The organism is Quadrisphaera sp. DSM 44207 (genome assembly GCF_900101335.1).
In the GTDB taxonomy this organism is placed as follows: domain Bacteria; phylum Actinomycetota; class Actinomycetes; order Actinomycetales; family Quadrisphaeraceae; genus DSM-44207.
This window is the reverse complement of the sequence record NZ_FNKA01000001.1, coordinates 1-57671: the sequence shown is the minus strand read 5'-3', so window position 1 is coordinate 57671 and position 57671 is coordinate 1. Positions and strand designations below refer to the sequence as shown.

The following is a 57671-nucleotide window of genomic DNA, read 5'->3' as shown; positions in this document are numbered from 1 at the left end:
CTGGAGCGCGGGGCGATCTCCCCGGTGGACCTGGAGCTGCTGACCCTCACGGACGACGTCGACGAGGCCGTGGAGGTCATCTCCAGCGCCGAGCGCCACCGGGAGGTGGAGACCCGCGCCGCCGAGGCCCTCGCCGCCGGGCGGCCCAGCGGCGCCGACGGGGAGTGAGCGACCCGCGCCGGCCGGGTCTCGTCGCGCTCCGCGGTCGCCGTCTGCGGGTTCTGCACGAGACTGCAGCGGTGCGCCTGGCGACCTTCAACATCCTCCACGGCCGGTCGCCCGAGGACGGGCGCGTCGACGTCGACCGCTGCGCCGAGGCGGTGGCCTCCCTCGACGCCGACGTCCTGGGCCTGCAGGAGGTCGACCGCGACCAGCCGCGCTCGGGCGGGGCCGACCTGACCGCGACCGCCGCGGAGGCCATGGGCGCGCCGCACCACCGCTTCGTTGCGGCGCTGCACGGCACGCCCGGGCTGACGTGGATGGCGGCCACGGGCGAGGAGCAGCCCGGCACGGCGGGCTACGGCATCGCGCTGCTCTCGCGCTACCCGGTGCACTCGTGGCAGGTGGTGCGCCTGCCGGCGCTGCACGGGCGGGTGCCCGTGTGGTCCCGCGGCCGGCGCGCCCCCACGATCGTCGCGGACGAGCCGCGCGTGGCGGTGTGCGCCGACGTCGAGTCCCCCGTCGGGCGCGTCACGGTCGCGGTCACGCACCTGTCGTTCGTGCCGGGCTGGAACACCGTGCAGCTGCGGTGCCTGGTGCGCGCGGTGGCGGGCGCGCCCGAGCCGGTGGTGCTCATGGGCGACCTCAACGTCGAGGCTCCCTCGGCCGCGCGGACGACGCGCATGCGCTCGCTCGCCGCCGCCACCACGTTCCCGGCGCACGCGCCCGACCGGCAGCTGGACCACATCCTCGTGCGCGGCGGCCTGCGCTCGACCGGCCGCGCGCTCGCCCCGCGGCTGCCGGTCTCGGACCACCGCCCGCTCGTGGTCGACGTCGAGTCCGCCGCGGCCTGAGCCCGGCCCGCCCACCCGGGTCACCACCCGGCTCGGCGCCGGTCCTCCGCCCCGAGCCGCTCGCGCACGACCGCCAGCTGCGCGGCGGTGAGGTAGGAGGGGTTGCTGCCGGCGGGCATCCGCACGACCTCGGCCGCGGCGAAGACCGGGTGCTCGACCAGCTCCTCGCGCGGCACCGGGTCCGCGAGGCGGCGCAGGGCCACCCGCACCGAGGGCTGCTGCCCGGGGCCGCCCGCCGGCTCGGGGGCGGCCGCGACGGTGCCGACGGCGTGGACGCCGGGCTCGCTGCGCCCGCTCAGCCAGAGCAGGACCGCCTGGCCCGGGGCCACCAGGCCGAGGCGGTAGCTGGGCCGCACGCAGCGCGCCAGCACCTGCTCGGCGCCGGGCGCCCAGCCGGGCGCCACCTGCTCCGGCGGCAGGCTGGTCTTCAGGACCCAGCACGCGGCGTCCCCGGGGGCGAGGCGGCGGGCGGGGCGCGCGGTCGGGACCACCCGCCGATCGTGCCAGGGCCCGCTGCGGCGGGCCCGTCGTGCCAGGTGCGCCGCGGGCGCCGGCGCGGGCGCTGGTGTTGACTGCCGCCATGCCCGCTCGTTCCGGCACCAGCACGTCCTGGCGCCGCCTGCCGGCCGTGCCGCGCGCCCTCGCCCGGGGGGTCGTCGACGCGGTCGCCGCCGCGCGCGCCGAGGACCCGGCGCTGCTCGGCGAGGCGGCGCAGCGGCTGGCGGCCCAGGACCCCGAGCGGGTGCGCGTCGTCCTCGGCGGCCTCGTCGCCGTCCTGCTCGAGGAGGCCGTCGGCGACGAGGTGGGCGCCGAGGCCGCCTCGCGGGTGCTGGAGTCCTGCGTGCGCCGGGCCGCTGCCTGGCACCCCGACGTCGACCCGCAGGCGTTCGTCGTCGTCCTCACCGGCGCCCTCGGCGTGCACGACCCCGAGGAGCAGGCGCCCGTGAGCGCGCTGCGGGTCGCCGAGCACGCGGCGCTGCTCCTCGCGGACCTCCTGCCCGCCTCGGCGCGCTCGCTCGACGACCTCCTCGACGCCGCCCTGGCCGAGGTCGCGCGGGCCGAGGTCGTGGAGGAGCCGTGAGGGGAGGGAGGCCCTTCGACGTCGTCGTCCTCGGCGCCAGCGGCACCACGGGGCGCCGGGCCGCCGCCCACCTCGCCGAGCGCGCCCCGGTGCTGGGGCAGCGGTGGGCCGCCGCCGGCCGCGACGCGCGGCGCGTGCGCGACGTCCTGGCCGCGGACGGCACGAGCGCTCCCGTCGTGCTGGCCGCGGACGTGCAGGACCCGGCCTCCCTGGCCGAGCTCGCGGCCGCCACCCGGGTCCTCGTCAACCTCGCCGGGCCCTACACCGGCCGCGCCCCCGCCGTGGTGGCGGCCTGCGTGGACGCCGGCACCTCCTACCTCGACCTCAGCGGCGAGGTGCCCCTGCTGCGGCGCGTCGTGCAGGAGCACTCCGCCGCCGCGCGGGCCGCCGGCGTCGCGGTGGTGCAGGCCGCCGGCTTCGAGGCGCTGCCCGCCGACGTCGCGGTGCTGCTCGCCGCGGAGGAGGCGCAGCGGCGCGGCGACCGCCTCGACGACGTCGAGGCGGTGGTGGCCGTCCAGCCGCCGCCGGGCCGCGGCGGGCCCGCGCACTGGGTCTCCGGCGGCACCCTGCGCAGCGTCGCCGCCGTCCTCGCCGAGCCGGGGCGGCTGCACCTGGGCGACCCGGCGGCGCTCGTGACCGACCCGGCGGCGGCGGCCGCCGTGCGCGCCCGGGCGGTGGGCACCCGGGCGGAGCACCCGCTGCTGCCGCGGGTGCTCGAGGGCCGCCTCGTCGGCCCCGGCTCGCCGCTGGCCCTCGTCGACCCGCCGGTGGTGCACCGCACCGCCGCGCTGCGCGCCGAGGAGGCGGGCGACCCGCTCGTGCCGTTCCGCTTCCGCGAGGGCACCGACCTCGGTCCGGCCCGCGGCGGCTCGCTGCCCCTGCGCGGAGCGCTGGCGGGAGCGCTGGCGCTCGGTCAGGCGGCCGGCGCGGGCCTGGCCGCGCTGCCGGCGGGCGTGCGCGCTCCGGCCGCCCGCTGGGCCGAGCGGGTGCTGCCGGGCCCCGGCACCGGGCCCTCGGGGCCCTCCCTGGAGGAGTGGCGGTGGACGCTGCGGGTGCGGGCGCGCACGGCGTCCGGGAGGGTCCTCGGCGTCACCGGCCGCGGCCGCGGCCACCCCGGCTACGGGACGACGGCGCGCCTGGTGGCCGAGGCGGGCCTCGTCCTCGCCCGGGACGGCGCCGCCGCCGGCCGCGCGGGCTGCCTGACCCCCGCGCTGGCGCTGGGCGCGGGCGCCCTGGACCGGCTCGCCGCCGCGGGCTTCGTCCTCGCGCTCGACGACGACCCGGCGCCCGCCTGAGCGGGCCCGGCGCGGCCCAGGCGCGAGCCAGGCGCGGCTCAGGCGCGGCTCAGGCGCCGACCTCGAACCAGACGACCTTGCCGCGCCCGGCCGGCTCCGCGCCCCACGCGGTGGACAGGGCGTCGACGAGGGCGAGCCCCCGCCCGCCCTCGTCCTCCTCGCGCGCGGTGCGCGGCACGGGCGCGCCCGCGGCGTCGTCGGCCACCTCGATCCGCACGGACGCCGCCGCGGCCAGCACCGTGATCCGCACGTCGCCCTCCCCGTGCCGCACGGCGTTCGTCGCGACCTCGCTGACCAGCAGGGCGACGGTGTCGGTGAGGTCCTCCAGGCCCGCGTCGCGGCAGGCCTGCACGGCGAAGCGGCGGGCCGGGGAGACGCTGGCGGGGGAGGAGGGCAGGCTCGTGCGGGCCACCGCCCGCGCCCGCGGGTGCGCCCGCACCGCGAGCAGGGCGACGTCGTCCGCGGCGCCGCCGCGCCCGGCCGGGCCGTGCTCGCGCAGCTGGTCGAGCAGCCGGTCGCACAGCTCCTCCAGCGGCAGGCCGCCGAGGTCGCGCAGGGCGGCGCGCAGCCGCTCCACCCCGGCGTCGAGGGCCTCCCCGCGCTGCTCGACGAGGCCGTCGGTGTACAGCAGCAGCGTCGCCCCCTCCTCGAGCACCGCGCGGCCGTCCGTGCGGGCCGTCGCCGGGTCGAGGCCGAGGAGGAGGTCCGGGTCGCCGGAGTCCAGCACGGTCACGGTGCCGTCGGGGCGGCGCAGCAGGGGCGGCAGGTGCCCGGCGTTGGACCAGCGCAGCACCCGCTGCTCCTCCCCGCGCGCGGTCCGCGTCCGCTCGAGCTGGGCGAGGACGGCGGTGGCGAGGGTGTCGACGGCCAGGCCGCTCATCGCCTGCTCCAGGGCGGCGAGCACGCCCGCCGGGCTCGCGGGCGCGGCGTAGGCGGTGGCGCGCAGCAGGTTGCGCACCTGGCCCATGGCCGCCGCCGCGTCGCGGTCGTGCCCGGTCACGTCCCCGATCACCAGCGACGTGCACCCGTCGGGGGTGGTGAAGGCGTCGTACCAGTCCCCGCCGACCTGGGCCTGCTCGGAGGCGGGGGAGTAGCGGACGGCGATCTGCAGGTCGTCGGCCTGCGGCGGCTCGGTCAGCAGGCTGCGCTGCAGGGTCTCGGACATGCGCTGGACGGCGGCGACGGACTCGCGCTCGGCGGCGCGGGCCCGCACCCGGTCCAGCGCCTGCGCGCACAGCGCCGCCAGCGCCGCCAGCAGGTCCCGGTCCGCGGCGGTGAAGTCGCGCGGGTGGTCCCAGGCCACCGACAGCGAGCCCATCAGCACGCTGCCCGAGCGCAGCGGCACCGTCGCGGACGCCTGCGCGCTCGTGCGGGCGTACAGGTCCGCGGCGTCCGGGAACAGCTCCAGCGTGCCGGCGCGGTCGGTGAGGAACAGCGGCTCCCCCGTGCGGGCGGTGTGCACCACCGGCAGCGGGAACGCGACGGGCAGCACCGCGATCTCCGCGCGCAGGTCGTCGCTGAGGAAGTCGCTGCTGAGCAGCCGCACCGTGCCGTCGACCGCGCCGTCGACCCCGGCGCCGACCGTGCCGTCGACCCCGGCGCCGACCGTGCCGTCGACCCCGCCGGCGGCGTCCGTGCCGTCGAGCCCGCCGGCGGCGTCCGTGCCGTCGAGCCCGCCGGCGGCGTCCGCGCCGTCCCCCGCGCGCAGGCCCAGCACGCCCCCGACGGCGCCGAGCACCGTGGCGCCGCGCCCGGTGACCACGTGCAGGACGGCGCTCTCCGTCTGCGCGCCGCCGAGCAGCTGCGCGACGGAGACCAGGCCCTCCAGGCGCTCCGCCAGCTGCGACTGCGTGTCGGCCCGCCCGCGCTCGATCTGGTACTGGTGCGAGGCGCTGAGCGCGCCGCCGACGCCGCTCGCGACGGAGCCGAGGAAGGACAGGTACTCCTCGTCGGCGGCGAGGCGGTCGCTCAGGCGGACGACGAGCACGGCCGGGCGGCCGTCGCCGCCGCGGATCGGCACGTCCAGGCGCACCACGCGGTCCTCGGCGGGGACGGCGCCGCGGACGCTCCCGGGCGCCTCGATCGCCCCCTGCCGCGGGATCAGCCCCGCGGCCAGCTCGCCGGCGGGCTCGACGGCGACGAGCCCGCCGTCGGCGGCGGGCAGCAGCAGGTCGACGGCCGGCAGGTCGGCGCTCTCGTCGCGCAGCGCCGCCAGCGCGCGCGAGGAGACCTCCTGCAGGTCCAGGGCCTCGCTGAGCGCGCCGAGGCGGCGCAGCAGGTCCAGGCGGCGGCGCTCGATCACCTGCGCGGTGGTCTCCAGCGCGGCCGTGAAGATGCCGCCCTCGCTGCCGTCGTCGTCGACGACGCCCGAGACGGAGAAGGTGAAGTAGCACTCCTCGGCGAAGCCGCGCCGCTCGAGCAGCATCAGCTGGTTCTCGGAGTAGGTGGTCTCCCGGCCGCTGCGCACGGCGCGCAGCATCGGCTCGAGCATCGCCCAGATCTCCGGGAACACGTCCCGGCCGGGGCGGCCGAGGGCGTGCGGGTGCTTGTCGAGCACCATCGGCCGGTAGGCCTCGTTGTAGATCATCACGAGGTCCGGGCCCCACCACAGGAGGATGGGGAACTCCGAGGCCAGGCAGATGGACACCGTCGTGCGCAGGGACTGCGACCACTGCTCCACGGGCCCGAGCGGGCCGGCGGCCCAGTCGACCCCCTCGTAGTCCGCGCGCAGCGATCCGGCGCCGGCGAAGAGCGCCTGGACGGGTGTCAGCACCTGGCGAACCTACCCGCCGGGGCGCCGCGCGGGGGCCGCTTCGGACAGCCCCGTCCTCGCGCGGGCGCCCACCGGCGGGCGCCCACCGGCAGGCGCTCACCCGGGGATGGCGGAGCATGGGGGCGTGCACGACGGGGCGAGCGCGGCGGACCTGCTGCGCGGGCGCACGCGCCTGGTCCCGGCGCCGTTCGTGCCCGAGGTCCTCCTCCACGTCGGCTCCGGCGTGGTGGAGCTGTGGGAGGGCGTCGAGGCGCACGTCGGGCGCAGCGGGCTGGAGCCGCCGTTCTGGGCCTTCCCGTGGGCGGGCGGGCAGGCGCTGGCCCGCTACGTCCTCGACCACCCGCACGTCGTCGCCGGCCGGCGCGTGCTCGACGTCGCGTCCGGGTCCGGGCTCGTCGCGCTCGCCGCCGCCCGCGCCGGCGCCGCGAGCGTCCTGGCCGACGACGTCGACCCCCTGGCCCTGCAGGCCGTGCGCGCCAACGCCGCCGCCAACGGGCTCGCGGTGGCGGTGACCGGCGAGGACCTCCTCGACGGGGACGGCGGGGGCGCGGACGTCGTCCTGGTCGGCGACGCCTGCTACGCGCGCGCCCTCGCGCTGCGCGTGACCGCCTTCTGCGAGCGGGCCGCCGCCCGCGGCGCCGCCGTGCTGCTCGGCGACCCCGGCCGCGCGCACCTGCCGCGCGAGCGGCTGCGCCGGGTGGCCACCTACGACGTGCCCGTGCTGGCGGAGCTGGAGGACCGCGAGGTCAAGCGCACGGCGGTGTGGACGGTGGCCCCGGCGGCGGCTGGGACTCCCTGACGAGCATCTCGGCCACCGAGCGCAGGTCCCCGGTGCGGTGCAGGACGGCGCGCTGGCGCTGCGCGGAGGTGCCGCGGGCCAGCAGCTGCTCGGTCAGGGCGGAGACCTCGTCCCACTCCCCGTGCTCGGTCAGGTCGTCGCGCAGCTCCTCGAGCAGGCGGCGCACGGCCACGGGGGCGTCGACGAGCTCGAGGCGCACGGGGTCGAACAGCTGCCCCTGGATGCCGTAGCGCGCCGCCCGCCACCGCGCGGCCCGCAGCAGCTCCGGGCGCACCTCCGGCGCAGGGCGCCCGGTGCGGTCCCGGGCGTCCAGGACGCGCGTGAGGGAGCGCACCAGCGCCGCGTGCAGCAGGGAGTCGTCGAGGTCGGTGGCCACGTCGGCGACGCGGAACTCCAGCGTCGGGTAGCGCGAGGACGGCCGCACGTCCCAGTACAGGTTGGACGCGTCGTCGATGACGCCGGCGGCCTTGAGCCCGTACACCAGCCCGAGGTAGCTGCCGGCGTCCCCGAGCGGTTCGGGCGGGCCGGTGATCGGCCAGCGGTCGAACCACTGCGTGCGGTAGCTGTCGTAGCCGGTGTCGGTGCCCTCGTGGAAGGGCGAGCTGCCGGTCAGGGCGAGGACCAGCGGCAGGTAGGGCCGCACGTGGTCCATGACCGTCACCGCGGTGTCGAGGTCGGGGACGGCGACGTGGACGTGGCAGCTGCAGATCACCTGCTGCAGCGCGAGGACGCCCCAGCGCTCGTAGAGGGTCAGGTAGCGCGGGCCGCTGGTCAGCCGCTGGTCCGCCCACCCCGCGAAGGGGTGGGTGGAGGCGGCCAGCACCGCCCCGCCGACGGTGGCGGCGGCGGCCGCGGCCTCCGCGCGCGCGGCGGCGAGGCTGCTGCGCAGCTCCTCCAGGGTGCGGCACACGCCCGTGGCGGCCTCGACCTGGGTCGTGGCGATCTCGGCGTGCACGTGCCGGCCCGCCTCGCCGTGCAGCACGGCGCTGCTCAGGGCGTCGTCGTCCAGGGCCGCGTACGTGTGCGCGTCCACGACGTGCAGCTCCTGCTCCACGCCGATGGTGGCGCCCACCGGCTCCGGCGCCGCAGCCGGGCCGCCTGGGGTGAGGGGGGTCATGGCATCTCTCCGTCGAGATGGCAGAGCCGACGCTCGACCCTGGCGCAGGCCTGCCTACCCGGCACCACCGGCCTCATGCGCCCAGGCGGTCGGCGTCCGGGCGCAGGTCCTCGGAGCGGGCAGGCAGCACGACGCCCCGGTGACCTCTCGGTCACCGGGGCGTCGGGTCCGGGTGCGTCAGCTGCGGGTGCGTCAGGCGCGAGGGCGCCCGCCGCGGAGCCGGCGCGGGGTCACTCCCAGGAGAGCCCGCCGCCGGTCTGGTACTCGATGACGCGGGTCTCGAAGAAGTTCTTCTCCTTCTTCAGGTCCATCGACTCGCTCATCCACGGGAAGGGGTTGTCCACCTCCGCGAACACCGGCGCCAGGCCCAGCTGGCCGCAGCGGCGGTTGGTGATGAAGTGCATGTACTGTGCGCACAGCTCGGCGTTGAGGCCGAGGATGCCCCGCGGCATCGTCTCGCGGCCGTAGGCGATCTCCAGGTCGCAGGCCTCGCGCAGCATCGTGCGCACCTCCTCCTGGAACTGCGCGGACCACAGGTGCGGGTTCTCGACCTTGATCTGGTTGATGACGTCGATGCCGAAGTTCAGGTGGATCGACTCGTCGCGGAGGATGTACTGGTACTGCTCGGCGATGCCGACCATCTTGTTGCGCCGGCCGAGGGAGAGGATCTGCGCGAACCCGGTGTAGAACCACATGCCCTCGAAGACCACGTAGAAGGCGATGAGGTCGCGCAGGAAGTCCTGGTCGGCCTCGGGGGTGCCGGTGCGGAAGCCCGGGTCCTCGAGGTTCTTCGTGTACCGCAGCGCCCAGGAGTCCTTGTCGGAGATCGAGGGGATCTCCCGGTACATGTTGAACAGCTCGCCCTCGTCGAGGCCGAGGCTGGTGCAGATGTACTGGAAGGTGTGCGTGTGCACGGCCTCCTCGAACGCCTGGCGCAGCAGGTACTGGCGGCACTCGGGGTTGGTCAGCTGCCGGTAGACCGCGAGCACGATGTTGTTGGCGACGAGGGACTCCGCCGTGGCGAAGAAGCCGAGGTTGCGCTTGAGCATCAGGCGCTCGTCCTCGGTCAGCCCGCTCGGGGACTTCCACAGCGCGATGTCGGCCTGCATGGACACCTCGGTGGGCATCCAGTGGTTGTTGCAGGCGGCCAGGTACTTCTCCCACGCCCAGCCGTACTTCAGCGGCAGGAGCTGGTTGACGTCGGCGCGGGCGTTGATCATCGCCTTGTCGCTGACGTCGACGCGGGCGGCGCCGGTCTCGATGGCGCCCAGGCCCGTGGTGTCGACGGTCTCGGGGTCGGTGCGGCTCATCTCGCGCACGTCCACGGCGCTCTCCTCGGTGTGCTGGGTCGGGATGGTCACTGGCAGGCCTCGCAGTCCTCGCCGTTCTCGATGGAGCACGCGGCCGCCGCGGTGTCGGGCAGGACCACCACCGGGGAGGGGCTGGTCGTCACGGCCGCCGGCGGTGCGGTGGCGACCGCCTGGGCGGGCACGACGCTGGCCGGGGCGGCCGCGGGGGCAATGGCGGCCACCGCGGCCGGAGCAGCGGCCGGAGCAGCGGCCGGAGCACCGGTGGAGACGGCGTTGAGCTTGCCGTCGGTGCCGCGCAGCGTGGACTTCTCCACGTGCGTCGCGCTCTGCGAGCGCAGGTAGTAGGTGGTCTTCAGGCCGTTCTGCCACGCCGCGCGGTACAGCTCGTCGAGCATGCGCCCGTTCGGCCGCGAGACGTACAGGTTCAGCGACTGGGCCTGGTCGATCCACTTCTGGCGCCGCGCGGCGGCGAGCACCAGCCAGTGCGGGTCGACCTCGAACGCCGTGGCGTACAGGTCGCGCAGGTCGGCGGGCACCCGGTCGATCTGCCCGAGGGAGCCGTCGAAGTACTTCAGGTCCGAGACCATCACCTCGTCCCACAGCCCCCGCTCGGCCAGGTCGCGCACCAGGGCGGCGTTGACCACGGTGAAGTCGCCGGACATGTTCGACTTCACGAACAGGTTGCGGTACATCGGCTCGATCGACTGCGCGACCCCGACGATGTTGGAGATCGTCGCGGTGGGCGCGATCGCCATCACGTTGGAGTTGCGCATGCCCTGCCGCTGCACCTTCTCGCGCAGCGGCGCCCAGTCGAGGGTGGCGGAGGTGTCGAGGACGACGTCGCCGCCGCGGGCCTCGCGCAGGACCTCCAGGGAGTCGATCGGCAGGACGCCCCGGCTCCACAGGGAGCCCTCGAAGGAGGCGTACGCGCCGCGCTCGGCCGCCAGGTCGGCGCTCGCCTCGATCGCGGCGTAGCTGATCTGCTCCATCGAGGTGTCGGCGAACTCCACCGCGGCCTGCGAGGAGTACGGCAGGCGCAGGGTGAACAGCGCGTCCTGGAAGCCCATCAGGCCCAGGCCCACCGGGCGGTGGCGCTGGTTGGCGCGCTCGGCCTGCGGGATCGTGTACAGGTTCAGGTCGATGACGTTGTCGAGCATGCGCACCGCGGTGCGCACGGTGCGGCGCAGCCGCTCGACGTCCAGGCCCTGCTCGGTCACGTGCGCGGCGAGGTTGACCGAGCCGAGGTTGCACACGGCGACCTCCTCGGCGCTCGTGTTCAGCGTGATCTCGGTGCACAGGTTCGACGAGTGCACGACGCCGACGTGCTGCTGCGGGGAGCGCAGGTTGCACGGGTCCTTGAACGTGATCCACGGGTGCCCGGTCTCGAACAGGGCCGTGAGCATCTTGCGCCACAGGTCCACGGCGCCCAGCGTGCGGTGCACCCGCAGCTCCCCGCGCTGCGCGGCGGCCTCGTACTGGGCGTAGCGCTGCGCGAACGCCGGGCCGTACAGGTCGTGCAGGTCCGCGGTCTCGTCGGGGGAGAACAGGGTCCAGGTGCCGCCCTCGGCGACGCGCTGCATGAACAGGTCCGGCACCCAGTTGGCCGTGTTCATGTCGTGCGTGCGCCGGCGCTCGTCGCCGGTGTTCTTGCGCAGCTCGAGGAACTCCTCGACGTCGATGTGCCAGGTCTCCAGGTAGGCGCACACCGCGCCCTTGCGCTTGCCGCCCTGGTTGACCGCCACCGCCGTGTCGTTGGCGATCTTCAGGAACGGCACGATGCCCTGGGACTGGCCGTTGGTGCCGCGGATGTGCGCCCCGATGCCGCGCACCGGCGTCCAGTCGTTGCCCAGGCCGCCGGAGTACTTCGCCAGCAGCGCGTTGTCCTTGATGGACTGGAAGATGCCCGACAGGTCGTCCGAGACCGTGGTCAGGAAGCACGAGGACAGCTGCGGCCGGGTGGTGCCGGCGTTGAACAGCGTCGGGGTCGAGCACATGAAGTCGAAGCTGGAGATCAGGCGGTAGAACTCGATCGCCCGCTCTTCCTTCTCCGCCTCGCCCAGGGCCAGGCCCATGGCCACGCGCAGGAAGAACGCCTGCGGCAGCTCGTAGCGCTGGCCGCGCTCGTGCAGGAAGTAGCGGTCGTAGAGGGTCTGCAGGCCCAGGAAGGTGAAGTCCAGGTCGCGCTCGGCGGCGATCGCGGCGCCCAGGCGGTCGAGGTCGAACTCCGCCAGGCGCGGGTCGAGCATGCCGAGCCCGATGCCCTTGGCCACGTACCGCTCGAGGTACTCCGGGTAGATCGCGGCCATCTCGGCCTGGCTGGCCGTGCGGCGCTCGCCGAAGACGGCCGTGAGGGCCTCGGTGCGCAGCACGTCCAGCAGCAGGCGGGAGCTGACGTAGGTGTAGTCCGGGTCGGCCTCGACCTTGGTGCGGGCGGCCAGCACGAGCGCCTGGGCCAGCTCCAGCTCGCCGACGCCGTCGTAGAGGGTGCGCACGGCCTCGGAGACCACGGCGTCGGCGTCCACCGTCGGCAGGCCGGAGCACGCCTCGGCGACGACGGTGCGCAGCCGGTCGCGGTCGAGCGGGACCAGCTCGCCCTCGGTGGTCCTGACGCTGAGGGAGGGGACGGCGACCTGGGGCAGGCCGGCCTCGCGCTCGCGGCGCGCCTTGGCGTGCGCCTCGCGGTAGACGATGTAGGCGCGGGCGACGCGGAACTGCCCGGCCCGCATCAGGGCCAGCTCGACCTGGTCCTGCACCTCCTCGAGGAGGACCGGGCGCCCGGAGGAGCCGGCCTCGGCGAGGGAGTTGCGCACCAGGGTGGCCACGACGGAGTCGGTGACCTCCTGCACCTGCTCGTGCACGCGCGGGGAGCTCTCGGCGGCCTCGCCCTCGACCTCGAGGAACGCCTTCGTGATCGCGACGCGGATGCGCTCGGCGTCGAAGGGCGCCAGGGTGCCCCGGCGCGTGATCACCGCGGTGGGGGTGGACGGGCCGGTGGGCTCGTCGGGCGTGGGGCTCTCGACGCTCGGCGCGTCGTCGGCGACCTGGGTCACGGGGCTCTCCTCCGGAGGTGGACGTCGTGCGGGGGGCCGTTCGCGCAGCTGCGCAGGGAAGTCGCCCGGCTGTCCGCGACGCTACATCCTGTGGCTCGCATCCGCCACGACACTAGATGTAGTGCCTGGTCACGTCGTGTGTCGCCCTCGCCGTCCCCGCTCGCCACCGCTCGGGACGAGTGTGCGACGGGGGTCGGACGGTCCTGCGGGAGCCGGCGGGCTGCGGCAGAGTGTGCCCGGCGAGGACGGAGGCGCGGGCCGGAACCCCGCACGCAGAGCGGAGGTGGCCGTGACGGACGTCCTGTACGTCACGTCGATGGAGCCCGACGCCGGCAAGACCGTGGTGGCGCTCGGGGTGCTCGACCTGCTGGCGCGCTCGGTGCGCCGCCCGGTGGTCTTCCGCCCCGTGGTGCCCGACCGCGACGCCCCCGACCCGCTGGTGGAGCTGCTGCGCGAGCGCTACGGCCTGCCCGGCGAGCACGAGGACGCCGTCGGCCTGACGTGGGCCGAGGCGGCGGCGCTCGTCGAGGTCACCGACTCCGGGCCCGACCCCCGCCGGCTGGTGGCCGAGCTGGTGGAGCGGGCGGCGCGCCTGCGCGCCCGCGGCGACTTCCTGCTCGTGCTCGGCACGGACTTCACCGGGCCGTCGCCGGCCACGGAGCTCGACCTCAACGCCGTCCTGGCGGTCAACCTCGGCGCGCCCGTGCTCACGGTCGTCTCCGCCCGCGGCAAGGAGCCGGCCGTGGTCTCCGCGGCGGCGCGCGAGGCCCGCTCGGTGCTGGCCGCCCGCGGCTGCACCCGGGTGGCCACCGTCGTCAACCGGGCCGCGCCGGGCGCCGCGGAGGCGCTCGCCGAACGGCTGCGCGCCGAGGACGCGGACGCCCCCGTCTACGTGCTGCCCGAGATGGCCGTGCTGGCGGCCCTGACGGTCGACGAGGTCGTCACGGCCCTGTCCGGCACCGTCCTCGCAGGCTCCGGGCCCCGCCTGGAGCGGGAGGTCGCCGGCTACGTCGTCGGCTCCGGGCACCTGCAGACGGTGCTGCCTCTGCTCGACGACGGCGTCCTGCTCGTGACCTCGGGAGACCGCGTCGACCTCGCCGTGGGGGCCGCCGCGGCGGCCCTCGGCCCCGACCTGCCGACGCCGGCGGGCGTCGTGCTGACCCTGGGCACCCGCCCGGACGCCCTGGGCCTGCGGCTGCTGGAGCCCAGCGGGATCCCCGTGGTCTCCGTGCAGCAGAGCACCTACGCCGTGCTGCACCGCCTCGAGGGCCTGCACGGGGTGATCCGCCCCAGCAGCACCCGCAAGGTCGCCGCGGCGCTCGGCGCCTTCGCCGCGGGCGTCGACGCCGAGGAGCTGCACGAGCGGATCCGCCTCTCGCGCACCGACGCCGTCACGCCGGCCATGTTCAACGCCCGCCTGCTCGAGCGCGCCCGGGCCTCGCGGCGCACCGTCGTGCTGCCCGAGAGCGAGGACGAGCGGGTGCTGCGCGCCGCCGAGGAGCTGGTGCACCTCGACGTCGCCGACCTCGTCCTCCTCGGCGACCCGGAGGAGGTCGCCGCGCGCGCGGCGCGCCTCGGCCTCGACCTCGGGCCCACGCGCGTGGTCGACCCGGCGACGTCCCCGCTGCGCCCGGAGCTGGCCCGCGCCCTGGCGCAGCGGCGCGCCCACAAGGGCGTCACGCTGGAGGCGGCGCACGACCTGCTGGCCGACGAGACCTACTTCGGCACCCTCCTGGTCGCGACCGGGCACGCGGACGGCATGGTCTCCGGGGCCACCCACACGACCGCGGCCACGATCCGGCCCGCGCTGGAGGTCATCCGCACCCGGCCGGGCGTCTCCCGGGTCTCCGGCGCGTTCCTCATGTGTCTGCCGGAGCGGGTGCTCGTCTTCGCCGACTGCGCCGTCACCCTCGACCCCACGGCGGAGGAGCTGGCCGGCATCGCGCTCAGCACGGCGCAGACCGCGCAGGCCTTCGGGATCGAGCCGCGGGTGGCGATGGTCTCCTACTCCACCGGCACCTCCGGCGCGGGCGCGGACGTGGAGAAGGTGCGCGAGGCCACCCGGCTGGTCGCCGCCCGGCGCCCGGACCTGCCGCTGACGGGCCCGGTGCAGTACGACGCCGCCGTCGACCCCGTCGTGGCGGCGGCGAAGCTGCCTGGCGACCCCGTGGCCGGGCGCGCCACCGTGCTCGTCTTCCCCGACCTGAACACCGGCAACACCACGTACAAGGCGGTGCAGCGCTCCGCGGACGCCGTCGCCGTGGGCCCGGTGCTGCAGGGCCTGCGCCGCCCGGTCAACGACCTCTCGCGCGGGTGCACGGTCGCCGACGTGGTGAGCACGGTGGCGATCACGGCCGTGCAGGCCCAGCACGCCGACGACGACGCGCAGGCGGCGCAGGTTGCTGAGCCCGCGCAGCCCGCGGAGCCCGCGGGGCTCGCGGAGCCGGCCGCCGCAGGCGCGGAGGGCGCGGCGTGAGCCGGGTGCTGGTGGTCAACGCCGGCTCCTCCTCCCTCAAGCACCAGCTGCGCGAGGACGGCGCCGTGCTCGCCCGCGGCGTCGTCGAGCGGATCGGCTCCCCGCAGGTGCCCGACCACGCCGCCGCCCTCTCCGCGGCCCTGGCCGACCTGGAGGCCGGCCCGGGCCTGGCGGGCCTGGTGGGCGTGGGCCACCGCGTCGTGCACGGCGGCACCGCGTTCACGGCTCCCGCGCTCGTGGACGACGCGGTGGAGGCGGGCATCGAGGCGCTGTCGTCGCTGGCGCCCCTGCACAACCCGCCGCAGCTGGCCGGCGTGCGGGCGCTGCGCCGGCTGCTGCCGTCCGTCCCGCAGGTCGCCGTGTTCGACACCGCCTTCCACGCGACGATCCCGCCCGAGGCGGCCACCTACGCGATCCCGCCGGAGCTGGCGGCACGCCACGGCGTGCGCCGCTACGGGTTCCACGGCACCAGCCACCGCCACGTCACCCACCGCGCCGCCGCTGTCCTCGGCGTCCCCGTCGGGGCGGTGCGCCTGGTCACGTGCCACATCGGCAACGGCGCGTCCGTGACCGCGGTGCGCGACGGCCTCAGCGTCGACACCTCCATGGGCCTGACCCCGCTGGAGGGTCTGGTGATGGGCACGCGCAGCGGCGACCTCGACCCGGCCGTGGTCTTCCACCTCGTGCGCGAGGCGGGCATGGACGTCGCGGACGTCGACGACCTGCTCAACCACCGCAGCGGGCTGCGCGGGCTGGCGGGGGAGTCGGACGTGCGCGCGGTGCGCCGGCGCGCGGACGCCGGTGACGAGCGCGCCCGCCTGGCCCTCGACGTCTACGCCCACCGCCTCCTGAAGTACGTCGGCGCCTACCTGGCGGTCGTGCCCGGCGTGCAGGCGCTCGTCTTCACCGCCGGGGTGGGGGAGAACGACGCGCGGCTGCGCGAGGCCGTCTGCTCCCGCCTCGAGCATCTCGGCGTGCGCCTGGACCCCGCCGCCAACGCCGCCGCGACCGGGCCGCGCGAGCCGGTGGCCGTCGACGACGGCACCGGGCCCGTGCGGGTCCTCGTCGTGCCCACCGACGAGGAGGCCGAGATCGCCTCCCAGGTGCTCGACCTCGTCGGCGAGCGGCCCGGCACGGTGCCTGAGACGGGGCCGGGCACGGGGCCGGGCACGGGGGCGCCGTGAGGCTGGCCACCGCCAACGTCCTGCACGGCCGCTCTCCCGCGGACGGGCGCGTGGACCTGGACCGCTACGCCGCCGCGCTGGCGTCCCTGGACGCCGACGTCCTGGGCCTGCAGGAGGTCGACCGCGACCAGCCGCGCTCGCACCGCGCCGACCTGACCGCGCTCGCGGCGCGGGCCTGCGGGGCGGTGGCCCACCGGTTCGTCCCGGCGATCTCCGGCACCCGCGGGGCCGGCTGGCGCCGCGCCACGGGCGCGGAGCCGCCGGGCTCGACCGCGTACGGCATCGCTCTGCTCTCGCGGCACCCGGTGGCGGCGTGGGGCGAGGTGCGCCTGCCCCTGCTGCCGGTCAGCGCGCCCCGCTGGGAGCGCCGGGGCGGGCGGCGCCGGCTGCGGTGGGTGCGCGACGAGCCGCGCGTGGCGCTGCTCGCGCGCGTGCTGGCCCCCGAGGGGCCGCTCACGGTCGTGGTCACCCACCTGTCGCACGTGCCGGGCTGGAGCGCCTGGCAGCTGCGCCGCCTGGCCCGCCTCGTCGCCGCGCAGGAGGGCCCGCTGGTGCTCATGGGCGACCTCAACGCCGCGGGCGAGGGGCCGGCGCACGCCACGAGGCTGCGCCCGCTCGCGGTCGCGGACACCTTCCCGGCGCGCGCCCCGGACCGCCAGATCGACCACCTGCTGGGGCGGGGCGTGGCGGCCCGGGGGCCCGGTCGCGCCGTCCACCTGCCGATCTCCGACCACCGGGCCCTGGTCGCCGACGTCGCCGTCCTCGGCTGAGCGCGACCGCGTGGGCGGGCCCGGCCGGGGACGGCGACGGGACGGCGGACGGGTCGCGCCGGGCCTCAGCCGGCGCTGCGCTCCGGCTCGGGCGCCATCCCGCCGAGGGGGATGGACCACTCCAGGCCGTCGGCGCGCAGCAGGTCGTCCTCGAAGTCGACCTCCACCGCGGCGTAGCGGCTGATGTCCACGGGCAGGAAGCGCAGCCCGCGCTCGGCGATGGCCGTCTCCATCGCCCGCTCGAAGTAGTCGGTGTCGGCGCAGGCGCGCAGGTGCTCGACGAGCACGGGCTTGTCGGCGGCGGAGACGTAGTTGATGCCCACCGCCTCGCCCAGGCCGCCGACGACGGTCTTGGACAGCTGGCGGATGAATCCCTCGCCGTCCACCGTGTACTTGATCTCCTCGTCGGCCACGGTCTCGGTGTTCACGCACACGAAGCTCTGGTCGGCCAGCAGGGAGGGCAGCACGTGCTCGAGGATGCGGGGGTCGAAGACGACGTCACCGTTCATCCACAGCACCCCGCCGTCCTGGGTGGTGCCGAGGGCCCGCAGCAGGCTCTTGGACGTGTTGGTGGTGTCGTACTTCTCGTTGTAGGCGAACAGCAGCGTCGGCTCGGCCTCCATGATGATCGGCGCCTTGAAGCCGACGACCGCGGTGATCGGCACGCGCTCGCCGAGGACCGCGCGCAGGTTGCCCACCTGCTGCTGCAGGATCGTCCGCCCGTCGCGCAGGACGGTCAGCGGCTTGGGCAGCGCGCGGCCGAGGCGGGTGCCCAGGCCTGCGGCGAGGATGACGGTCTGGACGGTGCTCATGCGGCTCGGCCTCCTGTCGGCAGCGGTGCGTCGGCGTGCTGCGGTGTCGGGCGGATGGGGTCTGGACCGGCCGTGCCGGTCGGGGGCCAGGGCCCCGGTCAGCGCAGTGCTCGTCGTGGGTCGGCGACCGCCGTCCGGTCGACGGCCGCGGTCGAGGTGGTGAGGAACCGCTCCACCACCCGCTGTGATGAGTACCCGTCCTCGAGGTGGCAGAACCGCGCCCGGAAGGCCGCGTGCGCGCGCGCGTGGCGCGCGGCGAGAGCGGGCAGGTCCGCCAGGGCCGCCACGACCTCCTCGCTCGTGGCGAGCACGGGGCCCGGGGGGTCGCGCTCGAGGACGTCGAAGGAGAACCCGTGCACGGAGTCGCGGTAGTGCTCCAGGTCGTAGGCGAAGAACAGCACGGGCCTGCCGGTGATCGCGAAGTCGAACACCGTCGAGGAGTGGTCGGTGACGAGCGCGTCGGCGGCCAGGTGCAGCTCGCGGATGTCGGGGTGCGCGGAGACGTCGACCACGCCGGGGGCGCGCGCACGACGCCGAGCCGCTCGCAGACGTAGTGGTGCAGGCGCAGCAGGAGCACGTGGCCGGGACCGAGCCGCGCCGCGAAGGCCGCGAGGTCCAGCTGCAGGCGCACGTCGCGGCGCCCCTGCGCGTCCAGGACGTCGTCGCGCCAGGTGGGCGCGTACGGCACGGCGGTGGTGCCCTCGGCGATGCCGAGCCCGGCGCGCACGCGGGCCCGCACGGCGTCCCGGTCCGGGGCGCTGAGGGCGTCGTTGCGGGGACAGCCGGTCTGCGCGACCAGCCCGTCGTAGCGGAAGGCCCGGCGCAGCAGCGGGGTGCTCGCCGCGTTCGGGGAGAGCAGCACGTCCCAGCGGGCGACGTCGTCCGCCGCGGCGAGCACGGCCGGCGCGCCCGGCTCGTCGCCGGCGATCCGCTTCAGCGGCGTCCCGTGCCAGGTCTGCAGGTACAGGCAGCCGGGCGGCTTGCGCCAGTCGGTCGGCAGGTGCTGGTCGGAGACGACGACGTCGGTGCGCTCCAGCACCGCCGCGGCGGCCGGGCCGCGGGGCGGCGCGGTGCGCACGCCGGCGGGGAAGCCGTGCTGGTGGCGCGGAGAGGCCAGCCAGACGTGCTCGGCGCGGTCGCCGCGCGCGAGCAGCGCCTCGTGCAGGGCCCGGGGGCTGTCGCAGTACCGCCCGTCGAAGCTGTTGTAGACGATCCGCACCGCCGTCCCCCGTCCGTCCGCGGCCGGCTGCGCGCCGGCGTCCTGCCCGTGCCGGGCCCGTCGTCGTGGCGCTGACCCGCGCCGGGCCGGGTCGCGCGGGCCGGGGTGCGGACGGTCCGGGCGGCGCTCGCCGGCTCGCTCCAGGACCTCGCCGCGGCCGATAGTAGGGCCGAGGAGCCCGCGCGCGACGCCACGGCGCGTCGGGGAGCACTCCGCCGGACCCATCGACGACGCTGCGTGACAGCCTGTGGCGGCCGGTGGTGTCCGGTGGTGTCCGGTGGTGTCCGTGCGGGCTGGGGGAGCGGGGGAGCGGTGCGTCCTGAGGAGCGGGTGCTGCGCGTGGTGCTGCCAGCCGTGCTCGCCGGGCTGCTGGCGGGGTGCGGCGCCGGGCTGCTCGCCGCGCCCGGCCCGGCGCCGGCGTCCGCGCCGGCCGGCGCGCCGGGGTCGGCCCTCGAGGCGCTCGCGGCCGTGCCGGTCAAGGGCCGGGCGCCGCGCACGGGCTACGAGCGCGAGCGCTTCGGGCAGGCCTGGGCGGACGTGGACCGCAACGGGTGCGACACCCGCAACGACGTCCTCGCCCGCGACCTGACGGGGGAGGTCTTCGAGCCGGGCAGCGACTGCGTCGTGGTCTCCGGGGACCTGGCGGAGCCGTACACCCCGAAGGCCGTGCGCTTCCAGCGCGGCGAGGGCACCAGCGAGCTGGTGCAGGTCGACCACGTCGTCGCCCTCTCCGACGCCTGGCAGAAGGGCGCCCAGGGCTGGGACGACGCGCGCCGCACCGCCTTCGCCAACGACCCGCTGAACCTCCTCGCGGTCGACGGGGAGCTGAACCAGGCCAAGGGCGACGCCGACGCCGCCACCTGGCTGCCCCCGAACCGGGGCTACCGCTGCGCCTACGTCGCGCGGCAGGTGGCCGTCAAGAGCGCCCACGGGCTGTGGATGACGCAGGCCGAGCACGACGCCGTCGCCCGCGTGCTCGCCGCCTGCCCCGACGAGCCCCTGCCGGCCGGGGACGGCGCCCCGGCACCGCCTGCCACGCCGGGCGGCGCAGCTGGCGCGGGGGCCGCGGGGGACGGGCTCGACCCGCGCCACGGCAGCTGCTCGCAGGTGGTGGCCGCGGGACTGGGGCCCTACCGGCGCGGCGCCGACCCGGAGTACGACTGGTACCAGGACGGCGACGGCGACGGGACGGCCTGCGAGGGCTGAGCGCTCGCGCGCGGCCGGCTCACGGGCGCGGGTCGACGCGGGTCCACGACCGCTGGCCGGCGCGGCGCCGGCCCGTGGCCGCGGAGCAGCGCGGGCAGACCCGCTGCACCTGCCTGCCGTCCCCGCCGCCCCCGCCGTCCCCGGAGGCGACGGCGGAGAACGGTACGTGCGGGAAGCGCACCAGCTGCGAGCGGCTGAGCGCCAGGCCGCACAGCGTCTGGTTCGTCCCGGGCTCCCAGGCGTGCGCCTCGCCTCCCGGCTGGCGGACGCCGTCCTCGTCCCTCCACTGCCCGGACGCCGCCACGGACGCGGCCACGGACGTCCCGGCCCTGCGCTGTGCTGCCACGCCCGCGCGGTACCCGCCGGGCGCCCTGGCACACCGCCGCGTAGCCTCGCGCCCGTACGCGGGAGCCCGCACCAGCGGGCTGAGAGGGCGGCTGGGGCCGTCGACCGTTCGAACCTGTCCGGGTCGTGCCGGCGTAGGGAGGGACCAGTGCGCGCTGCGCGCTTCTCCGGAGCGGGTCGCCCGCTCCTCGTCGAGGACGTGGAGGACCCGAGCCCCGGACCGGGGCAGGTGGTCCTCGACGTCGCCGCGGCGGGGGTGTGCGGCACGGAGCTGCACTTCCTCGACGGGGTGCTGGTGCCGGCCCGCACGCCCATCACCCTGGGCCACGAGGTGGCCGGCACCGTCGCCCGGCTGGGGGAGGGCGTGCGGGGCGTCGGCCTCGGCGACCGGGTCGCCGTCCACTACCGGCACGCGTGCGGGCGGTGCCGCTGGTGCCGGGCGGGGGAGGACCACCTGTGCGACGCGCCCCTGGGTTTCCTGGCCTTCGCCACGGACGGCGGCTTCGCCGAGCAGGTGCTCGTGCCGGCGTCCGCGCTGGTGCCCGTGCCGGACGCGCTGGACCTGCCGACCGCCGCGACGCTGTGCTGCAGCGCGACCACGGCGCTGCACGCGGTGGACGTCGCGGGCGTGCAGGAGGGCCGGACCGCGGTCGTGCTGGGCACCGGGGGGGGGTGGGGCTGGCGCTCGTGCAGGTGCTGCGGCTGGCCGGCGCGCGCGTGGTGGCCGTCGCCCGCAGCGCCGCGCGCCTGCGCCTGGCCCGCGACCTGGGCGCCGACGTCCTCGTCGACGCGTCCGCGGACGACGTGGCCGCCCGGGTGCGCGAGGCCACCGGCGGCGCCGGCGCGGACGTCGTCTTCGAGCTCGTGGGCACCGCCGCGAGCGGGGCCGCGGCCCTGGGGTGCCTCGGCACGCGCGGCGCGCTGGTCTACCTCGGCTACAGCGGCGAGCGCGTCGCGCTGGACCCCCTGGCCCTGGTGGTGCCCGAGCAGCGGATCCTGACGTCGGTGGGCAACCGGCGGGCGGAGCTGGTGCGCGCGCTGGAGCTGGGAGCCACCGGACGGCTGCGGACGGCGATCACGCCCGCGCCGCTCGAGCAGGCCCCGCGCGTGCTGGAGGACCTGCGCGCCGGTCGCGTCGTCGGCCGCGCCGTGCTCGTGCCCTGAGACCGGGGCAGGCGTCAGCCGCGCCGCTGGTCCAGGTGGGCCTGCACCGCCTCGACCACGAGGGCGTGGTCCTGCGCCTGCGGCAGGCCCGAGACGGTGACGGCTCCGACGACGCCCACGCCGCGCACGCGCACCGGGAAGGCGCCCCCGTGGGTGGCGTACTGCGCCGGGTCGACCCCGGCGCGCGCGTCCAGGACCTCGCCGCGGGCGGCCAGGCGCCGGCCGACGAGGTAGGAGGAGGCGCCGAAGCGCTCCACCACCCGCACCTTGCGCTCGACCCACCGGTCGTTGTCCGGGGTGGTCCCGCGCAGCGCCGCGTGGAACAGCTGCTGGCCGCCGCGGCGCACGTCGACCACGACGGGCAGGTCCCGCTCGCGGGCGAGGTCGACGAGGCGGCAGCCGAGCGCCCACGCGTCGTCCTCGTCGAAGCGGTCGAACTGCAGCCGCTCCTCCTGGGCCGCCAGCTCGCTGACCAGGGCGTGCAGCGCGGGGTCGGGCGCGGGGTCGGGTGCGGGGTCGGGTGCGGGGTCGGCGGGAGCCACCGCTCCATCGTGCCCGCACCCGCCGCACGGGTTGACACGCGGGGGGACGTGGAGAACGCTCACCCGCAACCGGTCACCGACCGTGGCCGCTCGCCAACGGAGGCGATGCACGTGCGCGATGGTGCGAGTGCAGGGCGGGTCCCCGGCCCGAGCGCGGCCGGTGCCCGCAAGCGGAGGCGGCGCGGGAGCGCGGCGCGGGTGGTCGCGGCCGCGGCGGCCGTCACCGCCGCCGCGGGGCTGGCGGGGTGCGGGGGCGAGGCGGAAGCCGGCCCGCCGGTGCTGACCTGGTACATCAACAACGCCTACGACGCCACCATCGCCGAGCGGTGCTCGCAGGAGGCCGACGAGTACGACATCCAGACGGAGCTGCTGCCGGCCTCGCCCGCCGCCCAGCGCGAGCAGCTGCTGCGCCGCCTGGCGGCCAACGACACCTCCATCGACGTCATGAGCCTCGACCCGCCGTTCATGGCGGAGTTCGCCAACGCGGGCTTCCTGCGGCCCTTCACGCAGGAGGAGCAGGCCGAGTTCTCCGACGGCGTCCTGCAGGGCGCCCTCGAGCAGTCCCTGTACGAGGGCACCATGTACGGCGCTCCCTTCTTCGCCAACACCCAGCTCCTCTGGTACAAGAAGTCCGTCGCCGAGGCCGCCGGGCTCGACCTGGAGGACGAGCCGGTGACGTGGGAGCAGCTCGTCGCCGCGGCGGAGCAGACCCAGGCCACGGTGGCCGTCCAGGGCCGCCGCAACGAGAGCCTGATGGTGTGGGTCAACGCCCTGGTGGCGTCCGCCGGCGGCACCATCCTCGACCCCGACAGCGAGGGCCAGCAGCCCGAGGACGTCGAGGCCGTCATCGACAGCCCGCCCGGCTCGACCGCCGCGGAGATCATCAACCGCGTCGCCACCTCGTCCGCGGCCCCACCGGCCCTCAGCACCGCGGGGGAGGAGGAGTCCCGGGCCGCCTTCCAGGCCGAGGACGGGGGCTTCATGGTCAACTGGCCCTACGTGTGGGCCGCGTTCGCCGCCGCCGAGGAGGCCGGCACGCTGCCCGCGGACTTCCGCGAGGACGTCGGCTGGGCCCAGTACCCGCGCGTGGACCCGGACACCCCCAGCGCCAACCCGATCGGCGGTGTGGGCCTGAGCATCGGGGCGTTCACGCAGCACCCGGAGCTGGCCGTCGACGCCGTCCGGTGCGTGCGCTCGGTGGAGAGCCAGGTCGAGCACATGCTCAACGCGGGCGAGCCCGGCTCCGCGGCGGCCGTCTACGAGGACCCGCAGGTGCACGAGGCCTTCCCGATGTGGCAGGAGATCCGGGACGGCCTCGTCGAGGCCGCTCCGCGCCCCATCACGCCGTACTACGGCGACGTGACCGGCGCCGTCCAGCAGGGCTACCACCCGCCGGGCCAGCTCTCGCCCGAGACGACCCCCGACCGGACGGCCCGCCTCATCGAGGGCGTCCTGTCCAACGAGCAGCTCCTCTAGGAGGCCCTGTGAGCACTGCGGTCCCCGCCGCCTCGGCGGCCACGCGACAGGAGGTCGCCTCGGGAACGGGCACCAGCACTGGCGGGAAGCCGCAGCTGAGCGACCGCACCCGCCACGAGCGCCGCCTGGGGTGGATGCTCGCCGGCCCGGCGTTCGTCCTCATGGTCGCCGTGACCGGCTACCCCATCCTCAACGCCATCTGGCTCTCGCTGTTCGACTACCGCCTGACCAACCCCGACGCGAGGACGTTCGTGGGGCTGGGCAACTACGTCACCATCCTCACCGACGGCCTGTTCTGGCGGCAGTTCGGCGTCACCACGGCGATCACGGTGGTCACGGTCGCCGTCGAGTTCGTCCTCGGGTTCGCCCTCGCGATGGTCATGCACCGGGCGCTGTTCCTGCGCAGGTCGCTGCGCACGGCGATCCTCATCCCCTACGGCATCATCACCGTGGTCTCGGCGTACGCCTGGCAGTACGCCTTCACCCCCGCCTACGGGTTCGTCAACCCCCTCCTCGGCCTCGACGGGTTCAACTGGTTCGGCGACACCGTCCCGGCCCTCGCGGTGATCTGCCTCTCGGAGATCTGGAAGACCACGCCGTTCCTGTCGCTGCTGCTGCTGGCGGGCCTGGCCCAGATCCCCGAGGACTACCTGGAGGCGGCCAAGGTCGACGGGGCCACCGCGTGGCAGCGGTTCCGCAGGGTGATCATGCCGAACATGAAGGCGGCCATCATGGTGGCCCTGCTGTTCCGGACGCTGGACGCCTTCCGCATCTTCGACAACGTCTTCGTCATGACCCAGGGCGCGCAGGGGACGGAGACGCTGTCCTTCCTCGCCTACCGGCAGACCATCGCCCGGGTTCAGATCGGCCTCGGGTCCGCGGTCAGCGTCATCCTCGCCGTCACCGTGGTGCTGATCGCCGTGCTCTTCGTCAAGGTCTTCCGGACCAACCTGTCGCAGCAGAGGGGCGCCTAGATGAACACCAGCCGCAGGGGGCAGGTCCTCTGGGCCGTCGGGGCGGTGCTCATCATCGCCTACGCGATCCTCCCGGTCCTGTGGATCGTCTCGCTGTCCTTCAAGGCCGGTGATGACATCAACAACCAGCGCTTCTGGCCGACGGCCTGGAGCTTCGAGAACTACGGCATCGTCCTGTCCTCCGACATCTTCCTCACCGCGCTGCGCAACTCGGTGGGCATCGCCGCCATCGCGACGACCATCTCGGTGGTCCTCGCCACGCTCGCGGCGTACGCGGTCGCCCGCCTGGAGTTCCCCGGCAAGCGCCTGCTCCTGGGGACCGCCCTGGCGATCACCGTCTTCCCCGTCATCGCCATCGCCACCCCGCTGTTCGACCTGTGGCGCACCATCGGCCTCTACGACACGTGGCTCGGGCTGATCATCCCCTACCTGTCCTTCTCGATCCCGCTGTCGGTGTACGTGCTGTCCGCGTTCTTCCGGGAGATCCCCTGGGAGATGGAGCAGGCGGCGCAGGTCGACGGCGCGACGGCGTGGCAGGCGTTCCGCAAGGTGATCGTCCCGCTCGCGGCGCCGGGCGTCTTCACCGCGGCGATCCTGACGTTCTTCGCGATCTGGAACGACTTCCTGTTCGGCATCACGCTGACCTCCACCGAGGCGGCCCGACCCGTGCCCGCGGCGCTGGCCTTCTTCAGCGGGGCCAGCCAGTTCGCCCAGCCGACCGCCCCCATCGCCGCCGCGTCGGTCCTGGTCACCATCCCGGTGATCGTCCTCGTCCTCCTGTTCCAGCAGAAGATCGTGGCTGGACTGACCAACGGCGCCGTCAAGGGCTGACGCCGCCCTCCCGTCGTCCCCGGCTGACCAAGGAGCACCGCATGGCCTCCATCGAGATGCACAACATCGTCAAGGAGTACGGGGACGGCTTCAAGGCCGTCAACGACGTCAGCCTGGAGATCGCCGACGGCGAGTTCATGATCCTCGTCGGGCCCTCCGGGTGCGGGAAGTCCACGCTCCTGCGGATGATCGTGGGCCTGGAGGACATCACCGGCGGCGACATGCTGATCGGGGGCCAGCGGGTCAACGAGAAGGCCCCGCGCGAGCGGAACCTGTCCATGGTCTTCCAGAACTACGCGCTCTACCCGCACCTGACGGTGTTCGAGAACATCGCCTTCCCGCTGCGCCTGTCCAAGACCCCCGACGAGGAGGTGCGCCGCCGGGTGGTCGACGCGGCGAACGTGCTGGAGCTGCACGAGCACCTGGACCGCAAGCCGGCCAACCTCTCCGGCGGCCAGCGCCAGCGGGTGGCGATGGGGCGGGCGATCGTGCGCCAGGCGGAGGCGTTCCTCTTCGACGAGCCGCTGTCGAACCTCGACGCGAAGCTGCGCGGCCAGATGCGCAGCGAGATCTCGCGGCTGCAGCGGCGCCTCGGCGTCACCACCGTCTACGTCACGCACGACCAGACCGAGGCGATGACGCTCGGGGACCGCGTGTGCGTGCTGCGCAAGGGCGTGATCCAGCAGGTCGCCTCGCCGCGGGAGCTGTACGAGCAGCCGGTCAACCTGTTCGTGGCCGGGTTCATCGGCTCCCCACCCATGAACTTCCTGCCCGCGAACGTGCAGGGGTCGCGGCTGGTCACGCCGTTCGGGCCGGTCGAGCTGGACGGGCGCCGCGCCCAGGCCGTCGCCGGCCACGACCTGGTGCTCGTCGGCATCCGCCCGGAGCACTTCGAGGACGCCCGGTTCGTCGACGAGACCAAGCGGTCGGCGGGCTCGGTCTTCCGCGCCCGGGTCGACGTCACGGAGTGGCTGGGCGACTCCCAGTACGCCTACATCCCCTACGAGGCGCCCGAGGAGGTCACCGCCCGGCTGCGCGACCTGTCGCGGGAGCTCGACAGCGACCAGCTGCGCACCCAGGCGATCGTCTCCATCGACGCCGCCAGCCGGATCCGGGAGGGCCACGAGGCGGACTTCTGGCTCGACAGCCGCAAGGTGCACGTGTTCGACCCGTCGACGGGGATGAACCTGACCCGCGACGCCCAGGCCGGTGCCGAGCTGACGCGGATGGCGGAGGAGGACCGCTCCGAGCAGCTCGCCGAGGCGCAGGAGCAGCACTCCACCACCACCGGCCGGCGGGCCTCCGGCGCCGTGCCCGCCTCCGGCGCCGTGCCCGCCTCCTGAGCCGGCTGCTCCCACCGCTCCGGCCGAGCACCGCCGGCCCGGGCAGGGCAGGGCAGGACGTCCCGCCCTGCCCGCCGCGCCGCGGCTAGGGTCGCGCGGGTGCCCGAGACCGCGCTGCCCACGGGTGAGCCCCTCGTGGGCCGCCGCGTGCGCCTGGATCTGCTGACCGAGGCGGACCTGCCCGAGCTGGCGGCGCTGCTGCTCGACCCCGCCCTCTACGCCGCCGGCTACGTCGTGCACCGGCGCCCCTCCTCCCTCGAGGACGGCGTCGCCGTGGCCCGGGAGCGGTTCTGCGCCGGGCAGGGCCTGGCCGACGGGCGCGGCGGGGGCCGCACCGCCTACGCCGTCCGGCTCGCCGCCGACGGCCCGCTCGGCCCGCTCGGCGCTCTGGTCGGCACGTCCTCGCTGCTGGAGGCCGACCTGCACCACGAGAAGGTCCACCTCGGCTCCACGCTCTACGGCCGTCGCTGGTGGGGCACCGCCGTCAACCCCGAGGCGAAGCTGCTGCTGCTCGGGCACTGCTTCGAGGACTGCGGCTACGGGCGCGTGAAGATCCAGACCGACGCGCTGAACACCCGCTCCCAGGCGGCGATCGCCCGGCTCGGGGCGCAGCGGGAGGGCGTCGTGCGCCGCGACGTCAAGCGCGAGGACGGCACGTTCCGCGACTCGGTGGTCTACAGCGTCCTGGCGCAGGAGTGGCCGCGCGTGCGCGCCGGCCTGATCGCCCGCCTGGACGGGCTCAAGCCGGGCTGAGCGGAGGCCGATACCGCTCCTCGTGCGCAAGCTGGGAGTGCTGGGCTCGATCGTGCTGCTGTGCACGGTCGGCGTCGCGATGATCGCTGCCGTCGGCACGCTGGGGCAGCGCAGCGTCGGTCAGCTGGACGCGGCGGTGCGGGACGCCGCCGCGGGCCAGCAGGTGCTGCGCAACCACCTGGACGCCGACATGATGCACGACGCGCTGCGCGCCGACGTGCTGACGCTCCTGCGCAGCGACACCCCCGCCGAGCACGACGCGGCGGTGGAGGAGCTCGCGGCCCACGTCGAGCAGTTCCGCGCCGACCTGGACGCGAACGCCCAGCTGGTCGAGGACCCGGGCACGACCGCCGCGCTCGCGGAGCTCGCGCCGGCGCTCGAGGCGTACATCGACCAGGCCGAGCGGATCGCCCGCAGCACCGAGGGCGGTGACCTCTCCGCCGGAGAGGTGCTGCTGCCGGAGTTCGTGGCGGCCTTCGGGGCCCTCGAGGAGGGCATGGAGGGCGTCAGCGAGCTGATCGAGGCCGGCGCGCGCGCCGGCGAGGCGAACACCGCCGCCACCACGCGCAGCTCCCGCGCCCAGGTGCTCGTCGCCCTCGTCCTCGCCACCGCGGTGATGGCCGCGCTGGGCTGGTGCGTGGCGGCGTCCGTGCGGCGGCCGCTGACCGCGCTGCGCCAGCGCCTGTCGGAGATCGCCGACGGCGACGGGGACCTGACCGCGCGCGTGGACGCCAGCCGCTCCGACGAGCTCGGGCAGGTGGCCGCCGCCGCCAACCGCTTCCTCGAGCGGATGCAGCACCTGGTCCGCCAGGCCGCAGGCACCGCCTCCGCGCTGGCCGCCGCGTCGCAGGAGCTGACCCGCACCTCCGCCCAGCTGTCGGCCTCCGCGCAGGAGTCGGCGACCCAGGCGGGCGTGGCCTCGTCCGCGGCCGAGGAGGTGTCGTCCAACGTGCAGACGGTGGCCGCCGGCACCGACGAGATGGGCGCCAGCATCCGGGAGATCTCCTCCAACGCCTCGGAGGCGGCGCAGGTGGCCGCCGGCGCGGTGGGTGCCGCGCAGCAGGCGACCAGCACCGTGACCAAGCTGGGGAGCTCCTCCAGGGAGATCGGCGACGTCGTGAAGGTGATCACCTCGATCGCGGAGCAGACGAACCTGCTCGCGCTGAACGCCACCATCGAGGCGGCGCGGGCCGGGGAGGCCGGCAAGGGCTTCGCCGTGGTGGCCAACGAGGTCAAGGAGCTGGCCCAGGAGACCGCACGGGCCACGGAGGACATCGCGACGCGGGTGGAGACGATCCAGGCCGACACCGCCGGCGCGGTCACCGTGATCGCGCGGATCTCCGAGGTCATCGCCTCCATCGACGACCGGCAGACCACCATCGCCTCGGCGGTGGAGGAGCAGACGGCGACCACGAGCGAGATGGCGCGCAACGTGGCCGAGGCCGCCGCCGGCGCGAGCCGGATCGCCGCGAACGTCGACGTCCTCGCCCGCTCCGCCCAGGACACGACCCGAGGGGCCTGCGACACCGCGTCGGCCGCCGACGCGCTGTCGGACATGGCCCGCGAGCTGCAGTCCCTGGTGGGCCAGTTCCGCTACGAGTCCTGACCACGGGTCCTGACCACGGGTCCTGACCACGGGTCCTGACGAGGCGGGCGCCGGGGAGCTGGGCGGACGCCGCGGAGCTGGGCGGACGCCGCGGAGCGCCGGCGGGTACCGGCTGCCGGGCGCCGCGGGGAGTGGTAGTCATCGGGGATGGCCCTCCACCCCTCCGGCCTGCGCCTGCCCCCGGGCAGGTCCGTCAGCCCGGTGCGGGCGATCCTGCTGCGCTTCGCCCTCGCCCTGCTCGTCGTGGCGGTCAACTGGGGCCTGGTGCTGCTGGAGCGCTCGAGCTACACCGACAACGCCGACGGCGAGGTCTCCGTCATCGACGCGCTGTACTACACGACGGTGACGCTGTCGACGACGGGCTACGGGGACATCACCCCGGTCACGCAGGGCGCGCGGCTGCTGAACGCCGTCGTCGTCACGCCCATGCGCCTGCTCTTCGTGATCATCCTCGTCGGCACCACCATCCAGGCGCTCACCGAGCGCTCACGCACCGAGTTCCGCCTCGCGCGGTGGAGGGCACGCATGCAGGGTCACGTCGTCGTCCTGGGCTACGGCACCAAGGGGCGCAACGCCGTGCGCGCGCTGCGGATGCGCGAGCACCCCCGCGACCGGCTGGTCGTCGTCGAGTCGCACCCGCAGCAGGCCGCGCAGGCCTCCGCCGACGGCTACGTGGTCGTCGTCGGCGACGCCACGCGCCCGGAGGTGCTGCGCGAGGCCCGCGCGGAGCACGCGGACGTCGCGATCGTCGCGCTCGACCGGGACGACACCGCCGTCCTCGCCACCCTCACGCTGCGCCGGCTCGCGCCGGGCACCACGGTCGTGGCCGCGGCGCGGGAGGCGCAGAACGCCGACCTGCTGCGCCAGAGCGGCGCCAGCTCCGTCGTCGTCTCCTCGGAGACGGCCGGGCGCCTGCTGGGCCTGGCCACGGACCTGCCGCACGCGGTCGGGGTGGTCGAGGACCTGCTCTCCTTCGGGGCCGGCCTGGACCTCGCCGAGCGCGCCGTGCAGCCGCACGAGGTGGGCCGGGCGCCGGCCGCGCTGGAGGTGCCGGTCGTCGCGGTCGTGCGCGCGGGGCGGGTGCTGCACTACAACGCCGCCGGGGTGGGCGTGCTGCAGGCCGGCGACCGCATCCTCCACGTGGCCGCCACCGACCGGGCGCCGTCCCGGCACTGAGCCCGCCGGGGTGCGCTCGGCGGGAGGGGGTGGGACGGTCGGCTCATGGTCTCCAGCGCCGCTGCCGGTCCCGCGAACGAGCACTGGCGGCGGTGGGTGGTCTACCAGGTCTACCCGCGCAGCTTCGCGGACTCCGACGGGGACGGCGTCGGCGACCTGCCGGGGATCCTCGCGCACCTGGACCACCTGCAGCGCCTCGGCGTCGACGTCGTGTGGCTCTCCCCGATCTACCGCTCGCCGATGGACGACAACGGCTACGACATCAGCGACTACCAGGACGTCGACCCGCTCTTCGGCACGCTGGCGGACTTCGACGAGCTGCTCGCCGCCGCCCACGCCCGCGGCATCCGCGTCGTCATGGACCTCGTGGTCAACCACACCTCCGACGAGCACCCGTGGTTCGTGGAGTCCCGCTCCTCACCGGAGAACCCCAAGCGGGACTGGTACTGGTGGCGCGACCCCCGCCCCGGGCACGCGCCCGGCACGCCGGGCGCGGAGCCGACGAACTGGGAGTCGCACTTCGCCGGCCCGGCGTGGGAGTGGGACGAGGCGAGCGGGCAGTACTACCTGCACCTGTTCACCCGCAAGCAGCCGGACCTGAACTGGGAGAACCCGCAGGTGCGCCAGGCCGTCTACGCGATGATGCGCTGGTGGCTCGACCGCGGGGTCGACGGCTTCCGCATGGACGTCATCAACATGATCAGCAAGGACGTCGCCCCGGACGGCTCGCTGCCCGACGCGACGCCGCGGCCGGGGTCCCTGTACGGCCCGGCCGACGAGCACACCTACTGCGGCCCCCGCAACCACGAGTTCCTCCAGGAGATGCACGCCGAGGTCTTCGCCGGGCGGGACGCCCACGTGCTCACGGTGGGGGAGACGCCCGGGGTCACGGTGGCGGAGGCCGTGCTGTTCACCGACCCGGAGCGCCGCGAGCTCGACATGGTGTTCCAGTTCGAGCACGTCACGCTCGACATCGGCGACCACCGCTACGACCTGCGGCCGCTGTCGCTGCCGGCGCTGAAGGGCTCGATGGCCGCCTGGCAGCACGGCCTGGCCGAGCGCGGCTGGAACTCCCTCTACCTCGGCAACCACGACCAGCCGCGGGCCGTCTCCCGCTTCGGCGACGACAGCCCCGAGCACCGCGCGGCGTCGGCGAAGACCCTCGCGACCGTGCTGCACCTGCACCGCGGCACCCCGTACGTCTACCAGGGCGACGAGCTCGGCATGCGCAACGCGCCCTTCACCGAGATCGGCCACTACCGCGACGTCTGGGCGCTCAACGTCCACGCCGAGGCCAGCCTGCGCGGCGAGGCCGACCTCGCCGCGCTCGTCGAGGCGCTGGGGCGGGCCGGGCGCGACCACGCCCGCACCCCCGTGCAGTGGGACGCCTCGCCCGGCGCCGGCTTCACCACCGGCACCCCGTGGATCGACGTCAACCCCGACGCCGCCGAGGTCAACGCCGCCGCCCAGGTGGACGACCCGGACTCCGTCTTCGCGCACCACCGTCGGCTGATCGACCTGCGCCACAGTGACCCGGTAGTCACTGAGGGTGACTTCGAGCTGCTGCTGCCCGAGCACCCGAGCGTCTGGGCGTTCGTGCGGCGCGGCTCCGACGCCGACCTGCTCGTCGCCGCCAACCTCTCCTCCCAGGACGTCCCCGTCGACCTGCCGCTCGACGGCGACTGGACGGCGGCCGCCCCGGTGGTCGCCGTCCTGCCGCAGCCGCCGTCGGCGCCGTCGGCCGGGCTCGTGCTGCGGCCGTGGGAGTCGGTCGTCTGGCGCCGCGCCCGCTGAGGGGGCCGCCGGGGTCTCGCCCCCCGGTTGTGGCTCTGTGTAATGTGCGCAAACCCGACGTGGTCGTCCCTCAGTGCTGAGGAGGTCTGGTGCGCCAGCTCCGTCCGCTCCGCCGTCCGCTGCTCGCTGCCGTGGCGGCGCTCGCCCTGGTGGCCCCGGCTGCCGCGGCGCAGGCGGAGGGCGCTCCCCGCGCCGTCGCCGCGGCGGCCGTGGACCCGGCCCTGGACCAGACCGGCCCGCAGCCGGTGCGGGTGGTCGTGCAGGAGGTCCCCGGCACCGGGTCCGGGCCCGAGGAGGCCGTCGAGCGGCTCGGGGGCCTGGTCACCCGGCCCCTGCCCATCGTCGACGGGTTCGCGGCGACCCTGCCCGCCGGCGCGGTCCGCGACCTCGCGAGCACGCCGGGCGTGCGGGTGGTCTCGGCGGACCGCCAGGTCCAGGTCCAGGCGGTCCCCACCGCCGCCCCTGCGGCCACCGCGCCGGTGCACCTGCGCGAGATCGGGTCCGACAAGCTGCAGAAGGCGGGCACCACCGGCCGCGGGGTCACCGTCGCCGTCCTCGACACCGGGATCGCCGACGTCGCCGACCTCGCCGGGCGCATCGTGCCGGTGCGCGACGAGCTGGGCCGGACGGCCTCCTGCCAGAACCTCTCGGGGGAGCCCGGCTGCGCCGACTCCTACGGCCACGGCACGTTCATCGCCGGCCTGGTCGCCGGGAACGGCTCGGCGTCCGGCGGCCGGTACGTCGGGTCCGCGCCCGAAGCGCGCGTGCTGTCCGTGAAGGTGGCTGGCCGCTCCGGCGCTGCGGACGTCAGCACGGTGCTGGCGGGCATCCAGTGGGTCGTCTCGTTCCGCGAGCAGTACGGCATCCGGGTGCTCAACCTCTCCCTGGGCACCGACTCCAAGCAGTCCTACAAGCAGGACCCGCTGAACTACGCCGTGCAGCGGGCCTGGCACGAGGGGATCGCCGTCGTGGTCTCGGCGGCCAACCTCGGCCCCGCCGCCGGCACCATCAGCAAGCCCGGCGACGACCCGTGGGTGATCACCGTCGGGGCGGTCGACGACCTGAAGACCGCCACCACCTCGGACGACCGGCTGCCCGACTTCTCCTCGCGCGGGCCTACGCAGGACGGGATCACCAAGCCCGACGTGACCGCCCCCGGAGCGCACCTGCCGTCCCTGCGCTCGCCCGGCAGCACCATCGACACGGCCTTCCCCGCCGGCACCGAGGGCGCGTACCGCCGCGGCAGCGGGACGTCGATGGCCGCCGGCGTCGTGTCCGGCGCCGTGGCGCAGCTGCTGCAGGCCAAGCCGAAGCTGACCCCGAACCAGGTCAAGGCGACGCTGCGCGCCACGGCCCGGAAGGTCGCCTCGAACGACGCGAACGCCGTCGGCACCGGCATCATCGACGTCGCGGCGGCCGCCGCGAAGGCGCCTACGGGCACGGCCAACACCGGCCTGGCGCGCTCCAGCGGCCTCGGCGACCTCGACGCCAGCCGCGGCACCGTGGACGTGCGCCTGGACGACCCGCTCTCCACCGTGCTCACCGGCCGCCAGACCGCGCAGCTGGCCCTGTGGAACGCGGCGGAGTACACCGGCCTGCCGTGGACCCCGACGACGTGGGCGGCGTCCCCGCACGCGCTGCTCGGCTGGAACGCGGCGTCGTGGAGCGGCCATGATTGGGGCGGCCACGACTGGGGCGGTTCCTCGTGGTACGGCCAGGCTGAACAAGGCACCAACTACGGCCGACCGACAGCAGGGTCGGCTTGGTACGGAGCCTGGGACTGACACGGCACACGCCGGTGCTGCTCAGCGTCCTGAGGCGACCTTCACCCGCGCGGCCCAGCGGCGAGACCCGCTCCGCTGTGCTCCTGCTCACGGCGGTGCTCGTCGGGGTGGGGATTGCCGGCGGAATGGCCGCCGCTGCGCTGCCAGCGTCCCCCGGTCTCCCGGATGTCGGGACTCTTGCGACGCTGTTCGCCTACCTGGCAGTGGCATCGGCCCTGCATGTCGAACTTCGCACCGGTAGCCAGCGTGATCTCATCAACATGACCGACGTCGGGCTCGCTCCTGCCCTCGTTCTGCTTCCCGGACACACGGCCGTGCTCCTTGTGGCGGTGATCAAGGCAGGCGTGCTCCTCCTACGCCGGCTGCCCGCCATCAAGGTCGCCTTCAACGCGGCGCAGTGGGCGGCAGCGGCTGCGATCGGCAGCCTCGTCTTCACGACCCTGCGGACTCCAGGTCCCCTTCAAGCGGGCGAGCTGCCACTGATAGCCGTGGCCTTGGCCGCCGTAGCCGCCGTCAACTCCGCCGCGACACTGGGCGTCCTCAGTCTGGCCGAGCGGCAGCCGCTCCACCTGGTGCTCGGCGCCCACATCGGTGACTGGTTGCGCGCGTCGGCCCTCGACCTAATTGTCGCCGTTGTCGTCGGGTTGCTCTCCGTTGTTGTGTGGACGCACGCACCAGCCGCCATCCCCCTCACATTCGCCGCCTTGAGCGGGGTTCATCTCGGCGCACGCGCACTGGCGGGGGAGCGGGCGAGCCGGGCACGGTTGCTAGGGCTGCAGCGTGGCCACCTCGTCCTGTCGGGCAGCGTCGATCCGCGGCCAGATGTCCCGGCCTTTCTGAACCAGCTGCGCTCGGCATTCGCATGTCGCGGAGTCGTCCTCTACCTCGTCGCCGCAGATGGCTCGTCCGGCCGCCAGGTCGTGCGCGCTGGCCAGGAGCAGCAGGCCGGCTTGGTGCGCCCTGAGGAGATGCGCCTCGCCGAGGCTCTCCTGCGGGCTGACAGCCCGGTGCGTTGGCCTTCCCGCTCCGACCCGAGCGCTGCCGAGGCTCTTCGCGCGCTCGGTTGGCGGAACTGCCTGTCGGTGCCGGTGCGTGTGGAGGGACACACGGTCGGGGTGCTGGTCACCCACGACCGCGACGGGCTGGAGGGCTTCGAGGTCGGCGAGCTCGCCGTCCTCGACGCAGCGTCCTCCATCCTCGGCCAGGCGCTGCACCGCGCGGACCTCACGGAAGCCGTGCTCGCCGAGCGGACCCGCGCCGAGGCGCTGCAGGCCGGCCAGGCGCGGGTGCTGGAGCGGGTGGCCTGCGGCGCGGACCTGGTCGGGACGCTCCGCCTCCTGGCCGAGGTCGTCGAGTCCCAGGACGACGGCGTCCGCTGCGCCGTCGCGCTCGCGCGCGACGGGGAGGTGGCTCTGGTGGTCGAGCCCAAGGTGGACCCGACCGCCCTGACCGCGCTGCGCACGCTCACGGCCGCCGCTCTGGACGGGCGGGCGCAGGACCGGCGTCCGGTGCTGGTGGCGCCGGCAGCCGGCGACGACCCGTCGGGAGGGGCGCTGGTCGAGGCAGGGGTGCGCGAGGTGGCGGTGCACCCGTTGGCCCCGACGGCCCCCGGGGAGGTGCCCGGGGCCGTGGTGCTCTGCCGCACCTACCAGGCGGCCGACGTGGAACCGTGCCGCCTCGGCATGACCGCTGTCCGTCTGGCCGACATCGCCGTCTCCGGCGCGATGGCGCGCGACCGGCTGGCGCACCAGGCGGCGCACGACCCGCTCACCGACCTGCCCAACCGCTCCGTCTTCGTCGACCGCGTGGCCCAGGCGCTGGAGGAGACCACGCGCACCGGCGGCTCCGTGCTGGTGCTGTTCCTCGACCTCGACCGGTTCAAGGTGATCAACGACAGCCTGGGCCACCAGGCCGGTGACGCCCTGCTGCGCGCGGTCGCGGAGCGGCTGCGCCGCGCGGTGCGGCCCGGCGACACCATCGCGCGGTTCGGCGGCGACGAGTTCACGATGCTGTGCGAGGGCATCCGCGACGAGGCGCACGCCGTCGAGCTCGTCGGGCGCATCCAGGAGACGCTGCGGCGCCCGTTCTCCCTCGCCGGGTCGGAGGTCTTCGTGACCACCAGCATCGGCCTGGCCCTCGGCAGCGGGCCCCAGACCCGGCCGGAGATCCTGCTGGAGAACGCCGACGCGGCCATGTACCGGGCCAAGGAGCGCGGCGGCACCTCCTACGAGATCTTCGACGAGGCGATGCGGATGCGGGCGGTGCGCCGCCTGGAGCTGCAGAACGCGCTGCACCGGGCCATCGAGGGCCGGCAGTTCCGGGTCTTCTACCAGCCGACGGTGTCGCTGCACACGGGCGAGGTGCTCGGGGTCGAGGCCCTGGTGCGCTGGGCCCACCCCACTCGGGGCCTGCTGCCCCCGTCGGAGTTCATCCCGCTCGCGGAGGAGACCGGCCTCGTCGTGCCCATCGGCGCGCAGGTGCTGGAGGAGGCCCTGCGCGAGGCCCGCCGCTGGGAGCCCGGGCCGGGCAGCGGCCCCGGGATCGGCGTCAGCGTGAACCTCTCCGCCGCCCAGATCGGGCACCGCGACCTCGTGCCGCGGGTGCGGGAGGTCCTCAAGCGCAGCGGCGTCGACCCCTCCCGGATCACGCTCGAGATCACCGAGAGCGCCCTCATGGACGACGTCGTCGCCAGCGGCGCGGTGCTCACCGCGCTCAAGGACCTCGGCCTGCGCCTGGTGGTCGACGACTTCGGCACCGGGTGGTCCTCGCTGACCTACCTGCAGCGCTTCCCCGTCGACGGCCTGAAGGTCGACCGGTCCTTCGTCTCCGGGCTCGACCGTCCCGACGGCGCGGACGGCGCGGACGGCGGCACGGACGGGGACGAGGCGATCGTGCGGGCCGTCGTCTCGCTCGCGCACTCCCTCGACCTCGTGGCCGTGGCGGAGGGCGTCGAGACGCGCGAGCAGGTGAACCGGCTCGTCGACCTCGGGTGCGAGGTCGGGCAGGGCTACTGGTTCGGGCGGCCCGCGCCCGCCGACGAGGTCTCGCTCCTGCAGCGGGTGATCGACCGCTGAGAGCGGTCGGTCCAGCCGGCGTCGTCGGCGCGGTCGGCGCGGTCGGCGCGGTCGGCGTCGTCAGCGCCGGGAGAGCACCTCGCGCAGCACCGGGCGGGTCTCGATCGCGGTGACGCCGGGCAGCGCTCGCAGGGCGTTGACGACCTCGTACAGCTCGCGGGAGGTGCTGTAGAGCACCCGCACCTGGTAGTCCACGGGCCCGGCCAGGTCGAGCACCTCGACCACGGCGGGCACGGCGGCCAGGGCCTCCTCGAACTCGCTGTTGAGCACGTGCGTGGCCGTGCTCAGCTGCACCAGCGCGGTGGAGACGGGCCCGGACAGCGCCGGGTCGAGCAGCGTCGTGTACCCGCGCACCCACCCGTCGAGCTCCAGGCGGCGCACGCGCTGGGCGACGGCGTTCGCCGACAGCCCCACCTCGTCGCCGATCTCGCGCCAGGACGCGCGGGCGTTCCGCACGAGGAGGCGGAGGATCCGCTCGTCCACCGGGTCCGGGCGGCGGTTGCTCATCGGTCTCCCCGCACGTGCTTGATCGTCCCAGACGCCGTCTGGTGGTGTGCAGGAGTGAGCACCACCGCGCCCGTGACCGCACCGCCCGCTCCTCCCCGCTCCGCCCCGCCGCTGGGCGCGGCGCTCGGCCTGCTCGCCGTCACCGCCGTGTGGGGCTCGACGTTCTTCATGCTCAAGGAGACGGTGCAGCGCCTGCCCGTCGCCGACTTCCTCGGCGTCCGCTTCGTCGTCGCCACGGCCGCGGTCACGCTGTTCGCGCCGCGCGCGCTCGCCCGGCTCACGCCGTCCGAGCGGCGGTGGGGCCTGGGCCTGGGCGTGGTCTACGGGCTCGCGCAGCTGCTGCAGACCGAGGGCCTGCGCACCACGTCGGCCTCCGTCTCCGGGTTCCTCACCGGCATGTACGTCGTCCTCACCCCGCTGCTGGCGGCGCTGCTGCTGCGCGCGCGGATCGGCCGCACGACCTGGCTCGCCGTCGCGCTGGCGACGGTCGGGCTCGGCGTGCTGTCGCTGCGGGGCTTCGCGGTCGGCGGGGGAGAGGCCCTGACGGTGGCCTCGGCGGTCCTGTACGCGCTGCACCTCATCGGCCTGGGCCGCGTCAGCACCGCCCGCAGCGCCCTGGGGCTGACCATCGTGCAGCTGTGGGCCGTGGCGGCGGTGTGCCTGCTCGGCGCTCTGCCCGGTGGCGTCGCGCTGCCCAGCACCGGCTACGACCTCGCCGTCCTGCTCTACACGGCCCTCCTCGCCGGCGCGGCGGCGCTGGCGGTGCAGACGTGGGCGCAGTCGCACCTGCCCGCCGAGCGCGCGGCGGTGATCATGACGATGGAGCCCGTGTGGGCCGGGGCGTTCGCCGTCCTGCTCGGCGGCGAGGCGCTGGGTGCCCGCGTCGTCGTCGGCGGCGCGCTCGTCCTGGCGGCCATGTACGTCGTCGAGCTGGGGCCGCGTCAGCGCGCCGTCCACGACGCGGCCGAGGAGGTCGGCGCCACCGCCCGCGTGGGTCAGGTGTGAACGATCGCGCTCGCGCGGTCGACGTCCCGGCGCTGCTGGCCGTCGCGGTCACCGTCGTGGCGTGGGCCTCGGCGTTCGTGGCGATCCGCTGGGTCGGTCGCTCCTTCGACCCCGCGCCCCTGGCCCTCGGGCGCCTCCTCGTCGGAGCGCTCGCGCTCGGCCTGCTGCTGGTTGTGCGCCGCTCGTGGACCGCGCCGACGCGGCGCGAGTGGAGCCTGGTCGTGCTGTGCGGGGTGGCGTGGTTCGCCGTCTACAACGTGGCCCTCAACGCCGCCGAGCAGCGGGTGGACGCCGGGACGACGGCGATGCTCGTCAACGTCGGCCCCGTGCTCATCGCGCTGCTCGCCGGTGCCGTGCTGGGCGAGGGGTTCCCCCGCTGGCTGCTCGTCGGGGCCGGGACCGCCTTCGCCGGAGCGGTCCTCATCGGGCTCGCCACGGCCGGCTCGCCGTCGGCCGACGTGCGGGGCGTGCTGCTGTGCCTGCTCGCCGCCGTCACCTACGCGGTCGGGGTGCTGGCGCAGAAGCCCGTGCTGCGCCGCCTGCCCGCGCTGCAGGTGACGTTCCTGGCCTGCGCCGTCGGTGCGCTCGTGTGCCTGCCCGCCGCTCCGCGGCTGCTGGCCGAGTCCGGCGACGCCTCGGGGGGTGCGGTGGCGGGCCTGGTCTACCTCGGGGTGGTGCCGACCGCGCTGGCGTTCAGCACGTGGGCGTTCGCGCTCGCGCGCACGGACGCCGGCCGCCTCGGCGTGAGCACCTACCTGGTGCCGCCGCTGACGGTGCTGCTGGCCTGGCCGCTGCTCGGCGAGGTGCCTCCGGCGCTGGCGCTGGCCGGCGGGCTGCTCGCGCTCGGAGGCGTGGGCCTCTCCCGGCGCCGCTGACGCTCGCCGCCTGCGAGGACCGTGGCGCACCCGTCCCTCCGCTCCTGAGGTCGGCCCAGCGCACCTCGGTGCTGGTCGGCGCGGGGGATCCGCCCTAGGGTCGGGCCCGTGGGCCGCAGCGCTGCGAATCCGCCCGGCAGGTCGACCTCGGGAGCCGCATGAACCTGGAGAAGGTCGTCTTCGGGTTCTTCGTGCTCCTCGCCGCGACGCTGAACTTCGGCTTCTTCATCGGCGACATCGACGACCCCGCCCTGCACAACCCGTACGAGCTGTTCGCCGCCGTCGTCGTCAACCTCGTGGCCACCGTGCTGAAGTTCGGCGACCGCACCCAGGTCGGCGCGGTGCACCTGGCCACCAGCCTGGTGGCCGACCTGCAGCTCATCGCCGCCGCGGTGGTGTGGGGGTACGCCTCGCAGATCTCCGCGCAGGGCCTGACCGCCGAGGCGACCGCGAGCGTGGTGTCGCTGTCCGGGGGAGCGCTGCTCGCGAACATGGTCTCCCTCGTGCTCCTCGTGGTCGAGACCGTGTCCTTCCACCGCCCGTAGCCGTCTCCGACCCGCGCGGGAGGCCTCCGTGAGCAGAGCGCCCGTCGACCCCTGGCCCCGCCCCGGCGGGCGCGGGGCGCCGTCCGGGGCGGGCGGCGGCCCGCTCGCCATCGCGTCGGGGGTGCAGGGCTCCGCCACGATCTTCCAGGTGCTGCGCCGCATGCGCGCACCGCTGATCGTGCTGATCCTCATCTTCGCGGTCAGCGTCCTCGGCCTGACCCTCATCCCGGGGCGGGACGGGAACGGGCAGCCGTGGCGCATGAGTTTCTTCGACGCCTTCTACGTCATGAGCTACACCGCGACGACGATCGGCTTCGGGGAGATCCCGCACCCGTTCACCGCCGCGCAGCGCCTGTGGGTGACCATCAGCATCTTCGTCACCGTGGTCGGCTGGGCCTACGCGCTCGGCTCCCTGCTCACGCTGCTGCAGGACCGCGCGTTCCGCCAGGCCCTGGCGCTGCAGCACTTCACCCGCAAGGTCTCGCGGCTGTCCGAGCCGTTCCTGCTGGTGGCCGGCTACGGGCAGACGGGGGAGTCGCTCGGGCGCTCCTTCGACGCCCTCGGCCGGCGCTTCACCGTCGTCGACACCGCCGACGAGCGCGTCGACGCCCTCGCCCTCGACACCTACCGCGCCGACGTGCCGGGGCTCGTCGGCGACGCCCGCGACCCCCGCACCCTCGACGCCGCGGGCCTGCACCACCCGTGCTGCGAGGGCGTGCTCGTGCTCACGGACGACGACGAGACCAACCTCGCCGTCACCATGGCCGTGTCGCTGCTGCGCCCGGACCTGCCCGTGGTCACGCGCACCACCTCCGTCGCCGTGGCGGACCGCATGCGCACCGTCGGCGACCCGACGGTGATCAACTCCTTCGACCGCTTCTCGGACCACCTGCGCCTGGCCCTGCGCTCACCCGCCGCCTACCAGCTGCTGACGTGGTTGGAGAGCGGTCCGGGTGCGGTGCTGCCGCAGCGGGGGCGCCCGCCGCGCGAGGGGCGGTGGGTGGTGTGCGGCTACGGGCGCTTCGGGCGCCACTTCACCGCCGTGCTGCGCGACGAGGGGCTCGAGGTCGTGGTCGTCGACCCGCGCCCCGAGGACGACGACCCCGCCCTCGTCGTCGGGGACGGCGCGGACCGGGTCGTCCTGGCGCGCGCCGGCGTGGAGCGGGCGGTCGGCTTCGTGGCCGGCACCGACAACGACACGACGAACCTCTCGGCGGTCGCCGGCGCCCGCCGCGCCAACCCGGACCTGTTCGTCGTCGCGCGCCAGAACCAGCCCGCGAGCACCTCGCTGTTCGCGGCCATGGCGGTCGACGGCCTGCTCGTGCCCACCGAGGTCGTCGCGCACGAGGTCTACGCGCAGCTGAGCACCCCGCTGCTCTGGCGGTTCCTGCGCGCGCTGCCCGACCAGGGCGACGCGTGGGCCGCGGCGGTCGTGGAGCGCCTGGCGACGTGCTGCGGCACCCGCCTGGAGGCGCTGTGGAAGGTGCGGCTGACGCAGGAGGAGGCGCCGGCCCTCACCGCGTGGCTCGAGCGCGGCGCCCTGCGCCTGCAGGACCTGCTGCGCAGCCCCGAGGACCGCGCCGAGCAGCTGGCCGCGGTGCCGCTGCTGGTGCTGCGCGGGCGGGAGTGCCTGCTGGCACCCGACGGGGACCTGGTGCTGCAGCCCGGTGACGAGATGCTGCTCGCGGGGCGCCCCTCGGCGCGGCGGGCGCTGGCGACGGCGCTGGTGGTCGACGCCGTGCCGGAGTACCTCGTCACCGGCCACCGCGTGCCGTCCGGGTGGGTCTGGCGCCGCTTCGCGCGCAGGGTGCTGGCTCCGTCGTCCTGAGGCGGGACGACGGAGGGCCAGGTGATGGCGCCCTCGCAGCAGCGCCGCTACCGGGCTGCGGAACGGACGAGGACTCGTCATGTCCTACGGAAGGCATGACGCTGGGAGGATGGCCGACTCGATCACCTTCCGCCCCGACGACGACGCCCGGCGGGCCCTCGCTGTGCTGACCGAGGGCGGTGCGCCGGTGTCGGTCGTCGTGCGCGCGGCGCTGGTCGCTGCGGCAGAGGCTGCAGTCCGGGATCGGCTCCGCGCCGAGGCCGTGGCGCTGGCAGCCGACGCTAGGGACCGGCAGCGAGCCGCACAGGTGGTCCGCGACATGGAGGCGCTGCGTGCGGAGTGAGGTTTTCCACCCTAGGGCACCTCGCGACACGAGCGGTCATGAGCAAGCCGGGTGACGCTACGCCATGGTGATGCAGTCCGATGCCCTACAACTGTCCACCCTGCTCGTGGCGCCGACGTCGACGTCCGCGCTGGCGGCGAGCTTTCGCCCTGAGGTCGCCGTTGCTGGTGGGATGACACGCGTGCTGGTCGAGCAGACCGCGGCCGTCGACGGTCAGCGGCTGGGGGAGTCCGTCGGGCGGCTCACCTTCGAGGAGCTGCGTCGGGTCGACGCCGCCCTGCGTCTTGTCATGAGCCTCTGACGATCTTCGGCTTCCGGCTCCGGTGCGGGTTGTTAGCGAGGACGCCGGCACCGACGGGATCCCCCACGTGCATGGGGACGGCAGCGCTTCGAGGCGAGCGCTGGTGCCCACGTCCGGATCACCCCCACGTGCATGGGACGGCGTGCTGTGCCTCGGCGCGGGCCTCGGCGGCGAGGGATCACCCCCACGTGCATGGGGACGGCAGCGCTTCGAGGCGAGCGCTGGTGCCCACGTCCGGATTACCCCCACGTGCATGGGGACGGCACCGGAGTGCTCACCGCCGACGTCATGGCGGTGGGATCACCCCCACGTGCATGGGGACGGCGTCGCCAGGCGCCCGACGTCCTCCGCCGAGACGGGATCACCCCCACGTGCATGGGGACGGTCTCCACGTGGGAGGCGGGCACCGCGTCGCCCTCGGATCACCCCCACGTGCATGGGGACGGCCTCGGCTTCACCTCCGGGCAGCTGCCGGGCGCCGGATCACCCCCACGTGCATGGGGACGGCGGGGCGACGCGCAGCAGCTGCGCATCGACCGACGGATCACCCCCACGTGCATGGGGACGGCGTCTTCGGGGACACCCCGCAGGGCCTGGCCGCCGGATCACCCCCACGTGCATGGGGACGGCCTGCTCGCCTTCGGCCGCATCGCCGAGCTGACCGGATCACCCCCACGTGCATGGGGACGGCGATCCGGAGATGTGGGTCCTGGCCTCCGGGCTGGGATCACCCCCACGTGCATGGGGACGGCTCCACCGGCACGGGCGGGTAGAGGGTGACGGTCGGATCACCCCCACGTGCATGGGGACGGCCTTGCGCAGGTCGTGGCGGGTGGTGACGGCGTCGGATCACCCCCACGTGCATGGGGACGGCACCTCCCAGCAGACGGACCTGGACGTGTTCTGGGGATCACCCCCACGTGCATGGGGACGGCAGCGCTTTCGTGTGGGCCTTGCGTGCATCGCCCGGATTACCCCCACGTGCATGGGGACGGCACCGGAGTGCTCACCGCCGACGTCATGGCGGTGGGATCACCCCCACGTGCATGGGGACGGCGCCGCCCGCACCTACGAGGACGTGCCGTACTCCGGATCACCCCCACGTGCATGGGGACGGCCGGGTCCGCGTCAACGACGCCGGAGCCTCCGGGGGATCACCCCTACGTGCATGGGGACGGCGACGGCACCGCGAACGGCATCGGGAACCTCGCGGGATCACCCCCACGTGCATGGGGACGGCACCGCCGGGTCCGGGGACTTCCCGACCGACGCGGGATCACCCCCACGTGCATGGGGACGGCTTCGGGATCACCATCTCTGGAGCGCCGGTGCCGGGATCACCCCCACGTGCATGGGGACGGCTACCGGGATATCGGGGTGGACGCGGTCGCCGCGGGATCACCCCCACGTGCATGGGGACGGCAGCCGGAACGCCTTGTCCGATAGGGCTTCAACCGGATCACCCCCACGTGCATGGGGACGGCGCACGGACGCGCTCGATGCGCTCGTGGACCGTCGGATCACCCCCACGTGCATGGGGACGGCTGTCGGGTATGTGCGTATCGCTCGATCGAACTGGGATCACCCCCACGTGCATGGGGACGGCAGATGCTGCCTTACGCAGGTGTCGAGTACGCCGGGATCACCCCCACGTGCATGGGGACGGCACCACCTTGCCCGTAGCCGGGTCCAGATCCGCCGGATCACCCCCACGTGCATGGGGACGGCCGCTAACCGGCGGGCGGCGCGGCGCGCATCCGGAGGATCACCCCCACGTGCATGGGGACGGCGTCATCCAGCTCGCCCTCGGCGCGATGGAGTTGGGATCACCCCCACGTGCATGGGGACGGCGCGTCGCGGCCCGCCCAGGGCGCGGCAGCTAGGGGATCACCCCCACGTGCATGGGGACGGCGAGGGGGTGTCGTCCTCTCGGGGCGGGAGCGGTGGATCACCCCCACGTGCATGGGGACGGCGGCGGATGCGGTCGTCGTCCTCGATGATCAGCAGGATCACCCCCACGTGCATGGGGACGGCTGGACCGGGCGGACCAAGAACGGGTACGGCGAGGGATCACCCCCACGTGCATGGGGACGGCCAGGACGACGTGCGCTCGATCCTGTGGGGCGTCGGATCACCCCCACGTGCATGGGGACGGCGGCTGCTGGCGGGTGATGGAGGTCGACCTCACCGGATCACCCCCACGTGCATGGGGACGGCATCGTCGCCACCGCGACCGCCGTGACCGTGACGGGATCACCCCCACGTGCATGGGGACGGCCTTCCCGCGGCCGGGTTCGTGCGCGTCTACCGCGGATCACCCCCACGTGCATGGGGACGGCGGCGGCGTCCTGGATCCACTCTTGGATCTCGTCGGATCACCCCCACGTGCATGGGGACGGCCCCTCCTCGGACGGCAGCGGGGTGTGGCGCTCGGGATCACCCCCACGTGCATGGGGACGGCCCTGCGCGCCCGTCGCCAGGCCGGTGAAGTTGCGGATCACCCCCACGTGCATGGGGACGGCTTCCTGGTGGGATGGGTGGCCTTCGCCGTGTGGGGATCACCCCCACGTGCATGGGGACGGCAGCGCCGGCTGCCACACCCGCGCGAAGAACGTGGGATCACCCCCACGTGCATGGGGACGGCGCGAGGCTGATCCGCGCGCCGGCGTCGTCGTACAGGGGATCACCCCCACGTGCATGGGGACGGCACCACGTCGAACTCGCAGCTGGTCCAGCACCCCGGATCACCCCCACGTGCATGGGGACGGCCCTTGTTGACCTGCGGCGTTGCGTTGGCAGGGTCCGTTCTAGCTTCACTTTGGTGTTGTAGGCCCGGAGTGCAGCGGGCTGCACTGATCGTACTGTCGGACGGGTCGGGCATCCTCCGTGCATGCCGATCAGGAAGCACCGCCCGCCCCCGCCGTCGGGAGCGGCCGGTGCGGCGGCGACATTCGTACCGGGGCTGGTGTGGGGCAAGCAGCGTGGCTTGGCCGGTGGGCGGGTCTACCCGCTGGAGGCGCACCTGCTGGACGTGGCCGCGGCGGCGGGTCTGATGATCGATGAGGTCCTGACGTCCTCGCAGCGGGAGGTCCTCGCTCGGACGGGGCTGACAGCGGCGGAGGTCCGGGGCCTCGTGCAAGTGGTCGCGGCGTGGCATGACGTGGGGAAGGCCGTGCCCGCCTTTCAGGCGCTGTCCGCATCCGCGTTCACGGCGTTGACCGGGCAGGCGCCGGGCCCGGTCCTGCCGCATTACTTGGTCGGGCACGCGTCAGCGGGATTCGCGCACCTGGTCGGTCGGTTCGTCGCGGACGGACTGCTGGCTCGGGCGCCGCAGGTCGGGTGGCGGCTGGGGCAGGTCGTGGGCGGTCATCACGGGGTCTTCCCGCGCCCGGAGGCAATGACGTCGGACGGGCTCGGATCCGGGACGTGGGAGCCCCGCCTGGAGGGTTGGCACGAGGACCAGGTCGGGCGCTGGCGGGCGACTCGCGAGGCGCTCCTGGAGCGGGTCGAGACCGTCCTGCTCGGACGCCGATGGATGGGTGCGGACCTGGCGCGTATGCCGGTGGAGGTCGCGTCCCTGCTGACCGGGGTCGTGATCACCGCGGACTGGCTGATGTCGCAGGTAGACGTCATCCAGGCCGCCCTCGCCATGCTGCCGTTGAATCCGGCTGACCTGGGTCGTGCTGAGCTGGCGCGGCACTACGCCGCCGCTGAAGGACGTGCGCGGCGGGCATTGACGGACTCGGGGCTTGCTGGGCCGCGGTTGCGCCGCCGTCCGTTCACGACTCACTTCTCTGGGTTCATCCCGCGGGGGCCGCAAGTGACCGCGGCCGAGGTTCTCCCGGGCCTGGTGCGTGGTCCGGGGATCTTCGTGGTGATGGCGCCGACCGGGGACGGGAAGACCGAGGCGGCGTTACATGCCGCGGCGGTGTTGGGCGAGGCGTCCGGGGCGAGCGGAGTTCACCTCGCGCTGCCGACGATGGCGACCACGGACGCGATGTACTTGCGGACGCGGGAGTTCATCGCCTCAGCGTTCGAGGAGCCGACACGGTTGTCGCTGATGCACTCCCTCGCGTCGTTGAACGAAGAGTATGTCGCCACCACGCGCCCCACGCAGGCGCCGGACTCCGCCGTTGGTGCGCAGGACGAGTTCGCGATGCTGGACGACTGCGACTCCGCCGCGTCGAGCGACGGAGTGGCGGGGACTGGACACGGGTCCGATCACAGTGGTGGGCGGGTGGAGGTGACCACGTGGATGAGTGGTGCCAAGCGCGCAGGCTTGGCGCCCAACGCGGTCGGCACCATCGACCAGCTGCTGGCGATGGGGTTGCGCGGCAAGTGGCAGCCGCTGAGGCTGCTCGGGGTCAGCCGCAAGGTCGTCATCGTGGATGAGGCGCATTCCTACGACGCCTACATGCAGGCTCTGCTGCACCGGGTGCTGGCCTGGCTCGGGGCGGCCGGGGTGCCGGTGGTGCTGCTGTCGGCGACCTTGTCCGGGCGGTTGGCGCGGTCGCTCGTGGACGCCTACGCCGACGGGGCGGGCATCCGCTTGGACCCAGACCGGACGGTGCCGTCCTATCCGGGGTGGATGTACTTCGACATCACCCGCCAGGTTGCGTCGAGCGGGTCGATTCCAGTGACCGACCGTTCCACGACCGTCAGTGTCGCCGTGGGCAGGTACCCGGTCGACCAGCGCGGGAACGTCGACGGCTTGGTCGAGGCCGTCGTGGCTCGGGTCGGCCCGGTCGCGCGGGGCAAGGCGGACGGGAACATCCTCGTCGTCTGCAACACCGTGGCCGCCGCGGTCGCGGTCTACGACGCCCTGACCGAAGTCGTGCAGGAGGTCGCGCCGGAGTCGGGGACGCCGGTGCGCCTGATGCACTCCCGCTTCCCCGTCAAAGACCGGGTCCGGCACGCCGCCGAGGTGAACCGGCTGTACGGCAAGCACTCGCGCACCACCCCTTGCTGTGGTGCCGCGCCGCGGCCGGTGCGTTCGATCCTGGTCGCGACCCAGGTCGTCGAGCAGTCCCTGGACCTGGACATGGACGCGGTCGTGACCGACCTGGCGCCGATGGCGATGCTGCTTCAACGCGCCGGACGTTGCCACCGGCACGCCGTCTACGCGCCCACGCCGGACGCCGCGTTCATCCCGGTGACCCGGCCCGTCAAGTACGAGTCACCATCACTGACCGTGTTCGCGGGGATCGACGCCGACGGGCAGAACCTGGCCGACCGGGACTGCGCGCCGTACGACCAAATCCTTTTAACCCGTAGCTACCAGGTTCTGACCAAGCACCTGGCGGCGCACCGGGCCGGGGTGCGGATTCCGGAGGACGTTCAGGAGCTCATCGACGCGGTTTACGACGCTGACTTCGCGACCGACCTGGACATCCTGGCCGAGCAGGACCGCCAGGCGTCGAGCAGTGCGAGTACACGTGAGCAGCAGATGCGCGCCGCCGCGCACATCGCCATGGTTCCGCATCCGCGTGCGGTGCAGGACTTAGCCGAGATGACCTCGCCGGAGGACGCCGACACCGCCTTGGGCTTATTCACCGCCCGGTACGAGATGGAAACGGTCACCGTCCTCCCCATCTGGTCGACTGGGTCGACCTGGTGGCTCGATCAAGCGTGCAACGTGGCCCTACCCACTGCCGGGGACGCTGCGCGAGGCCGATTCGCCCCCGAACAGGTCCGCACGGTCGTCGAGCACACGATCACCGTGCCGTCCACCGGCGGCTGGGTCGGGCGCGTCGCCGCCTGGCAGGAAGCGCTGCGGCCCACCGCGTGGGCATCGGATCAGCGACTACGAGACGTCCTCGTCGTGCCGTTCACCACCGATCCCGAGACCAGCGGCAGCAGGGCCGCCGTCCACGACCGAATGACGTTCCACCTGCACCATGACCGCGGCCTGACCATGCACTACTCACCCCCAGGAGCACCGTGACCTCGTTCCACCTGGACACCGACCCGTGGCTCCCGGTGACCCTTGTGGACGGCATCCCCCAGCGGGTCAGCCTGCGTGAGGTGTTCGTCCGCGCGCACGAGATCGCCACGGTGACGATGGCGTCTCCGCCCGGTCAGGCCAGCCTGTTGCGGATCCTCACCGCGCTGGCCTACCGGATTACTGGCCTGGACGACCCGGCCGTCGGCGTGGATGACTGGCACGCTGCGCGCAACGCCGCGCTGACGGCGGGCCGGTTCGACCCGGCGCGGGTGGCGACGTACTTCACCCGGTGGCACGCGCGGTTCGATTTGTTCGACGCCGACCGACCCTGGCGTCAGGAGCCGCGCCTGGCCGGGGAGTGCGATGACGTCAAGGGCATGAACGCGCTCATTCCGAACCGTCCCTCGGGAAACGGGCACACTCTCTTCTCGCCGTTCCACGACGCAGCGCCGGGCACCGCGACCATCGCCGAGGCAGTTGAAGCGCTCCTCGTGCGCCAGTTCTACGGCCCGAACGGCACGACCCAGTCGCGGGCTCTGCCCGGCAAGGCATCCTCGAAGCACTTCACCTACACCGGACCGCTGCGCGCTCGGGTGTCCTACCACCCGCTCGGGGTGAGCCTGTTCGAGACGCTGCTGGCGCACCTGGTGCCCCCGGTGACCGTCCACCTCGGGTCAGGCCCGGACCTGGCCGAGTGGGAGACCGACACACTGCCGGATCCGGACGGGGTCAAGCCGTCCCCGATGGGGATCATCGGCCTGCTCGCCAACGACTCCGGGCACGCTCTTTTGCTGATACCTGGCGTCGATCAGCGCGGCCAGGTCGCCGTAACCGGTGGGTACTTCACGTGGCGGTTCGCCGACAAGACGGCGGGCAACCTCGTCGGATGGGACCCGTACCTGTCGTACAAGCAGGAGAAGAAGGATCGGATCGCGCGTCCCGCCAGCTTGGATCGGGATTTGTGGCGAGACTTGCCCGCGCTCCTCGCCTCAGCGCAGGGCGCGGTTCGTGACCCCGCGGAGTACCAGCAGCCGCAGGTCGCTGTGGCGTTGGCCGGGTTGCCTCCGGCAGTGCTCAAGCGAGTCCGGATCGCTGCCTACGCCTTCGTCCAGCACCCCTTCCAAGCCATCGATCACGACTGGATGGAGGCGATGTATCCGCAAGTGTTCGAGTCCGCGGCGGCCAACCCCGAGGACGCGAGCGCGCACGAATACCGCACCGCGGTCCCGGGCTGGGTGGCCGCCGCCGAAAGGGAGTTCGCGGTCCTCTCCGACGCCCTCTACCGGGCGCTGCGCGATGCCCGCAGCCTCGACCCCAAGGGCAAGGCTGCGCGGGCCTGGGCGCAAGCTGGCACCGGTCTGTACTGGCAGCGCGCTTACGCGGTCTTCGACCGGGCGTTGAGTGCCCCCGGTGGTGCAGCGTTCGCCAAGACCGTCGCCGACGCCCCAGTGCTGCTGCGCCGGATCAGCGTCGACCTCTACGACCAGCTCACCCGGCCGGTGCAGGACCCGCGTGGCCTGCGCGCCGTGATTAGGCACCGCCCAATGCCCCGCCCGTCGCTGCGCCAGGTGCCACCGGTGGGCTCGTCGATCAGCCTTTCTGCTGCCGTTGACGACACCATCCAGGGAGACACTGCTGATGAGTGACCCGACCCCGCAGAGCCAGCCGTCACCCTCCGCGCGGCCGCCCGGTTTCGCCGAGGACTTCGTCGCCTACCTGCGCCGGGTGTGCATGGATCCCGGGGCGCGCGCCGCGCTCCGCCGAGCCGCGCGCCGCCGCCCCGCGGAGGCGATCACCGCTCACCGGTACCTGGCGGCCTGGGTCGGGGAGAGCAGCAGCGCGCACCGGGAGGCGGTGCTGTACCAGACGGCCGCGTGGGTGGCTACCTACGACCGCGCACCACACACCGACGGTTCGCGGGGATCGCGGCTCGGGCAGGCGCTGGCGGCAGCTGTGCGCGGTGGTGGCGGAACGCGGATCGCGGAGACCTCGGCCGAGACCCGGCTGATGGCGGCTGGGCGCGCCCCCGGCGACGCGCTGCTCTACCAGCACCTACCGCAGATCCTCAGCGCCGTGACGGCCGCAGGCCAGCGGATCGACTTCGCCGCCCTGACCCGGGACCTGTTCCGTTGGCCGACCCGGTCGGCGGAGATCAGCAAGCGGTGGATGAGCGACTTCTACCGCGACCTGCAGCCCGCTGACCTCAACGCCCCAGTGACGGCCTCCACCACGGTCACCTCGGGCTGACCTCCTCACTCCGGCCCGCTTCGCCAACACCGACGACATCGACCAGATAGGGATTCTCGCCGTGACCGCTCGCTACATCGACATCCACGTCCTCCAGACCGTTCCGTTCAGCAACCTCAACCGGGACGACCTGGGCTCGCCGAAGGCCCTCACCTACGGCGCGGTGCAGCGGCTGCGAGTGTCCAGCCAGTGCTGGAAGCGCGCCACGCGCGAGCACATGCAGCGGGCACTGCAGGGCCACGCCCGCTACGACCGGGCGATCAGGACCCGCCGGCCGTTCGACATCCTCACCACCCACCTCACCGACGCCGGATGGTCGCGCGAGGACGCCACCCACGCCGCCGAGGTCGTCTTCGCCCCTTACAAGGACGCCCAGGACGCCAGCGGTGACGCCGCGGACGGCGAGGTGACCGGCAGCACGGTTTCCTCCGCGAACGTGCTGCTGTTCCTCACCGAGTCCCAGTACGCCGACCTCGCAGCGATCGTCACTACGCACAGGGGCGAGGTCCTCCAAGCCGTGGCCGCCAAGGGCAGGCCCAGCAAGAAGGACGGCCCCGAACTCAAGAAGATCCGTGCAGCCCTCAGCGAGGTGATCAAGAGTCCCCGTGGCCTGGTCACCGTGTTCGGCCGGATGATCGCCGCACTGCCGACCGCGAACGTCGAAGGCGGTGTGCAGGTCGCCCATGCCTTCACCGTCCACCAGGCCGCGGCGGAGTTCGACTACTTCACCGCAGTGGACGACTACACCCAGGACGAGAACACCGGCGCCGGGCACCTAGGCGCGGCCGAGTTCGCGACCGGCACCTTCTACCGCTACGCCACCGTGGATCTGGAGCACTTGACCACCAACACCGGCGACCCCGCGCTCGCCCACGACTTAGCCGCCCAGTTCATCTCCTCCTTCGTCTCCTCCCTGCCCTCCGGCAAGAGCACGGCCACCGCACCGAACACCCGACCCAACCTGGTCGTGGTGCAGGTGCGCGAGGACCAGCCGCTGTCCTACGCCGCCGCGTTCGAGCGTGCCGTCACCTACGACGGACAGGGCTACCTGCTGCCTGCGGTGCACCTGCTGACCGAGCACGCCACCTTGATCGCTGATGCCTACGGGGACAGTCCGGTCTGGTCTGGGCACCTCAATGCGGTGACCACCGACCCGGACCAGGTCAAGGCCCTGAACGCGGCGTTCGGGGACCGGGTCAGCGGCGGCCCCGGCGCTTTGGCCACCGCCGCGCTCGCCTCCTGCGACCTGGCCGCGTTGGTCCGGGAGCCGGTGGCGTGAGCACTCTAGTCCTCATTCTCAGCGCTCCGATGCAGTCCTGGGGTGCGCGGGCGGCGTTCACCGAACGCGACACCATGGCCCATCCGACTCGCTCCGGAGTCGTCGGGCTGCTGGCCAGTACGCTCGGCCAGGCGCGTGAGGAGGACCTGTCCTGGGCGGATGGGCTGACCATCCATGTGCGCGCCGACGCCCCAGGTCAGGTGATGACCGACTTCCACATGGTCGGCGGCGGGTATCCGGAGCACCGGGCCCTGGTCAACGCCGCAGGCAGGACGCGCAAGCAAGCGGGCGCACTGTCCCCGGCGCTGACCCACCGCCGGTACCTGGCCGACGCCACCTTCGTGGTCACCATCACCGGTGACGACCACCTGATCGACCGGCTCTCGGCGGCGGTCCGGCGCCCGCGCTGGCCGCCGTTCCTCGGTCGCAGGTCCTGCCCACCGGCCCTGCCGCTCCTGCTCGGCACTACGCCAGTGCCTGGGGAGGAGGTCCTGCACCGGCTCCCGGCCTACGCCCCTGCTCTCGCCCCGGCCCCTGCGCGACAGGGCGCTCGGGTGGAGGACGACTCCGACTGGTTCGCCGCGATCGCCGCGATCGAGCGGGACCGCGACGCTGCGGTGGACGCGGGCGCGCCGTGCGTGGAACGGACTGTGTACCTGGACGGCGTCGCCGCGGCCGAAACCTACACCGAGGTCCGGGACGTACCGGTGTCCTTCGACCCGACCCTCCGCACCTTCACCTCCCGGCGCCTCGGCATGGCCACAGCGACTGTTCCGACAGCCGGGGTCGGTCTGCCCGGATGGCGCGCGCTGCACCGCGCAGTGGCCGCCCTCGCCTGACATCTCGCTGTTCGACCAAGCTGTTCACGGAGATCCGATGACCACGTTGATCCAGTTGACGCTCAACCCCCGCCACCGCGCCGTCCAGCACGACTTGGCCGACGCCCACGCGCTGCACCAGCGCGTGATGAGTCTGCTCCCGGACGGGCTCGGCCCGGATCCGCGCGCCTCGACCCGAACTCTGTTCCGGATCGAGGACACCTCCACCGGGCCCCGCCTGCTCATCCAGACCGGCGGCGAGGCCATCTACGAACGCCTGCCCGACGGCTACTGCTCCTCCGTTCGCTCTTTGTCCATGACCCAATTCTTCGCGGCGCTCACCCTGGGACGGCTAGTGCGCTACTCACTGACCGCCAGCCCGGCCAAACGCGCAGCTGTCGGTGAGCTCAAGGGCAAGCGCGTCGCTCTGATCGCCTACAACGACGTCCATGCTTGGTGGCAGCGCAAGGCCACGGCCGCAGGCCTGGACCTGACTGGTCAGCTGGTGCAGATCACCCCGGCACCCGGGATCGATGGTGCCCGCCCACAGGCGCCTCGGGGCCAGCGGATCACGCACCGGGCGCAGCGCATCGAGGGGCTCGCGATAGTGCAAGACCTGGACCTACTGCTCACAGCTGTGCGGACGGGCATCGGCCCTGGCAAGGCGTACGGCCTGGGTCTACTCAGCGTCATCCCCGTTGGTACGCCGTGACCCAAGCCATGGTGGCCGTAGTCGGACGTCATTACGGCTCCTCACATATGTGAGGGGATCGGTAGTCCGCTGCCGTCCGGGGGATGGTGATGGAGGACCATGCCCTGCTGCACGACAAAGCCCCCGCCGACCTAGGAAGGGGTCGACGGGGGCCCGACGAAGTAATCGCTACCCCCGTGCGATGGTCAAGCTCATCTCATGAGCGCGGTACAAACCACGCCCTTGCGACACCGGGGACTAGTAGTGACCTTCATCACCCATCGTCCATCGTCGGCATCACTGCTCAGGAACAGATCCCTCGCGGTTGCCACAGGTGGCGAGCGCGACTCCTAGATGTCGTAGTACATCTCGAACTCGTGGGGGTGCGGACGGAAGCGGATCGGGTCGATCTCCTTCGTCCGCTTGTACTCGATCCACGTCTCGATGAGGTCGTCGGTGAACACGCCGCCCTCGGTGAGGTAGGCGTGGTCCTCCTCGAGCGCGTCGAGCACCGCGCCGAGGGAGCCCGGCACCTGCCTGATGCTCGCGTGCTCCTCCGGCGGGAGCTCGTAGAGGTCCTTGTCGATCGGCTCCGGCGGCTCGATGCGGTTCTGGATGCCGTTCAGGCCCGCCATGAGCATCGCCGAGAACGCCAGGTACGGGTTCGACGACGGGTCGGGCACGCGGAACTCGATGCGCTTGGCCTTCGGGTTCGTCCCCGTGATCGGGATGCGCACGCAGGCGGAGCGGTTGCGCGCCGAGTACACGAGGTTCACCGGCGCCTCGTAGCCGGGCACCAGGCGGTGGTAGCTGTTCACCGTCGGGTTGGTGAAGGCCAGCAGGCTCGGGGCGTGGTGCAGCAGGCCGCCGATGTACCAGCGGGCGGTGTCTGAGAGGCCGCCGTAGCCGGACTCGTCGTAGAACAGCGGCTCGCCGTCGCGCCACAGCGACTGGTGCACGTGCATGCCGGAGCCGTTGTCGCCGAACAGCGGCTTGGGCATGAAGGTGACGGTCTTGCCCGCCTGCCACGCCACGTTCTTGATGATGTACTTGAAGAGCATGACCTTGTCCGCGGACTTGGCCATCGTGTCAAAGCGGTAGTTGATCTCCGCCTGCCCGGCGGTGCCGACCTCGTGGTGCGCGCGCTCGACCTCCAGGCCCTGGGCATCCAGCGCGAGGGTCATCTGGTCGCGCAGGTCGGCGTAGTGGTCGGTCGGCGGCACGGGGAAGTACCCGCCCTTGTACGGGGTCTTGTACCCGCGGTTGCCGCCCTCCTCCACGCGGCCGGTGTTCCACGCGGCCTCGATGGAGTCGATGTGGTAGTACGACTCGCTCTGGGAGGTTTGGAAGCGGACGTCGTCGAAGATGTAGAACTCCGCCTCGGGGGCGAAGAAGGCGGTGTCGGCGATGCCGGTGGACTGCAGGTAGGCCTCGGCCTTGGCGGCCACCTGGCGGGGGTCGCGGCTGTAGGGGTCGTTCGTGATCGGGTCGACGATGCTCATGTTGATGTTGAGCGTCTTCTCCGAGCGGAACGGGTCGACGTAGGCGGTGTCGACGTCCGGCACCAGCTTCATGTCCGACTCGTTGATCGCCTGGAACCCGCGGATCGAGGAGCCGTCGAACATCTGGCCCTCGGTGAAGAAGCCGGCGTCCACCGTCGAGGCGGGGACGTTGAAGTGCTGCATCACCCCCGGGAGGTCGCAGAACCTCACGTCGACGAACTTGACGTCGTTGTCCTTGATGTAGGCCAGGACCTCGTCGGCGTCCTTGAACATCCATCCTCCAGGGAGGGCTCGGCGGCAGAGGGGTGTGCCGGTCGCTCGGGACGCTAGGCACCGGTGGTTTCCCGGCCGTCTCGGTCGGATTTCAGCCAGGTTACGGAGCGCGCGGGGCCAGCGCCGGGCCCCCGTACGCTCGTGGGTCGTGACCCTGGACCCCTCCGGAGACGACGACTGGCCCGGACGGCGCCTGGGGGCCCCGCCCACCGGTGCCGGCTCCCTGGCGCGGGTCGGGCGGCGGCTGGCCGCGATCGCCGTCGACTGGGCGGCGTCGATGCTGGTCTCGGCCGCCTTCTTCGACGGCGACCCGTGGGCGACGCTGGCTGTCTTCACAGTCGAGCAGGTCCTCCTCGTCGCCACCCTGGGCGCGGGATTCGGGCACCGCCTGCTGGGCCTGCGGGTGGTCCTGCTCGCGCCGCCGGGGCGGCCACCCGGCTGGGGGCCGGCGCTCGTGCGCGGGCTGCTGCTGGGGCTGGCGCTGCCGGCGCTGATCTGGGACCGCGACTCCCGCGGCCTGCACGACCGGTTCGCGGGCACGCTGCTGGTCCGCCGCTGACCCTGCGGTGGTCCTCCGCCCGTGATCATGGGCGAGGTGAGCGTGATCATGGGCCAGGTGCAGGTGCTCCTGGTCGCGGACTGCACCTGGCCCATGATCACGCGCGAGTTCGTGGCGCTCCGGGGCGGCGCGGTCAGGAGCGGGGGAAGCCCGACGTCAGGTCGACGGTGCTCGGCAGCGGGGGCGGCGCGAGCGCGACGGCGTCACCGGGCGGGGACGGGCGCGGACGGCGCGGCTCGCGCACCCCGGCGCCGCCGTCCCCGCGCCGCTGCGGGCCGGCGCCGGGGCGGCCGGGGCCCGCGGGCGTCCGGCGGAGCAGCAACCGGGCCAGCAGGCCCGGACGGCGCGCCATGCCCGACACCGAACATCCGCCGTCCGGTACGGGTCGAGGGCCAGGGTCCGGCGATCTGGGGTCTTCGGCTCGGCGCCGTCAGAGCCTGCCCGGCGCGCCGTTGCGGCCGGGGGTCAGGGTCACCAGCGCGGAGGCCGCGGCCGCCACCACGGCGGCGGTCAACCACTCGACGGTGTCGAAGACGTTCCCGGTGCTGCGGGTCTCGTCGGCGTGGGCCCCGGCCCGGTAGCTGGCTTCGACCCACACCGCGAGGAGGACCAGGGCGGCGACCCACAGCGCCCCCGCCAGCGGGGACCAGCGGTCGCGGAGCGTCATGAACAAGGGCGGCGCGACGAGCGCCAGGAGCGCGGAGACCGGCAGCGCCAGCAGCTGCAGCGCGAGCAGGACCTCCATCCCCGGATCGTGCCACGCCCGCGTGGCCGAGCTGCTCCGCTCCATCGCCCGCACGGGTGACGGAGCGGTCAGCGGCCGCGCGCGCCCTTGCGGTCCGGGCGCACGCGCGTCGGGTCGATGCCGCGCGGGATCGGCGGGCGCAGGCCGCCGAGGGCGCGCAGGCGCCGGACGACCTCGGCGACCTCCTGCTTGGTCAGCCCGCCCTTCAGGCGCATCACGCGCCGGGGCAGCGCGGACAGCGGCACCTGGCCCTCGCCGTCCCCGGCCTGCACCAGGTGCACCGGGACGTCGGGCAGGACGCGGGCGACCCGGCGGCGCTCGGCCTCGAGCAGCTTGCCGACCCGGTGGGCGGGGCCGTCGGAGACGAGCACCACGCCGGGGCGCCCCACGACGCGGAAGACGGCGTCGCGGGTGCGGGGGTCGATCGCCACGGGCTCGTCCTCGACGTGCCAGCCGCGGCGCAGCACGCGCAGCGCCGCGCCCGCGGCGCCCGGCTGGCCCGCGAGCTGCCCGTACGCCGCCCGCTCGGCGCGCCGCGCCAGGAAGAACAGCGCTGCCAGCAGCGCGAGCGGCAGGCCGAGGATCGTCGCGTAGATCGGGTGGCCCGTGGCGAACCCGATCGCCAGGGCGAGCCCGAGGACGAGCACGAACGCGCCGAGCACCCACCACGTGACGGCGGGATCGTGGGTGCGCGTCATGCGGTAGACGGCGCGCAGCTGGCTCAGCCGGCCCTGCTTGCTGGAGGAGGCGCCCCCGCCGCGTCGGCGCAGGAGGCCGCGGCGGGGGGACGGACCGGTGCTGCCGGACGCGGCGCCGACGGGCGTGGCGCCGCTGGAGCGGGTGCTGGGCGCGGCGCCGCGGGAGGGGGCGGGAGCGGGCCTGCGGGGCATGGCGTCCAGGGTACGGCTCAGCGCCCCGCCGTCACGGAGCGGCGGTCACCCGGGCAGGTCACCGGAAGAGGTCGCGCGGCAGCGGTCAGCGAGGCGCAGGCAGCAGGCTCGACGCCTCCTGGCGCGCGGGCCCGCTCTGCGCCAGGTGCGCGAGGTCGGCCGGGATCGCCTGCCCGCGGCGCTGCATGGCCTGCGCCCACAGGCGGCCCGCGCGGTAGGAGGAGCGCACCAGGGGCCCGGACAGCACCCCGGCGAAGCCGATCCGCTCCGCCTCCGCGGCCAGCGCCACGAACTCCTCCGGGCGCACCCACCGCGCCACCGGGTGGTGGCGCACGCTGGGGCGCAGGTACTG

At 74.3% G+C, this 57671-nt stretch carries 46 protein-coding genes, 4 pseudogenes, 1 CRISPR repeat array and 1 riboswitch (1 of these 52 running past the window's edge); of the genes and pseudogenes, 34 read left to right on the top strand and 16 right to left on the bottom strand.

The window, feature by feature from the left end:
- Positions 1-168, top strand: partial view of an LOG family protein gene (locus BLS82_RS00240; protein ID WP_092860609.1) — the 3' portion only. 636 nt of this gene lie to the left of the window's left edge; only the last 168 of its 804 coding nucleotides appear in the window; its start codon lies beyond the left edge, outside the window; it ends in the stop codon at positions 166-168.
- 71 nt (positions 169-239) lie between these two features.
- Positions 240-1013 (top strand): endonuclease/exonuclease/phosphatase family protein, encoded by a 774-nt coding sequence (locus BLS82_RS00235; RefSeq protein WP_092860607.1) that lies wholly within the window; start codon positions 240-242, stop codon positions 1011-1013.
- Between the two features lie 20 nt (positions 1014-1033).
- Here BLS82_RS00235 and BLS82_RS00230 read toward each other — a convergent pair whose 3' ends face one another.
- Positions 1034-1504, bottom strand: a complete 471-nt coding sequence (locus tag BLS82_RS00230; RefSeq protein ID WP_092860605.1) for a hypothetical protein — start codon at positions 1502-1504, stop codon at positions 1034-1036.
- 89 nt (positions 1505-1593) lie between these two features.
- Here BLS82_RS00230 and BLS82_RS00225 point away from each other — a divergent pair, with 89 nt between their 5' ends.
- Both BLS82_RS00225 and BLS82_RS00220 read left to right on the top strand, forming a co-directional pair.
- A complete protein-coding gene (locus tag BLS82_RS00225; RefSeq protein ID WP_143028683.1) occupies positions 1594-2094 on the top strand; it encodes a hypothetical protein in 501 nt (166 codons plus the stop codon).
- Positions 2091-3389, top strand: a complete 1299-nt coding sequence (locus BLS82_RS00220; RefSeq protein WP_092860600.1) for a saccharopine dehydrogenase NADP-binding domain-containing protein — start codon at positions 2091-2093, stop codon at positions 3387-3389. The genes BLS82_RS00225 and BLS82_RS00220 overlap by 4 nt, the downstream gene beginning before the upstream one ends.
- A gap of 49 nt (positions 3390-3438) precedes the next feature.
- On the opposite strand, the gene BLS82_RS00215 is transcribed toward BLS82_RS00220, so the two are convergent.
- The gene (locus tag BLS82_RS00215; RefSeq protein WP_092860598.1) at positions 3439-6162 is read right to left on the bottom strand and encodes an ATP-binding SpoIIE family protein phosphatase; all 2724 of its coding nucleotides are present in this window, start codon (positions 6160-6162) and stop codon (positions 3439-3441) included.
- Positions 6163-6268: 106 nt separating this feature from the next.
- Here BLS82_RS00215 and BLS82_RS00210 point away from each other — a divergent pair, with 106 nt between their 5' ends.
- Positions 6269-6961: a class I SAM-dependent methyltransferase gene (locus BLS82_RS00210; protein WP_092860596.1), complete on the top strand. Its 693-nt coding sequence runs from the start codon at positions 6269-6271 to the stop codon at positions 6959-6961.
- On the opposite strand, the gene BLS82_RS00205 is transcribed toward BLS82_RS00210, so the two are convergent.
- The 3 genes from BLS82_RS00205 to BLS82_RS00195 form a co-directional block, all read right to left on the bottom strand.
- Entirely contained in the window at positions 6909-8078 is a 1170-nt protein-coding gene (locus tag BLS82_RS00205; RefSeq protein WP_092860594.1) for a carboxylate-amine ligase, read from the bottom strand. The two genes, BLS82_RS00210 and BLS82_RS00205, sit on opposite strands and share 53 nt — an antisense overlap.
- Before the next feature lie 230 nt (positions 8079-8308).
- Entirely contained in the window at positions 8309-9388 is a 1080-nt protein-coding gene (locus BLS82_RS00200; RefSeq protein ID WP_092862389.1) for a ribonucleotide-diphosphate reductase subunit beta, read from the bottom strand.
- A 47-nt stretch (positions 9389-9435) separates the two neighbouring features.
- Positions 9436-12438, bottom strand: coding sequence for a ribonucleoside-diphosphate reductase subunit alpha (locus tag BLS82_RS00195; protein ID WP_092860592.1), 3003 nt, complete (start codon positions 12436-12438; stop codon positions 9436-9438).
- Positions 12439-12727: 289 nt separating this feature from the next.
- On the opposite strand from BLS82_RS00195, the gene pta reads away from it, so the two are divergent.
- From pta to BLS82_RS00180, 3 genes are read left to right on the top strand one after another with little or no spacing between them, the layout of a single operon-like run.
- Positions 12728-14914, top strand: a complete 2187-nt coding sequence (gene pta, locus BLS82_RS00190; RefSeq protein ID WP_092860590.1) for a phosphate acetyltransferase — start codon at positions 12728-12730, stop codon at positions 14912-14914.
- Positions 14911-16098: an acetate/propionate family kinase gene (locus tag BLS82_RS00185; protein WP_092860588.1), complete on the top strand. Its 1188-nt coding sequence runs from the start codon at positions 14911-14913 to the stop codon at positions 16096-16098. Before pta ends, BLS82_RS00185 begins: the two co-directional genes overlap by 4 nt.
- On the top strand, positions 16095-16868 hold the full coding sequence (locus BLS82_RS00180) for an endonuclease/exonuclease/phosphatase family protein (RefSeq protein WP_092860586.1): 774 nt from the start codon (positions 16095-16097) through the stop codon (positions 16866-16868). The genes BLS82_RS00185 and BLS82_RS00180 overlap by 4 nt, the downstream gene beginning before the upstream one ends.
- Positions 16869-16933: 65 nt before the next feature.
- Here BLS82_RS00180 and BLS82_RS00175 read toward each other — a convergent pair whose 3' ends face one another.
- The 3 genes and pseudogenes from BLS82_RS00175 to BLS82_RS16160 all read right to left on the bottom strand — a co-directional run.
- Complete coding sequence (locus tag BLS82_RS00175) at positions 16934-17680, bottom strand: phosphocholine cytidylyltransferase family protein (protein WP_092860584.1); 747 nt, start codon at positions 17678-17680, stop codon at positions 16934-16936.
- A 98-nt stretch (positions 17681-17778) separates the two neighbouring features.
- Positions 17779-18192 carry a CDP-glycerol glycerophosphotransferase family protein gene (locus BLS82_RS16165; protein ID WP_255378010.1) on the bottom strand — a complete coding sequence of 138 codons (414 nt, stop codon included), beginning with the start codon at positions 18190-18192 and terminating at the stop codon, positions 17779-17781.
- Between the two features lie 86 nt (positions 18193-18278).
- Positions 18279-19124, bottom strand: a pseudogene (locus BLS82_RS16160) (CDP-glycerol glycerophosphotransferase family protein); the annotation flags it as partial.
- An 87-nt stretch (positions 19125-19211) separates the two neighbouring features.
- Here BLS82_RS16160 and BLS82_RS00165 point away from each other — a divergent pair.
- Positions 19212-20105 (top strand): GmrSD restriction endonuclease domain-containing protein, encoded by an 894-nt coding sequence (locus BLS82_RS00165; RefSeq protein ID WP_255378009.1) that lies wholly within the window; start codon positions 19212-19214, stop codon positions 20103-20105.
- A gap of 19 nt (positions 20106-20124) precedes the next feature.
- Here the strand turns inward: BLS82_RS00165 and BLS82_RS00160 are convergent, their stop codons facing one another.
- Positions 20125-20451, bottom strand: a complete 327-nt coding sequence (locus BLS82_RS00160; protein ID WP_255378008.1) for a hypothetical protein — start codon at positions 20449-20451, stop codon at positions 20125-20127.
- A gap of 57 nt (positions 20452-20508) precedes the next feature.
- Positions 20509-20592: riboswitch (TPP riboswitch) on the top strand.
- A 6-nt stretch (positions 20593-20598) separates the two neighbouring features.
- On the opposite strand from BLS82_RS00160, the pseudogene BLS82_RS16655 reads away from it, so the two are divergent.
- Positions 20599-20937: pseudogene (locus tag BLS82_RS16655) on the top strand (alcohol dehydrogenase catalytic domain-containing protein); the annotation flags it as partial.
- A 185-nt stretch (positions 20938-21122) separates the two neighbouring features.
- On the top strand, positions 21123-21614 hold the full coding sequence (locus tag BLS82_RS16155) for a zinc-binding dehydrogenase (RefSeq protein WP_176818850.1): 492 nt from the start codon (positions 21123-21125) through the stop codon (positions 21612-21614).
- A gap of 14 nt (positions 21615-21628) precedes the next feature.
- Here the strand turns inward: BLS82_RS16155 and BLS82_RS00150 are convergent, their stop codons facing one another.
- The gene (locus BLS82_RS00150) at positions 21629-22156 is read right to left on the bottom strand and encodes a heme-degrading domain-containing protein (protein WP_255378007.1); all 528 of its coding nucleotides are present in this window, start codon (positions 22154-22156) and stop codon (positions 21629-21631) included.
- 198 nt (positions 22157-22354) lie between these two features.
- On the opposite strand from BLS82_RS00150, the gene BLS82_RS00145 reads away from it, so the two are divergent.
- The 10 genes from BLS82_RS00145 to BLS82_RS00100 all read left to right on the top strand — a co-directional run bounded on the left by BLS82_RS00145 (position 22355) and on the right by BLS82_RS00100 (position 36967).
- Entirely contained in the window at positions 22355-23632 is a 1278-nt protein-coding gene (locus tag BLS82_RS00145) for an extracellular solute-binding protein (protein WP_176818849.1), read from the top strand.
- An 8-nt stretch (positions 23633-23640) separates the two neighbouring features.
- The gene (locus BLS82_RS00140; protein WP_255378006.1) at positions 23641-24606 is read left to right on the top strand and encodes a carbohydrate ABC transporter permease; all 966 of its coding nucleotides are present in this window, start codon (positions 23641-23643) and stop codon (positions 24604-24606) included.
- Complete coding sequence (locus BLS82_RS00135; protein ID WP_092860576.1) at positions 24607-25437, top strand: carbohydrate ABC transporter permease; 831 nt, start codon at positions 24607-24609, stop codon at positions 25435-25437.
- 41 nt (positions 25438-25478) lie between these two features.
- Entirely contained in the window at positions 25479-26780 is a 1302-nt protein-coding gene (locus BLS82_RS00130; RefSeq protein WP_092860574.1) for an ABC transporter ATP-binding protein, read from the top strand.
- 99 nt (positions 26781-26879) lie between these two features.
- Complete coding sequence (locus BLS82_RS00125; RefSeq protein ID WP_218123388.1) at positions 26880-27533, top strand: GNAT family N-acetyltransferase; 654 nt, start codon at positions 26880-26882, stop codon at positions 27531-27533.
- A gap of 22 nt (positions 27534-27555) precedes the next feature.
- Entirely contained in the window at positions 27556-29139 is a 1584-nt protein-coding gene (locus BLS82_RS00120; RefSeq protein WP_218123387.1) for a methyl-accepting chemotaxis protein, read from the top strand.
- A gap of 147 nt (positions 29140-29286) precedes the next feature.
- Positions 29287-30315 (top strand): potassium channel family protein, encoded by a 1029-nt coding sequence (locus BLS82_RS00115; RefSeq protein ID WP_092860572.1) that lies wholly within the window; start codon positions 29287-29289, stop codon positions 30313-30315.
- A gap of 45 nt (positions 30316-30360) precedes the next feature.
- Positions 30361-32109, top strand: a complete 1749-nt coding sequence (locus tag BLS82_RS00110; protein ID WP_092860570.1) for a glycoside hydrolase family 13 protein — start codon at positions 30361-30363, stop codon at positions 32107-32109.
- Positions 32110-32198: 89 nt separating this feature from the next.
- Positions 32199-33893, top strand: a complete 1695-nt coding sequence (locus BLS82_RS00105) for a S8 family peptidase (RefSeq protein WP_092860568.1) — start codon at positions 32199-32201, stop codon at positions 33891-33893.
- Between the two features lie 125 nt (positions 33894-34018).
- Entirely contained in the window at positions 34019-36967 is a 2949-nt protein-coding gene (locus tag BLS82_RS00100; protein ID WP_369811027.1) for a putative bifunctional diguanylate cyclase/phosphodiesterase, read from the top strand.
- A gap of 60 nt (positions 36968-37027) precedes the next feature.
- Here the strand turns inward: BLS82_RS00100 and BLS82_RS00095 are convergent, their stop codons facing one another.
- Positions 37028-37474, bottom strand: coding sequence for an Lrp/AsnC family transcriptional regulator (locus BLS82_RS00095; RefSeq protein ID WP_092860564.1), 447 nt, complete (start codon positions 37472-37474; stop codon positions 37028-37030).
- Between the two features lie 72 nt (positions 37475-37546).
- Here BLS82_RS00095 and BLS82_RS00090 point away from each other — a divergent pair, with 72 nt between their 5' ends.
- The 12 genes and pseudogenes from BLS82_RS00090 to cas6e all read left to right on the top strand — a co-directional run bounded on the left by BLS82_RS00090 (position 37547) and on the right by cas6e (position 53371).
- Complete coding sequence (locus BLS82_RS00090) at positions 37547-38479, top strand: DMT family transporter (RefSeq protein WP_218123386.1); 933 nt, start codon at positions 37547-37549, stop codon at positions 38477-38479.
- Positions 38476-39354, top strand: coding sequence for a DMT family transporter (locus tag BLS82_RS00085; protein WP_092860562.1), 879 nt, complete (start codon positions 38476-38478; stop codon positions 39352-39354). The genes BLS82_RS00090 and BLS82_RS00085 overlap by 4 nt, the downstream gene beginning before the upstream one ends.
- A gap of 158 nt (positions 39355-39512) precedes the next feature.
- Positions 39513-39899, top strand: a complete 387-nt coding sequence (locus BLS82_RS00080; RefSeq protein WP_092860560.1) for a DUF6394 family protein — start codon at positions 39513-39515, stop codon at positions 39897-39899.
- A gap of 28 nt (positions 39900-39927) precedes the next feature.
- A complete protein-coding gene (locus BLS82_RS00075; RefSeq protein ID WP_218123385.1) occupies positions 39928-41727 on the top strand; it encodes a potassium channel family protein in 1800 nt (599 codons plus the stop codon).
- Between the two features lie 109 nt (positions 41728-41836).
- Positions 41837-42070 (top strand): hypothetical protein, encoded by a 234-nt coding sequence (locus BLS82_RS00070; protein ID WP_092862375.1) that lies wholly within the window; start codon positions 41837-41839, stop codon positions 42068-42070.
- A pseudogene (locus BLS82_RS00065) lies at positions 42060-42371 on the top strand (type II toxin-antitoxin system PemK/MazF family toxin). Before BLS82_RS00070 ends, BLS82_RS00065 begins: the two are co-directional and overlap by 11 nt.
- A 54-nt stretch (positions 42372-42425) precedes the next feature.
- A CRISPR array of direct repeats spans positions 42426-45140; the repeat unit is 28 nt; unit sequence GGATCACCCCCACGTGCATGGGGACGGC.
- 121 nt (positions 45141-45261) lie between these two features.
- Positions 45262-48315, top strand: coding sequence for a CRISPR-associated helicase/endonuclease Cas3 (locus tag BLS82_RS00060; protein WP_092860558.1), 3054 nt, complete (start codon positions 45262-45264; stop codon positions 48313-48315).
- Positions 48312-49961, top strand: coding sequence for a type I-E CRISPR-associated protein Cse1/CasA (gene casA, locus BLS82_RS00055; RefSeq protein WP_092860556.1), 1650 nt, complete (start codon positions 48312-48314; stop codon positions 49959-49961). The genes BLS82_RS00060 and casA overlap by 4 nt, the downstream gene beginning before the upstream one ends.
- The gene (gene casB / locus BLS82_RS00050; protein WP_092860554.1) at positions 49954-50562 is read left to right on the top strand and encodes a type I-E CRISPR-associated protein Cse2/CasB; all 609 of its coding nucleotides are present in this window, start codon (positions 49954-49956) and stop codon (positions 50560-50562) included. The genes casA and casB overlap by 8 nt, the downstream gene beginning before the upstream one ends.
- A 61-nt stretch (positions 50563-50623) precedes the next feature.
- On the top strand, positions 50624-51841 hold the full coding sequence (gene cas7e / locus BLS82_RS00045; protein ID WP_176818847.1) for a type I-E CRISPR-associated protein Cas7/Cse4/CasC: 1218 nt from the start codon (positions 50624-50626) through the stop codon (positions 51839-51841).
- The gene (cas5e, locus tag BLS82_RS00040; RefSeq protein ID WP_092860550.1) at positions 51838-52680 is read left to right on the top strand and encodes a type I-E CRISPR-associated protein Cas5/CasD; all 843 of its coding nucleotides are present in this window, start codon (positions 51838-51840) and stop codon (positions 52678-52680) included. Before cas7e ends, cas5e begins: the two co-directional genes overlap by 4 nt.
- Before the next feature lie 37 nt (positions 52681-52717).
- Positions 52718-53371, top strand: coding sequence for a type I-E CRISPR-associated protein Cas6/Cse3/CasE (cas6e, locus tag BLS82_RS00035; RefSeq protein ID WP_092860548.1), 654 nt, complete (start codon positions 52718-52720; stop codon positions 53369-53371).
- A gap of 329 nt (positions 53372-53700) precedes the next feature.
- Here cas6e and glnA read toward each other — a convergent pair whose 3' ends face one another.
- Entirely contained in the window at positions 53701-55125 is a 1425-nt protein-coding gene (gene glnA, locus BLS82_RS00030) for a type I glutamate--ammonia ligase (RefSeq protein ID WP_092860546.1), read from the bottom strand.
- A 148-nt stretch (positions 55126-55273) separates the two neighbouring features.
- On the opposite strand from glnA, the gene BLS82_RS00025 reads away from it, so the two are divergent.
- Complete coding sequence (locus BLS82_RS00025; protein ID WP_092860544.1) at positions 55274-55684, top strand: RDD family protein; 411 nt, start codon at positions 55274-55276, stop codon at positions 55682-55684.
- A gap of 133 nt (positions 55685-55817) precedes the next feature.
- Here BLS82_RS00025 and BLS82_RS00020 read toward each other — a convergent pair whose 3' ends face one another.
- The 4 genes and pseudogenes from BLS82_RS00020 to BLS82_RS00005 form a co-directional block, all read right to left on the bottom strand.
- Entirely contained in the window at positions 55818-56045 is a 228-nt protein-coding gene (locus tag BLS82_RS00020) for a hypothetical protein (protein WP_092860542.1), read from the bottom strand.
- A gap of 69 nt (positions 56046-56114) precedes the next feature.
- The gene (locus BLS82_RS00015) at positions 56115-56429 is read right to left on the bottom strand and encodes a hypothetical protein (RefSeq protein ID WP_092860540.1); all 315 of its coding nucleotides are present in this window, start codon (positions 56427-56429) and stop codon (positions 56115-56117) included.
- Between the two features lie 68 nt (positions 56430-56497).
- A complete protein-coding gene (locus BLS82_RS00010) occupies positions 56498-57319 on the bottom strand; it encodes a DUF4191 domain-containing protein (protein ID WP_092860538.1) in 822 nt (273 codons plus the stop codon).
- A gap of 85 nt (positions 57320-57404) precedes the next feature.
- Positions 57405-57671, bottom strand: a pseudogene (locus BLS82_RS00005) (lipoyl synthase); the annotation flags it as partial.

Excerpts from the sequence above, each read along its gene's own strand:
- glnA (WP_092860546.1), bottom strand. The coding sequence starts at position 55,125 with ATGTTCAAGGACGCCGACGAGGTCCTGGCCTACATCAAGGACAACGAC.
- BLS82_RS00225 (WP_143028683.1), top strand. The coding sequence starts at position 1,594 with ATGCCCGCTCGTTCCGGCACCAGCACGTCCTGGCGCCGCCTGCCGGCC.
- BLS82_RS00205 (WP_092860594.1), bottom strand. The coding sequence starts at position 8,078 with ATGACCCCCCTCACCCCAGGCGGCCCGGCTGCGGCGCCGGAGCCGGTG.
- BLS82_RS00100 (WP_369811027.1), top strand. The coding sequence starts at position 34,019 with ATGGCCGCCGCTGCGCTGCCAGCGTCCCCCGGTCTCCCGGATGTCGGG.
- BLS82_RS00060 (WP_092860558.1), top strand. The coding sequence starts at position 45,262 with ATGCCGATCAGGAAGCACCGCCCGCCCCCGCCGTCGGGAGCGGCCGGT.
- BLS82_RS00130 (WP_092860574.1), top strand. The coding sequence starts at position 25,479 with ATGGCCTCCATCGAGATGCACAACATCGTCAAGGAGTACGGGGACGGC.
- BLS82_RS00070 (WP_092862375.1), top strand. The coding sequence starts at position 41,837 with ATGGCCGACTCGATCACCTTCCGCCCCGACGACGACGCCCGGCGGGCC.
- BLS82_RS00010 (WP_092860538.1), bottom strand. The coding sequence starts at position 57,319 with ATGCCCCGCAGGCCCGCTCCCGCCCCCTCCCGCGGCGCCGCGCCCAGC.
- BLS82_RS00200 (WP_092862389.1), bottom strand. The coding sequence starts at position 9,388 with ATGAGCCGCACCGACCCCGAGACCGTCGACACCACGGGCCTGGGCGCC.
- BLS82_RS00135 (WP_092860576.1), top strand. The coding sequence starts at position 24,607 with ATGAACACCAGCCGCAGGGGGCAGGTCCTCTGGGCCGTCGGGGCGGTG.
- BLS82_RS00115 (WP_092860572.1), top strand. The coding sequence starts at position 29,287 with ATGGCCCTCCACCCCTCCGGCCTGCGCCTGCCCCCGGGCAGGTCCGTC.
- BLS82_RS00015 (WP_092860540.1), bottom strand. The coding sequence starts at position 56,429 with ATGGAGGTCCTGCTCGCGCTGCAGCTGCTGGCGCTGCCGGTCTCCGCG.
- BLS82_RS00095 (WP_092860564.1), bottom strand. The coding sequence starts at position 37,474 with ATGAGCAACCGCCGCCCGGACCCGGTGGACGAGCGGATCCTCCGCCTC.
- BLS82_RS00175 (WP_092860584.1), bottom strand. The coding sequence starts at position 17,680 with ATGAGCACCGTCCAGACCGTCATCCTCGCCGCAGGCCTGGGCACCCGC.
- BLS82_RS00110 (WP_092860570.1), top strand. The coding sequence starts at position 30,361 with ATGGTCTCCAGCGCCGCTGCCGGTCCCGCGAACGAGCACTGGCGGCGG.
- BLS82_RS00080 (WP_092860560.1), top strand. The coding sequence starts at position 39,513 with ATGAACCTGGAGAAGGTCGTCTTCGGGTTCTTCGTGCTCCTCGCCGCG.
- casB (WP_092860554.1), top strand. The coding sequence starts at position 49,954 with ATGAGTGACCCGACCCCGCAGAGCCAGCCGTCACCCTCCGCGCGGCCG.
- BLS82_RS00210 (WP_092860596.1), top strand. The coding sequence starts at position 6,269 with ATGGCGGAGCATGGGGGCGTGCACGACGGGGCGAGCGCGGCGGACCTG.
- cas6e (WP_092860548.1), top strand. The coding sequence starts at position 52,718 with ATGACCACGTTGATCCAGTTGACGCTCAACCCCCGCCACCGCGCCGTC.